General features: G+C 59.8%; 50 protein-coding genes (1 of these 50 only partly in view). 22 read left to right on the top strand and 28 right to left on the bottom strand.

Features of this window, described 5'->3' with window-relative positions; all coding sequences use genetic code 11:
* The first annotated feature begins 74 nt into the window (after positions 1-74).
* A complete protein-coding gene (gene azu / locus AC1RDQ_RS10845) occupies positions 75-521 on the top strand; it encodes an azurin (RefSeq protein ID WP_223502848.1) in 447 nt (148 codons plus the stop codon).
* A gap of 176 nt (positions 522-697) precedes the next feature.
* Here azu and nadE read toward each other — a convergent pair whose 3' ends face one another.
* The 3 genes from nadE to AC1RDQ_RS10830 all read right to left on the bottom strand — a co-directional run bounded on the left by nadE (position 698) and on the right by AC1RDQ_RS10830 (position 3,874).
* Positions 698-1,525 carry an NAD(+) synthase gene (nadE, locus tag AC1RDQ_RS10840; protein WP_090452833.1) on the bottom strand — a complete coding sequence of 276 codons (828 nt, stop codon included), beginning with the start codon at positions 1,523-1,525 and terminating at the stop codon, positions 698-700.
* 4 nt (positions 1,526-1,529) lie between these two features.
* On the bottom strand, positions 1,530-2,756 hold the full coding sequence (pncB, locus tag AC1RDQ_RS10835) for a nicotinate phosphoribosyltransferase (RefSeq protein WP_057712226.1): 1,227 nt from the start codon (positions 2,754-2,756) through the stop codon (positions 1,530-1,532).
* 206 nt (positions 2,757-2,962) lie between these two features.
* Positions 2,963-3,874: a LysR family transcriptional regulator gene (locus AC1RDQ_RS10830; RefSeq protein WP_057712225.1), complete on the bottom strand. Its 912-nt coding sequence runs from the start codon at positions 3,872-3,874 to the stop codon at positions 2,963-2,965.
* Positions 3,875-4,048: 174 nt separating this feature from the next.
* On the opposite strand from AC1RDQ_RS10830, the gene amaB reads away from it, so the two are divergent.
* The 10 genes from amaB (at position 4,049) to AC1RDQ_RS10780 (ending at position 15,121) form a co-directional block, all read left to right on the top strand.
* Positions 4,049-5,539, top strand: a complete 1,491-nt coding sequence (gene amaB / locus AC1RDQ_RS10825; RefSeq protein ID WP_102669255.1) for an L-piperidine-6-carboxylate dehydrogenase — start codon at positions 4,049-4,051, stop codon at positions 5,537-5,539.
* Positions 5,540-5,693: 154 nt separating this feature from the next.
* The gene (amaA, locus tag AC1RDQ_RS10820; protein WP_057712223.1) at positions 5,694-6,977 is read left to right on the top strand and encodes an L-pipecolate oxidase; all 1,284 of its coding nucleotides are present in this window, start codon (positions 5,694-5,696) and stop codon (positions 6,975-6,977) included.
* A gap of 362 nt (positions 6,978-7,339) precedes the next feature.
* Complete coding sequence (locus AC1RDQ_RS10815) at positions 7,340-8,473, top strand: ABC transporter substrate-binding protein (RefSeq protein WP_008048115.1); 1,134 nt, start codon at positions 7,340-7,342, stop codon at positions 8,471-8,473.
* Positions 8,474-8,713: 240 nt separating this feature from the next.
* Complete coding sequence (locus AC1RDQ_RS10810) at positions 8,714-9,628, top strand: ABC transporter permease subunit (protein ID WP_007979705.1); 915 nt, start codon at positions 8,714-8,716, stop codon at positions 9,626-9,628.
* Positions 9,629-9,631: 3 nt separating this feature from the next.
* Complete coding sequence (gene livM, locus AC1RDQ_RS10805) at positions 9,632-10,915, top strand: high-affinity branched-chain amino acid ABC transporter permease LivM (protein ID WP_057712222.1); 1,284 nt, start codon at positions 9,632-9,634, stop codon at positions 10,913-10,915.
* Entirely contained in the window at positions 10,912-11,784 is an 873-nt protein-coding gene (locus AC1RDQ_RS10800) for an ABC transporter ATP-binding protein (protein WP_090452841.1), read from the top strand. The genes livM and AC1RDQ_RS10800 overlap by 4 nt, the downstream gene beginning before the upstream one ends.
* Positions 11,781-12,497, top strand: coding sequence for an ABC transporter ATP-binding protein (locus tag AC1RDQ_RS10795; RefSeq protein ID WP_057712220.1), 717 nt, complete (start codon positions 11,781-11,783; stop codon positions 12,495-12,497). The genes AC1RDQ_RS10800 and AC1RDQ_RS10795 overlap by 4 nt, the downstream gene beginning before the upstream one ends.
* A 293-nt stretch (positions 12,498-12,790) precedes the next feature.
* The gene (locus AC1RDQ_RS10790) at positions 12,791-13,039 is read left to right on the top strand and encodes a hypothetical protein (RefSeq protein WP_223502843.1); all 249 of its coding nucleotides are present in this window, start codon (positions 12,791-12,793) and stop codon (positions 13,037-13,039) included.
* Positions 13,040-13,336: 297 nt separating this feature from the next.
* Positions 13,337-14,098 carry an SDR family oxidoreductase gene (locus tag AC1RDQ_RS10785; RefSeq protein WP_056725413.1) on the top strand — a complete coding sequence of 254 codons (762 nt, stop codon included), beginning with the start codon at positions 13,337-13,339 and terminating at the stop codon, positions 14,096-14,098.
* A 117-nt stretch (positions 14,099-14,215) separates the two neighbouring features.
* On the top strand, positions 14,216-15,121 hold the full coding sequence (locus AC1RDQ_RS10780; protein ID WP_057712218.1) for a cation diffusion facilitator family transporter: 906 nt from the start codon (positions 14,216-14,218) through the stop codon (positions 15,119-15,121).
* A gap of 99 nt (positions 15,122-15,220) precedes the next feature.
* Here AC1RDQ_RS10780 and AC1RDQ_RS10775 read toward each other — a convergent pair whose 3' ends face one another.
* The 7 genes from AC1RDQ_RS10775 to AC1RDQ_RS10745 all read right to left on the bottom strand — a co-directional run bounded on the left by AC1RDQ_RS10775 (position 15,221) and on the right by AC1RDQ_RS10745 (position 20,459).
* Complete coding sequence (locus tag AC1RDQ_RS10775; RefSeq protein ID WP_492587223.1) at positions 15,221-16,354, bottom strand: AGE family epimerase/isomerase; 1,134 nt, start codon at positions 16,352-16,354, stop codon at positions 15,221-15,223.
* A 173-nt stretch (positions 16,355-16,527) separates the two neighbouring features.
* Positions 16,528-17,100, bottom strand: coding sequence for a HupE/UreJ family protein (locus AC1RDQ_RS10770; RefSeq protein WP_150813599.1), 573 nt, complete (start codon positions 17,098-17,100; stop codon positions 16,528-16,530).
* A 29-nt stretch (positions 17,101-17,129) separates the two neighbouring features.
* Complete coding sequence (gene ureG / locus AC1RDQ_RS10765) at positions 17,130-17,744, bottom strand: urease accessory protein UreG (RefSeq protein ID WP_090452850.1); 615 nt, start codon at positions 17,742-17,744, stop codon at positions 17,130-17,132.
* A gap of 23 nt (positions 17,745-17,767) precedes the next feature.
* Positions 17,768-18,442 carry an urease accessory protein UreF gene (locus AC1RDQ_RS10760; protein ID WP_349734534.1) on the bottom strand — a complete coding sequence of 225 codons (675 nt, stop codon included), beginning with the start codon at positions 18,440-18,442 and terminating at the stop codon, positions 17,768-17,770.
* Positions 18,439-18,939 carry an urease accessory protein UreE gene (gene ureE, locus AC1RDQ_RS10755; protein ID WP_150673196.1) on the bottom strand — a complete coding sequence of 167 codons (501 nt, stop codon included), beginning with the start codon at positions 18,937-18,939 and terminating at the stop codon, positions 18,439-18,441. The genes AC1RDQ_RS10760 and ureE overlap by 4 nt, the downstream gene beginning before the upstream one ends.
* 285 nt (positions 18,940-19,224) lie before the next feature.
* Positions 19,225-19,857 carry a TetR family transcriptional regulator gene (locus AC1RDQ_RS10750; RefSeq protein ID WP_057712212.1) on the bottom strand — a complete coding sequence of 211 codons (633 nt, stop codon included), beginning with the start codon at positions 19,855-19,857 and terminating at the stop codon, positions 19,225-19,227.
* A gap of 173 nt (positions 19,858-20,030) precedes the next feature.
* Positions 20,031-20,459 carry a hypothetical protein gene (locus tag AC1RDQ_RS10745; protein WP_492587221.1) on the bottom strand — a complete coding sequence of 143 codons (429 nt, stop codon included), beginning with the start codon at positions 20,457-20,459 and terminating at the stop codon, positions 20,031-20,033.
* Positions 20,460-20,846: 387 nt separating this feature from the next.
* Between AC1RDQ_RS10745 and AC1RDQ_RS10740 the strand changes: the two genes are divergently transcribed.
* Positions 20,847-22,916 carry an AsmA family protein gene (locus AC1RDQ_RS10740; RefSeq protein ID WP_492587219.1) on the top strand — a complete coding sequence of 690 codons (2,070 nt, stop codon included), beginning with the start codon at positions 20,847-20,849 and terminating at the stop codon, positions 22,914-22,916.
* 72 nt (positions 22,917-22,988) lie between these two features.
* Here the strand turns inward: AC1RDQ_RS10740 and AC1RDQ_RS10735 are convergent, their stop codons facing one another.
* From AC1RDQ_RS10735 to AC1RDQ_RS10725, 3 genes are all read right to left on the bottom strand, one after another.
* Positions 22,989-23,672 carry a hypothetical protein gene (locus tag AC1RDQ_RS10735; protein ID WP_492587217.1) on the bottom strand — a complete coding sequence of 228 codons (684 nt, stop codon included), beginning with the start codon at positions 23,670-23,672 and terminating at the stop codon, positions 22,989-22,991.
* An 82-nt stretch (positions 23,673-23,754) separates the two neighbouring features.
* Positions 23,755-24,525 (bottom strand): hypothetical protein, encoded by a 771-nt coding sequence (locus AC1RDQ_RS10730; RefSeq protein ID WP_057712208.1) that lies wholly within the window; start codon positions 24,523-24,525, stop codon positions 23,755-23,757.
* A 205-nt stretch (positions 24,526-24,730) separates the two neighbouring features.
* Positions 24,731-25,645: a LysR substrate-binding domain-containing protein gene (locus AC1RDQ_RS10725; RefSeq protein ID WP_492587215.1), complete on the bottom strand. Its 915-nt coding sequence runs from the start codon at positions 25,643-25,645 to the stop codon at positions 24,731-24,733.
* Positions 25,646-25,754: 109 nt separating this feature from the next.
* On the opposite strand from AC1RDQ_RS10725, the gene AC1RDQ_RS10720 reads away from it, so the two are divergent.
* From AC1RDQ_RS10720 to AC1RDQ_RS10710, 3 genes are all read left to right on the top strand, one after another.
* A complete protein-coding gene (locus AC1RDQ_RS10720) occupies positions 25,755-26,393 on the top strand; it encodes an FMN-dependent NADH-azoreductase (RefSeq protein WP_057712206.1) in 639 nt (212 codons plus the stop codon).
* Positions 26,394-26,699: a DMT family transporter gene (locus tag AC1RDQ_RS10715; RefSeq protein ID WP_046039891.1), complete on the top strand. Its 306-nt coding sequence runs from the start codon at positions 26,394-26,396 to the stop codon at positions 26,697-26,699. It begins immediately after the preceding gene.
* 96 nt (positions 26,700-26,795) lie between these two features.
* Positions 26,796-27,686 (top strand): alpha/beta fold hydrolase, encoded by an 891-nt coding sequence (locus AC1RDQ_RS10710; RefSeq protein WP_429521893.1) that lies wholly within the window; start codon positions 26,796-26,798, stop codon positions 27,684-27,686.
* Between the two features lie 113 nt (positions 27,687-27,799).
* Here AC1RDQ_RS10710 and AC1RDQ_RS10705 read toward each other — a convergent pair whose 3' ends face one another.
* A complete protein-coding gene (locus tag AC1RDQ_RS10705) occupies positions 27,800-28,687 on the bottom strand; it encodes a DMT family transporter (RefSeq protein ID WP_407514976.1) in 888 nt (295 codons plus the stop codon).
* A 97-nt stretch (positions 28,688-28,784) separates the two neighbouring features.
* Here AC1RDQ_RS10705 and AC1RDQ_RS10700 point away from each other — a divergent pair, with 97 nt between their 5' ends.
* From AC1RDQ_RS10700 to AC1RDQ_RS10685, 4 genes are all read left to right on the top strand, one after another.
* On the top strand, positions 28,785-29,567 hold the full coding sequence (locus tag AC1RDQ_RS10700) for an AraC family transcriptional regulator (RefSeq protein ID WP_340312288.1): 783 nt from the start codon (positions 28,785-28,787) through the stop codon (positions 29,565-29,567).
* A 102-nt stretch (positions 29,568-29,669) separates the two neighbouring features.
* Positions 29,670-34,097: a dermonecrotic toxin domain-containing protein gene (locus tag AC1RDQ_RS10695; protein ID WP_492587213.1), complete on the top strand. Its 4,428-nt coding sequence runs from the start codon at positions 29,670-29,672 to the stop codon at positions 34,095-34,097.
* A gap of 90 nt (positions 34,098-34,187) precedes the next feature.
* Positions 34,188-34,496, top strand: coding sequence for a PsiF family protein (locus AC1RDQ_RS10690; RefSeq protein WP_340312286.1), 309 nt, complete (start codon positions 34,188-34,190; stop codon positions 34,494-34,496).
* Between the two features lie 249 nt (positions 34,497-34,745).
* Positions 34,746-35,759 carry an AI-2E family transporter gene (locus AC1RDQ_RS10685; protein ID WP_056725372.1) on the top strand — a complete coding sequence of 338 codons (1,014 nt, stop codon included), beginning with the start codon at positions 34,746-34,748 and terminating at the stop codon, positions 35,757-35,759.
* A 124-nt stretch (positions 35,760-35,883) separates the two neighbouring features.
* Here AC1RDQ_RS10685 and AC1RDQ_RS10680 read toward each other — a convergent pair whose 3' ends face one another.
* Positions 35,884-37,158, bottom strand: coding sequence for an Hsp70 family protein (locus tag AC1RDQ_RS10680; protein WP_057712201.1), 1,275 nt, complete (start codon positions 37,156-37,158; stop codon positions 35,884-35,886).
* A gap of 298 nt (positions 37,159-37,456) precedes the next feature.
* Here AC1RDQ_RS10680 and AC1RDQ_RS10675 point away from each other — a divergent pair, with 298 nt between their 5' ends.
* Both AC1RDQ_RS10675 and AC1RDQ_RS10670 read left to right on the top strand, forming a co-directional pair.
* Complete coding sequence (locus AC1RDQ_RS10675) at positions 37,457-38,404, top strand: DnaJ C-terminal domain-containing protein (protein WP_057712200.1); 948 nt, start codon at positions 37,457-37,459, stop codon at positions 38,402-38,404.
* 27 nt (positions 38,405-38,431) lie between these two features.
* On the top strand, positions 38,432-38,737 hold the full coding sequence (locus AC1RDQ_RS10670) for a chaperone modulator CbpM (protein WP_057712199.1): 306 nt from the start codon (positions 38,432-38,434) through the stop codon (positions 38,735-38,737).
* 21 nt (positions 38,738-38,758) lie between these two features.
* On the opposite strand, the gene AC1RDQ_RS10665 is transcribed toward AC1RDQ_RS10670, so the two are convergent.
* On the bottom strand, positions 38,759-39,886 hold the full coding sequence (locus AC1RDQ_RS10665) for a sensor histidine kinase (protein WP_492587211.1): 1,128 nt from the start codon (positions 39,884-39,886) through the stop codon (positions 38,759-38,761).
* 246 nt (positions 39,887-40,132) lie between these two features.
* Between AC1RDQ_RS10665 and AC1RDQ_RS10660 the strand changes: the two genes are divergently transcribed.
* Positions 40,133-45,391 carry an NEL-type E3 ubiquitin ligase domain-containing protein gene (locus AC1RDQ_RS10660; protein WP_492587209.1) on the top strand — a complete coding sequence of 1,753 codons (5,259 nt, stop codon included), beginning with the start codon at positions 40,133-40,135 and terminating at the stop codon, positions 45,389-45,391.
* Between the two features lie 66 nt (positions 45,392-45,457).
* Here AC1RDQ_RS10660 and ureC read toward each other — a convergent pair whose 3' ends face one another.
* From ureC to AC1RDQ_RS10600, 12 genes are all read right to left on the bottom strand, one after another.
* Positions 45,458-47,158, bottom strand: a complete 1,701-nt coding sequence (ureC, locus tag AC1RDQ_RS10655) for an urease subunit alpha (RefSeq protein WP_407514971.1) — start codon at positions 47,156-47,158, stop codon at positions 45,458-45,460.
* 138 nt (positions 47,159-47,296) lie between these two features.
* Positions 47,297-47,602, bottom strand: a complete 306-nt coding sequence (locus AC1RDQ_RS10650; RefSeq protein WP_057712195.1) for an urease subunit beta — start codon at positions 47,600-47,602, stop codon at positions 47,297-47,299.
* Complete coding sequence (locus AC1RDQ_RS10645; RefSeq protein WP_090452874.1) at positions 47,602-48,135, bottom strand: GNAT family N-acetyltransferase; 534 nt, start codon at positions 48,133-48,135, stop codon at positions 47,602-47,604. The genes AC1RDQ_RS10650 and AC1RDQ_RS10645 overlap by 1 nt, the downstream gene beginning before the upstream one ends.
* Positions 48,136-48,141: 6 nt before the next feature.
* A complete protein-coding gene (locus AC1RDQ_RS10640) occupies positions 48,142-48,675 on the bottom strand; it encodes a GNAT family N-acetyltransferase (RefSeq protein ID WP_057712193.1) in 534 nt (177 codons plus the stop codon).
* 9 nt (positions 48,676-48,684) lie between these two features.
* Complete coding sequence (locus tag AC1RDQ_RS10635; protein ID WP_057712192.1) at positions 48,685-48,987, bottom strand: urease subunit gamma; 303 nt, start codon at positions 48,985-48,987, stop codon at positions 48,685-48,687.
* Positions 48,988-49,143: 156 nt separating this feature from the next.
* A complete protein-coding gene (locus AC1RDQ_RS10630) occupies positions 49,144-49,983 on the bottom strand; it encodes an urease accessory protein UreD (protein WP_492587207.1) in 840 nt (279 codons plus the stop codon).
* 161 nt (positions 49,984-50,144) lie between these two features.
* Entirely contained in the window at positions 50,145-50,843 is a 699-nt protein-coding gene (gene urtE / locus AC1RDQ_RS10625; RefSeq protein ID WP_090452880.1) for an urea ABC transporter ATP-binding subunit UrtE, read from the bottom strand.
* Positions 50,844-50,889: 46 nt separating this feature from the next.
* Positions 50,890-51,762, bottom strand: coding sequence for an urea ABC transporter ATP-binding protein UrtD (gene urtD, locus AC1RDQ_RS10620; protein WP_492587205.1), 873 nt, complete (start codon positions 51,760-51,762; stop codon positions 50,890-50,892).
* Entirely contained in the window at positions 51,759-52,838 is a 1,080-nt protein-coding gene (gene urtC, locus AC1RDQ_RS10615; protein ID WP_090452882.1) for an urea ABC transporter permease subunit UrtC, read from the bottom strand. Before urtC ends, urtD begins: the two co-directional genes overlap by 4 nt.
* On the bottom strand, positions 52,838-54,340 hold the full coding sequence (gene urtB, locus AC1RDQ_RS10610) for an urea ABC transporter permease subunit UrtB (protein WP_492587203.1): 1,503 nt from the start codon (positions 54,338-54,340) through the stop codon (positions 52,838-52,840). The genes urtC and urtB overlap by 1 nt, the downstream gene beginning before the upstream one ends.
* A 164-nt stretch (positions 54,341-54,504) precedes the next feature.
* The gene (gene urtA / locus AC1RDQ_RS10605; RefSeq protein WP_057712186.1) at positions 54,505-55,770 is read right to left on the bottom strand and encodes an urea ABC transporter substrate-binding protein; all 1,266 of its coding nucleotides are present in this window, start codon (positions 55,768-55,770) and stop codon (positions 54,505-54,507) included.
* Between the two features lie 312 nt (positions 55,771-56,082).
* A protein-coding gene (locus AC1RDQ_RS10600; protein ID WP_407514968.1) for a FecCD family ABC transporter permease crosses the window boundary here: on the bottom strand, positions 56,083-56,992 show its 3' portion. Its footprint extends 101 nt past the window's final position; 910 of the gene's 1,011 nt are visible here — the last part of the coding sequence; its start codon lies off the right edge, out of view; it ends in the stop codon at positions 56,083-56,085.

Here is a 56,992-nt window from a genome sequence, read left to right as displayed (position 1 = left end):
ATATGAACTTGCGAAGTTTTCAGGCAGTCTTCTGTTTATTCGCGATTTCCTTAACCCTGCCTTGGAGATTCACCATGTTTGCCAAACTTGTTGCGGTATCCCTGTTGACACTGGCCAGCAGCCAATTGATGGCTGCAGAGTGCAAAGTCACCGTCGACTCCACCGACCAGATGTCTTTCGACACGAAGGCTATTGAAATCGACAAGAGCTGCAAGACGTTTACCGTGGAACTCAAGCATTCCGGCAGCTTGCCGAAGAACGTCATGGGCCATAACTGGGTGCTGAGTAAAGAAGCCGACATGCAGCCGATCGCCACCGACGGCCTGAGCGCTGGCATCGACAAGAACTACCTGAAGGAAGGCGATGCCCGCGTGATCGCCCACACCAAGATCATCGGCGCCAAGGAAACCGATTCGGTGACCTTCGATGTGTCCAAGCTCGATGCCGCTCAAAAGTACGGTTTCTTCTGCTCGTTCCCGGGCCACATTTCGATGATGAAAGGCACCGTGACTCTGAAGTAAGACTGACCACCGCGTTATCGTTCATCGCGGGCAAGCCACGCTCCCACAGGGCCGCCACCGTACCTGTGGGAGCGGGCTTGCCCGCGAAGGGGCCAGAAGCATCGATGCCTGTTCTGGCCAAAGAAAAAGCCCGCTGGAGCTCAACACTTCAGCGGGCTTTTTCATTCACTCACGCCTCAAGGCGCAAACGGCATCACCCGCTTGTGATGGGTCTTGTTGTAGGTATCAACAATGATCTTGAACGCCTCTTCACGTACCGGGTTGCCGTGCAGGAACGCATCGATCTCGGCATAGGTCACGCCGTGGGACGCTTCGTCCGGTTTGCCGGGCGACAGGTCCTCCAGATCGGCGGTCGGGACTTTCTCCACCAGCGACTCCGGCGCGCCGAAGCTGCGGGCGATGGCGCGGACCTGATTTTTCACTAGGCCACTCAGTGGCGCCAGGTCGCAGGCGCCGTCACCGAACTTGGTGAAGAAACCCATCACCGCTTCCGCCGCGTGATCGGTGCCGATCACCAGGCCATGGGCCGCGCCGGCGATGGTGTACTGGGCGACCATGCGCATGCGCGCCTTGGTGTTGCCGAGCACGAAGTCCACCGACACCGCATGTTTGCCTTCGAAGGCCGCCACTTCATTGGCCAGGGATTTGACCGCCGGACCGATGTTCACGGTGTGGCGCTCGTCCGGCTTGATGAAATCCACTGAAGCCTGGGCGTCGTGTTCATCGAACTGGGTTTCGTAGGGCAGGCGCACGGCGATGAATTTGTAGGCGGCATCACCGCTGCGCTGGCGCAGTTCACGGACGGCCCGTTGGGCCAGCAGGCCGGCGGTGAGGGAGTCGACACCACCACTGATGCCCAGTACCAGGGTCTTGAGCCCGGAATTGACCAGGCAGTCCTGAATGAAGGTCACCCGCCGGGCGACTTCGGCCTCAAGGGCGGCTTCGTCGGCGAATGGCGGCTGGACCTTGAGCTGTTCAGCAATCTCACGCTGTACGGCTTGCATGAATTCACTCCTTGCTTGATGTACTTGAAAGGGCGGCAGGAACCTGGAAAACGTGTCGCAGGTAAGCGACGAAATTCGGGTCTTTGCAGTGCGTCTTGCCTGGCTCGTCGGAGATCTTCGCCACCGGCTGGCCGTTGCAGGCGGTCATTTTAAGCACGATGCTCATCGGTTCGACACCCGGAATATCACACGTCAGGTTGGTGCCGATGCCGAAGCTGACATTGATCCGACCGCGCAGCGCCCGGAATATCTCCAGAGCCTTGGGCAGGGTCAGGCTGTCGGAGAAAGTCAGCGTCTTGCTCATCGGGTCGATGCCGAGCCTGTGATAGTGGGCGATGGCTTTTTCCGCCCAAACCACCGGATCGCCTGAGTCGTGGCGCAAACCGTCGAAAAGCTTGGCGAAAAACAGATCGAAATCGCCGAGGAAGGCATCAATGGTGATGCAGTCGGTCAGGGCAATCCCCAGCAGGCCACGGTATTCACGGACCCAGCAATCGAGTGCGGCGATCTGGCTGTCGATCAGCCGCGGGCCAAGTTGCTGGTGCGCCATGATCCATTCGTGGGCCATGGTGCCCAGGGGTTTCATGTCCAGTTCCCGGGACAGGTGAACGTTGCTGGTGCCGACGAAGCGTCCGGGGAAATCGTGCTTGAGCACATTCACCACTTCTTCCTGCACGCGGTAGGAAAAGCGACGACGGGTGCCGAAATCGGCCACCTGCAATTCGGACAATTCGTCGCTGCTGGCGTTGGCGCTCAGCCAGTCGAACTTGCGGTAGAGCTGCTCGCGGGCCTGTTCCAGCACGACTTCGCGGTAGCGATAGCGGTTGCGCACTTCGCTGACCAGCGCCAGCAGCGGCACTTCGAACAGGATCACATGCAGCCAGGGGCCCCGCAGGCGGATAAACAGTTCACCGTTTTCGAGGCCGGTGTGGATGTAACGCAGGTTGAAGCGAAACAACCCGAGAAAGCGCAGGAAGTCCGGCTTCAGGAAGCTGATGCGTTCCAGAAAGCTCAACTGGTCGGCGCTCAGGCTCAGTTCGGCCAGGCGCTCGATTTGGAATCGGATTTCCGCCAGGTACGGGCGCAAGTCCTCGCTGTTACGGCAACGAAACTCCCATTCGACTTCGACGTTCGGGTAGTTGTGCAGCACCGCCTGCATCATCGTCAGCTTGTAGAAGTCGGTGTCGAGCAGGTTCTGCACGATGCGATCGGCAAACACACTCTCGCTCATAACGGGAATCTCCGGCGTTGCAGCGGTATTGATCAGTGGCGCTAGTGGCGCATATCACTGGGCAGGATTGCCAGCAGTTTTTTGACCGCTGCAATTCCCCTGTGGGAGCCAGCTTGCTCGCGATAGCAACCTGTCAGGTGATATAAATGTTGAATGTGATGACGCCATCGCGAGCAAGCTCGCTCCCACAGGGATTGTGCAAGGGTTTAATGTTGCATCACATCCGGGCTATCGATCTGCTCCAGCATCCACTTCACAAAGTCCCGCACCTTGGGGACTTCCGCCGAGTGCTCCGGGTACGCCAGGTAGTAGGCGTCGGTGCTGGGCATTGCATGCTGCCAGGGAATGACCAGCTTGCCGTCGGCCAGTTCCTCTTCCACCAGAAAACGGGGTAACAGCGCCACGCCGCAGCCGACCTGAGCGGCGCGGATGCACATGTAAAAGGTTTCGAAGCGCGGTCCGTGGTAGCTGTGCTCGGTGTGGTAGCCCTGATGGTCGAACCAGTCATGCCAGGCCTGGGGGCGGGAGGCGTTTTGCAGCAGGACCAGGTCCGTCAGCTGTGTCGGATCGGTAAACGGTGCGTCCGGCAGGCTGCCCGGGGCGCACACCGGCACCAGCTCTTCGCCGAACAGCTTCAGGCATTCGGTGCCGGGCCGTGAGCCCTGGCCGAAGTAGAACGCCAGGTCGCTGCGACCTTGCAGCAGGTCGTCGGCTTCCTGCTCGCTGCACAGATCCAGGTGGATCGACGGATGCCGCAGGCGCCAGCCTTTCAGGCGCGGCACCAGCCAGCGTGCACCGAAAGTGGGGGGCGTCGAAACCCGCAGGACTTCCGTTTCGCCACCGTAGGAACGCAGGTAATGGGTCGACATCTCGACCTGCGTGAGGATTTTTCGCACCTCAACCAGGTACAGATCGCCAGCCGGCGTCATCTGCAGGCGGCGGCGCACCCGGCGAAACAGCAGGTGCTGCAACAGCTCTTCGAGTTGCGCGACCTGTTTGCTCACGGCGCTTTGGGTCAGGTTCAACTCTTCGGCGGCCCGGGTGAAGCTCAAATGCCGGGTGACGGCCTCGAAGCACTGCAATGCAGCGATCGATGGCAAGTAGCGTTTATTCAGCATGGGCGGTCCTTGGTTCTTGTTTCTTATTGCCAGCAATGCACAGCATGAATAAACGGAATGATATCTCTCTTAAAGGTCGTTTGTTGAGTAACCTCCGGGCAGCTAAAACTACAGGTCTGATCAGCCGTGATTTTCCGGCTGCACGTGTTCTGTCTTTTGCTTGAGGAGTGACCCATGGTTGCCGCATTGCTTGATCGTCTAGGTGTGAACCCGGCCCTGTACCAGAACGGCAAAGTGCCGGTGCATTCGCCGATCGATGGCAGCAGGATCGCCGCCGTCAACTGGGAAGGCGCTGCTGAAGTCGAGCAACACATCAGTCGCGCAGATCATGCGTTCGAACTGTGGCGCAAGGTTCCGGCACCGCGCCGTGGCGAGCTGGTGCGGCAACTGGGTGACATCCTGCGTGAATACAAGGCCGACCTCGGCGAGCTGGTGTCCTGGGAGGCCGGCAAGATCACCCAGGAAGGCCTGGGTGAAGTTCAGGAAATGATCGACATCTGCGACTTCGCCGTCGGCCTGTCCCGTCAGTTGTACGGTCTGACCATCGCCTCCGAGCGTCCTGGCCACCACATGCGCGAAACCTGGCATCCGCTGGGCGTTGTCGGGGTGATCAGTGCGTTCAACTTCCCGGTCGCAGTCTGGGCCTGGAACGCCACGCTGGCGCTGGTCTGCGGCAACCCGGTGATCTGGAAGCCGTCGGAAAAGACGCCACTGACAGCACTGGCTTGCCAGGCGCTGTTCGATCGCGTGCTGAAAAACTTCAGCGATGCGCCACCGCACCTGAGCCAGGTGATTATTGGCGGTCGTGATGCCGGCGAAGCCTTGGTCGATGATCCGCGTGTCGCGCTGGTCAGCGCCACTGGCAGCACCCGCATGGGCCGTGAAGTGGCGCCGAAAATCGCCGCGCGTTTTGCCCGCAGCATCCTCGAACTGGGCGGCAACAACGCGATGATCCTCGGCCCAAGCGCCGATCTGGACATGGCCGTTCGCGCGATCCTGTTCAGTGCCGTCGGCACCGCCGGTCAGCGCTGCACCACCCTGCGTCGCCTGATCGCCCATGAGTCGGTGAAAGAAGAAATCGTCACCCGCTTGAAAGCCGCGTACTCGAAAGTGCGTATCGGCCATCCGCTGGAAGGTAACCTGATCGGCCCGCTGATCGACAAGCAAAGCTTCGACAACATGCAGGATGCGCTGGAGCAGGCCTTGAGTGAGGGCGGCCGGGTGTTTGGCGGTGAGCGTCAGCTGCAAGACAAGTTCCCGAATGCCTACTACGTGTCGCCGGCTATCGTCGAAATGCCGGAGCAAAGCGATGTGGTTTGCCACGAAACCTTCGCTCCAATCCTGTACGTGGTTGGCTACAGCGATTTCCAGGAAGCCCTGCGCCTGAACAACGCCGTGCCACAAGGCCTGTCCTCGTGCATCTTTACCACCGACGTGCGTGAAGCCGAGCAGTTCATGTCGGCGGTGGGCAGCGACTGCGGCATTGCCAACGTCAACATCGGCCCGAGCGGCGCGGAAATCGGCGGCGCGTTTGGTGGCGAGAAAGAAACCGGCGGCGGTCGTGAGTCCGGCTCCGATGCATGGCGCGGCTACATGCGCCGCCAGACCAACACCGTGAACTATTCGCTGGAGTTGCCGTTGGCGCAGGGCATCACGTTCGATTGACAGGTGCCTTCCTGTAGGAGCGAGCTTGCTCGCGATGGACGTCAACGATAACGCGTGTTTGCTGCATAACCGTGTTGCCCTGACGTTTTTCGCGAGCAAGCCCGCTCCCACATTTGAAGTATGTGTTTGTTAGGTTTCTGCTTGGAGTCTGGCAATGCCGTTACGCGAAGAGTGTCTGTGGGAAAAACTGACGCCGCAAAGGCCGGACAATTCGGCCCTCAAGGGTGAGGTCACGGTGGATGTCTGCGTCATCGGCGCCGGGTTTACCGGTTTGTCGGCGGCGGTGCATCTGCTGGAGCAAGGCAAGACTGTTTGCGTGCTGGAGGCCCATCGCGCCGGTCATGGTGGTTCCGGGCGCAACGTCGGGCTGGTCAATGCCGGGATGTGGATTCCCCCGGACGAGATCGAAGCCGGGTTTGGCGAGGCGGTTGGCAGCCAGCTCAACCGCATGCTGGGGGCGGCGCCTTCCCTGGTGTTCAGCCTAGTGGACAAGTACAACATCGATTGCCAGTTGCGCCGCGAAGGTACGCTGCACATGGCGCATAACGCCCGTGGCGAGGCCGACTTGCGCAGTCGTGAAGAACAATGGAAGCGTCGCGGTGCGCCCGTAGAGCTGCTCACCGGTCAGGCTTGCGAGCAAGCCACCGGCACGAAAAAGATCGCCGCGGCATTGCTCGATCGCCGCGCCGGCACACTCAACCCGATGGCCTACACCACGGGGCTGGCCAAAGCGGCCATCGGCCTGGGCGGTCAATTGTTCGATCATTCCCCGGTCACCCGACTCGAACGTCAGGGTCAGCGCTGGTCAGTACAGACTGCCCAGGGCTCGGTCATGGCCGAGAAAGTGGTGATTGCCTCCAATGCCTACACCGAAGGCGACTGGACGGAGCTGCGGCGCAATTTCTTCCCCGGTTATTACTATCAGGTGGCCTCGGTGCCGCTGACCGAAGAAGCCGCCCGACAAATTCTGCCCGGTGGCCAGGGTTCCTGGGACACCCGCCAAGTGCTCAGCAGTATCCGTCGAGACAAAGACGGTCGCCTGCTGCTTGGCAGTCTCGGTAATGGCAATCAGAAACCGGCCTGGTTCCTCAAGGCCTGGGCCGACCGCGTGCAGCAACACTATTTCCCGTACCTCAAGCCGGTGGAATGGGAGTGCACCTGGACCGGTTGCATCGCCTTCACCCCCGATCATTTGATGCGCCTGTTCGAGCCAGCGCCCGGTTTGGTGGCAGTCACCGGTTACAACGGTCGGGGCGTGACCACGGGCACGGTGGTCGGCAAGGCCTTTGCCGATTACCTGTGTAACGGAAATCCTCAAGCGCTACCGATTCCCTTTGCACCCATGCAGCCATTGGCCGGGGTGGGGTTGCGCAGCTGTCTGTATGAGGCGGGATTCTCGCTGTATCACGCGGGCCAGTGCCTGCGGATCGTGATCTGAATGTTGATTTTTGCAGTGGGAGGCGGCGCTTTTTCGATCTGCAGCTAGCCTGTAGTGGTGCGGGTTGTAGCAGTCCCGCACCAGCAGTGTGCACTTCGGTGACGCACGTTGTTACAGGCTGGTTGCACGTTGTTTAAAGCCGCGGTTGCAATGATGGCGCAGTCGGGTTGCGCCTCAAATAAAAAATGGTTTTACCTTCCGCGGTTTAGACGGTTGCACGCCCAATGAAAATGGGACCGAAACAGTCGAAATAACAAGAAAGCAGCGACTTTTTTCAGAATAAAAAACCGATGGCACGGCCCTTGCTCTGAGCATTCAGTGAAGTCGCAGTGCCAATTAAAAAAACCATGGAGCACCACCTCATGTCCCAGACGTTTTACAAGAAAGGCTTTCTGGCCCTCGCAGTGGCAACTGCGCTGGGTGTTTCTGCGTTTGCTCAGGCTGACATCAAGATCGGCGTAGCGGGACCAATGACGGGCGCCAACGCGGCATTTGGCGAACAGTACATGAAGGGTGCACAGGCCGCGGCCGATGCGGTCAACGCGGCTGGCGGGGTTAACGGGGAAAAAATCGTACTGGTCAAGGGCGATGACGCCTGCGAACCGAAACAGGCTGTGACGGTCGCCAAGGACCTGACCAACCAGAAAGTCGCCGGCGTAGTCGGTCACTTCTGCTCCTCCTCGACAATTCCGGCCTCCGAGATCTACGACGAGGCGGGCATCATCGCCATCACCCCGGGTTCCACCAACCCGGCCGTTACCGAGCGCGGCCTGAGCGCCATGTTCCGTATGTGCGGGCGTGACGACCAGCAAGGCATCGTGGCCGGCGACTACATCGTCGACGTGCTCAAGGGCAAGAAAGTTGTCGTGCTGCACGACAAGGACACCTACGGCCAGGGCCTGGCGGATGCTACCAAGGCTCAACTGGTCAAGCGCGGCGTAACGCCTGTGCTGTATGAAGGCCTGACCCGTGGCGAGAAAGACTTCAGCACCATCGTGACCAAGATCCGCGGTGCCGGCGCTGACGTCGTCTACTTCGGTGGTCTGCACCCGGAAGCCGGTCCTCTGGTGCGTCAACTGCGTGAACAAGGCCTCAAGGACGTCAAGTTCATGTCCGACGACGGCATCGTGACCGACGAACTGGTGACCACCGCTGGCGGCCCGCAATTCGTTGACGGCGTGCTGATGACCTTCGGCGCCGACCCACGCCTGCTGCCAGACAGCAAGACCGTGGTAGACGCCTTCCGCAAGGCCGGTACCGAGCCTGAAGGCTACACCCTGTACGCCTACGCTTCGGTCCAGACCCTGGCAGCAGCCTTCAACGGCGCCAAGTCCAACAAGGGCGAAGAAGCGGCTGCATGGCTGAAGAAAAACCCGGTCAAGACCGTCATGGGCGAGAAGACCTGGGACAGCAAGGGCGACCTGAAAATCTCCGACTACGTGGTTTACCAGTGGGACAAGGATGGCAAATACCACCAGCTGGAAAAACAGAAGTAAGGGCTGACTCAATTGGGTGAACCCCACGGTTCCCCTGTGGGAGCGAGCTTGCTCGCGATGACGGACTGGCAGGCAACTCATTCGTTGAATGTTAAACCGCAATCGCGAGCAAGCTCGCTCCTACAGGGGGCCGTGGTGGCCTGCCTGATCGTGGCTGACATTGCTCCGACGTATATCTGTATTTTCCTTAGAGGAACCGCACAGCCACATGTGCAGGTTCTCATTGCGTGAGATTGCGTTATGGATGGTATTTTCCTGCAGCAACTGGTCAACGGCCTGACCCTCGGGTCGGTCTATGGCCTGATCGCCATCGGCTACACAATGGTCTATGGCATCATCGGCATGATCAACTTCGCCCACGGCGAGGTTTACATGATTTCCGCTTACCTCGCGGCAATCAGTCTGGCTCTGCTGGCTTACTTCGGTATCGAATCTTTCCCGCTGCTGATGCTTGGCACACTGATCTTCACCATCGTCGTCACGGCGGTGTATGGCTGGGTCATCGAGCGTGTCGCCTACAAACCCCTGCGTAACTCCACTCGACTCGCCCCGCTGATCAGTGCGATCGGTATCTCTCTGATCCTGCAAAACTACGCACAGATCTCCCAGGGCGCGAAGCAACAAGGCGTTCCGACTTTGCTCTCGGGTGCCTGGCGCGTTGATATCGGTACCGGTTTCGTTCAGTTGACCTACACCAAGGTCTTCATTCTGGTCGCAGCGTTCGTCGGGATGGGCCTGCTGACCTACGTCATCAAGTACACCAAGCTCGGCCGCATGTGCCGTGCAACCCAGCAAGACCGCAAGATGGCTTCGATCCTGGGGATCAACACCGATCGGGTGATTTCCTACGTGTTCATCATCGGTGCAGCGATGGCGGCCCTGGCCGGCGTGCTGATCACCATGAACTACGGCACATTCGACTTCTATGCCGGCTTCATCATCGGGATCAAGGCGTTCACTGCCGCGGTGCTCGGCGGGATTGGTTCACTGCCCGGCGCGATGCTCGGCGGGATCATTCTCGGGATTTCCGAGTCGCTGTTTTCCGGTCTGGTGAACTCGGACTACAAAGACGTTTTCAGCTTCTCGCTGCTCGTTCTCGTTCTGGTCTTTCGGCCCCAAGGCCTGCTCGGCCGTCCTCTTGTGTCGAAGGTGTAAGCGATGTCTTCAACCACTAAAAAAACCATTGATCTCAAAAGAAGCCTGGTTGACGCGATTCTTGCCGGCCTGGTTGCCCTGATTGTGTTCGGCCCGATTGTCGGCGTAGTCCTCGATGGCTATGGCTTCAATATGGAAACGAGCCGGGTGGCCTGGATTGTCGCCATCGTCATGGCCGGTCGCTTTGCCCTTAGCCTGTTCCTGCAAACCCCCAAGGGCCTGAGAATCCTCGAGGGTTTTGAAACCACCGGGTCCGGGGTCCATGTACTGCCGCCTGATTACAAATCCCGGCTGCGCTGGATCATCCCACTGATGATTGTTATCGCGGTGGTGTTCCCGTTTTTCTCCAACTCGTACCTGTTGGGCGTGGTCATCCTCGGGCTGATCTACGTGCTGCTGGGGCTGGGGCTGAACATCGTGGTCGGCCTGGCCGGTCTGCTCGACCTTGGTTACGTGGCGTTCTACGCCATCGGTGCCTACGGCCTGGCGCTCGGTTATCAATATCTTGGGCTGGGCTTCTGGACGGTGTTGCCGCTGGCGGCGATTACCGCCGGACTGGCCGGTTGCATCCTCGGTTTCCCGGTGCTGCGCCTGCACGGTGACTACCTGGCGATCGTGACCCTGGGCTTCGGTGAAATCATTCGGTTGATCCTCAATAACTGGCTGACCCTGACCGGCGGCCCGAATGGCATGGCAGCGCCGTTGCCCACGTTCTTCGGCATCGAGTTCGGAAAAAGGGCGAAAGAGGGCGGGGTGCCTTTCCATGAGTTCTTCGGCATCGCCTACAACCCCGACGTGAAGTACTACTTCATCTACGCCGTGTTGTTCCTGGTGGTCCTGGCCGTGCTGCACATCAAGCATCGCCTGACCCGCATGCCGGTCGGCCGTGCCTGGGAAGCGCTGCGTGAGGACGAAATCGCCTGTCGCTCCATGGGCCTGAACCACGTGCTGGTCAAGCTCTCGGCGTTCACCATCGGCGCCTCGACGGCCGGTCTGGCCGGGGTGTTCTTCGCCACCTACCAGGGCTTCGTCAACCCGACCTCGTTCACCTTCTTCGAATCGGCGCTGATCCTCGCCATCGTGGTACTCGGTGGCATGGGGTCGACCATAGGCGTCGTAATTGCAGCATTCGTGCTGACCGTCGCCCCGGAGCTGCTGCGTGGCTTTGCCGAGTACCGCGTGCTGCTGTTCGGCATCCTGATGGTGTTGATGATGATCTGGCGACCGCGCGGCCTGATTCGGATCAGCCGTACCGGTGTGACCCCGCGTAAAGGAGTAGCGCCATGAGCGAAGTCGTACTCAGTGTAGAAAAACTGATGATGCACTTCGGCGGCATCAAGGCGTTGAATGATGTCAGCCTGAAGGTCAAGCGCAACTCGATCTTCGCCCTGATCGGCCCCAACGGCGCCGGCAAGACCACCGTGTTCAACTGCCTGACCGGGTTCTACAAGGCCTCCGGCGGCAAGATCGAACTCAACGTGCGTGGGCAACAGACCAATGTCATCCAGTTGCTCGGCGAATCGTTCAAGCCGACCGACTTCGTTTCGCCAAAAAGCTTCATCACCCGGATGCGCTACAAGATGTTCGGCGGCACCCACCTGGTGAACCGCGCCGGCCTGGCGCGGACCTTCCAGAACATTCGCCTGTTCAAGGAAATGTCGGTGCTGGAAAACCTGCTGGTGGCTCAGCACATGTGGGTCAATCGCAGCATGCTCGCCGGCATCCTCAACACCAAGGGCTATCGCAAGGCCGAAAGCGATGCGCTGGACCACGCGTTCTACTGGCTGGAAGTGGTGGATCTGGTGGACTGCGCCAACCGCCTGGCCGGTGAGCTGTCCTACGGTCAGCAACGCCGCCTGGAAATCGCCCGGGCCATGTGCACCCGTCCGCAGATCATCTGCCTCGACGAACCGGCCGCCGGCCTCAACCCTCAGGAAACCGAAGCGCTGAGCGCGATGATCCGGCTGCTGCGCGACGAGCACGATCTGACCGTGGTGCTGATCGAACACGACATGGGCATGGTTATGAGTATCTCCGACCACATTGTGGTGCTGGACCACGGCATCGTCATCGCCGAGGGTGGCCCCGACGACATCCGCAACGACCCGAAAGTGATTGCCGCTTATCTGGGCGCGGAAGAAGAGGAGGTGGTATGAGTAAACCCATCCTCGAGCTCAAGGAACTGGACGTGTTTTACGGGCCGATCCAGGCCCTTAAAGGTGTCTCGCTGCACATCAACGAAGGGGAAACCGTCAGCCTGATCGGCTCCAATGGTGCCGGCAAGTCGACCCTGCTGATGTCGATCTTCGGCCAGCCAAGGGCGGCGGACGGGCAGATCCTCTATCAGGGCGTGGACATTACCCACAAGTCGTCCCACTACATCGCCTCCAACGGCATTGCGCAATCGCCGGAAGGGCGGCGGGTGTTCCCCGACATGACTGTCGAGGAGAACCTGCTGATGGGCACCATCCCTATCGGTGACAAGTACGCCAAGGAGGATATGCAGCGCATGTTCGAGCTGTTCCCCAGGCTCGAAGAGCGGCGTACCCAGCGGGCGATGACCATGTCCGGCGGCGAGCAGCAGATGCTCGCCATCGCCCGGGCCCTGATGAGCCGGCCCAAGTTGTTGCTGCTCGATGAGCCAAGCCTGGGCCTGGCGCCGATCGTGGTGAAGCAGATCTTCGCCACCCTGCGGGAACTGGCCAAGACCGGCATGACCATCTTCCTGGTGGAGCAAAACGCCAACCACGCCCTGCGGTTGTCTGACCGGGCTTACGTGATGGTCAACGGCGAAATCCGCATGACCGGCACCGGCAAGGAGTTGTTGGTCAACGAGGATGTGCGTAGCGCCTATCTCGGCGGGCACTGAGTCTGCTTTGTTATGCACAAGCCCCGGCGCGCAATCGCCGGGGCTTTTTTACATCTTCAAAACACCACTGAACCCTGTGGGAGCGAGCTTGCTCGCGATAGCGGTGTGTCAGTCTCCACGATGCAAGCTGTGCCGCAGTCATCGCGAGCAAGCTAGCTCCCACAGGTTTTTGGCATGCCTCTGGGAAATTGTGGAAAACAATATTCCCAAGCTCGCAAAGCGCGACATAAAGCCGCTGCAAATAGTTGTTTTGTCACGGTTTTGACTTGTCCCCGTTTGCTGTGGAACCGGCTGTGAATAACGTGGGAGTAGCTGGCTGCAGGCCTTTTAAACCGTGGCTTGCAGAGGTGTGGTTGTTTTTTGATCAGGTGTTTTTGCGCAGCTTGCAGGCCGCTTTGTCAACCTTTTTGTTCGGGATGAAAATGCATGGAATCGGCGTGGACAAGCCTGTGGATAAGTCTGTGACTAAACTCTGGAAAGACTCGGCTGAAGGCCGTGGTTACTGGCTTGGCGCCATCGCCGGTTTGACCCGTCAGTCATGAAAATGGCCAAGGGCTACACAGCAGGCGGTTGAGGGTCAAGCAAAAAAGTTTCAAAACCCCGCGCAAAGCCTTGTGGATAGCGGCTTGCAGCTTTTCCACTTGCCCCCAAAGACTGTGGACCGGCCTGTGGATAACGTGCGCGCACATGGCTGTAGGCCACGCTGGTCAAGGGGTTGCCGGGATTGAGCGTTTTTTGAACAGATTGAACGGTGGTTGCCGCTGTGAACAAGGCCGGGCATGCTGCCTGCTGATTTTCTATTCCAATGGCTGGCGATCAGCCGAAGCAAGGAGAACACGATGTCCAACACCCTGTTTATTACCGGCGCGACCTCCGGTTTTGGTGAAGCCTGTGCCCGTCGTTTTGCCGAGGCCGGCTGGAAACTGGTGCTGACTGGCCGTCGTGAAGAGCGCCTCAATGCGTTGTGCGCCGAGCTGTCGAAGCAGACCGAAGTCCATGGCCTGGTGCTCGATGTGCGTGATCGCAAGGCCATGGAGGAGGCGATTGCCAATCTGCCGCCATCCTTTGCAAAACTGCGCGGGTTGATCAACAACGCCGGGCTGGCCCTGGGGGTTGATCCGGCGCCCAAGTGCGACCTGGACGACTGGGACACCATGGTCGATACCAACGTCAAAGGCCTGATGTACAGCACCCGTCTGCTGTTGCCGCGCCTGATTGCCCACGGTCGAGGTGCCGGTATCGTCAACCTGGGGTCCATCGCCGGCAACTACCCGTACCCGGGCAGCCATGTGTATGGCGCGACCAAGGCGTTCGTCAAACAGTTCTCAGTGAACCTGCGCTGCGACCTGCAAGGCACGGGCGTGCGGGTCAGCAACATCGAGCCGGGCCTGTGCGAGAGCGAGTTCTCGCTGGTGCGTTTTGCCGGTGACCAGGAGCGCTACAATGCCACTTACGCTGGCGCCGAGCCGATTCAGCCGCAAGACATCGCCGAGACAATCTTCTGGGTGCTCAATGCCCCGGCGCACATCAACATCAACAGCCTGGAGCTGATGCCGGTGAGCCAGACCTGGGCTGGTTTTGCAATCGAGCGTAAGTCTTAATTGTGGCGAGGGGGCAAGCCCCCTCGCCACAAGAGCGGTCAAAACCGGACATCAGCTAGACTCCTCCCTCAAGCAACCCGCCGCACCCGGCGGTCTAGAGGTATCTGAGGAGATCAAGTGAGTAATCGAGGCGAGCAGGCGCTGCTCAAACAATCGACCTTCCTGATGCTCGCCGTGACATTCGCCGGGATCATCACCGGTTTTGTTTCGGGCGCCCAATCCATTCTGTTCGATGGCTTCTTTTCGTTGATCGCGGCCTTCATCAAGGTCCTGATGCTGATCACCGCCCGGCTGATCGCCAAGGAAAGCAACCATCGCTTTCAGTTCGGTTCCTGGCACCTGGAGCCCATGGTGCTGGTGATCGAAGGCAGTTTCATATTCCTGGTGGCCGTTTATGCCTTTCTCAACGGTGTGTTCGGCATCATCAGTGGTGGCCGCGAAGTCGAACTCGGTCTGGTGATTTTCTACGCGGCCTTCTTCACTGTCGTTGAGCTCATTTATTTCTTCTACGTCCGCCAACGCAATCGCACGCTCAACTCATCGCTGATCCAGTTCGACAACATCAGTTGGCTGGTGGACGCGATGCTGTCGGCGGGACTGCTGGTGAGTTTCCTCATCGCGCTGCTGCTCAAGACTCAGGGTTACGACAAGTGGGCGGTGTATGTCGACCCGATGATCCTGATTCTGCTGGCCTTGGGCATGCTCCCCCCGGCGTTCAAAATCCTCGGGCCGGCCTTGCGCGATGTGCTGGGGATCGTCCCGGATCAACTGGACGACAAGGTGCGTCAGGTGATGGAAGTGGCGAAGGCCGAGCATGGTTTTGACGATTACATTTCCTACGTGCAGAAACACGGCAGGGCCTGTTTTATCGAGATTCACATCGTATTGCCGAAGGATTACTGGCTGGACGGTGTGGGGCAACTGGACAGTTTGCGCGAGGAAATTTCCACGAAGCTTGGCGAGGCGGATGCTGCGCGATGGCTGACTATCAGCTTTACCGGGGACCGCAAGTGGATTGAGTGACAAGGCGACCTCTTCGAGGTCATTCGCGAGCAAGCCCGCTCCCACAGGGATTGTATGCAACCTGTGGGAGCGGGCTTGCTCGCGAAAGCGGCCGAACAGTCAGCCGAGATATTCCGCCAACCCGCGATAACAGGTTGCCAGGTGATAAGGCGTGGTCGACGGCATGTCGCGGCGGCTGACTTCTCCGTGCTCGTCACGGCACTCGTACCAGCCGCCGTCATGCAGCGAGCGCTGCTGCAATGCCTGCAATTGACGCAGTACAGCCGCTTCGCTGTCCGGGCGCAGCGTTAATGCACGTAGGTACTCGGCCTGGGCCCAGATGCGTTGCGTGGCGTCCCGGGTACCGCCATCGGCTGCGAAATCGAGCATCGCCCGCACGGCGCCAGTCTGCTGATCAACGCCCACTTGCTCGGTAAAGGCGAAGGCCCGCTCCAGATCGGCATGCAGCGTCGAATTGCGCAACAGTGCCGAAGATTCCAACAGGAAATACCACTCGAACTGATGCCCCGGTTCAAACCAGTTATCCACAGACCCCAGCGGTTTTTCCATCAACACGCCGTGCTGCGGATCGATAAAGCGCGCGTGCATGGCTGTGCATAACCCGACGAGCGCCTGTTGCACGTCGAGGTCTTCACGCACCGACAGGGTGGCGAGGAAAGCTTCGGCCAGGTGCATCAGCGGGTTTTGCAAAGGGCCGCTGTCCAGCGATGCCCAGTCGCGGTCGAGCGTGGCTTCGTACAGACCGTCGTCCGTGGCGAAACGCTGCGCGACCACTTCCAGCGAGGCATTGAGCACCGACTCCACCAGCGGCTCGCGGACCTTGTCCCAGTAATGGGCGCAGGCGAACAGGATGAAGGCGTGGGTGTAGAGATCCTTGCGCTGATCCAGCGGCGCACCTTGTGCATCGACACTGTAGAACCAGCCGCCGTGCTCGGCATCGTGGAAGTGCCGCTGCAAGGAGCGGAACAACGCGGCGGCACGCTCTTCGGCGCCCGGCACCTGACCGATCAGGCTGGCAAACAGATACAACTGCCGCGCACAGGCCATGGCCCGGTAGCGTTGCGGTGGCAGTGGTTGGTGTGCGGCATCCAGCGCCTCGTAGGGCAACGCCATATCGGCGTTCCAGCCCGGACCTTGCCAGAGCGGCACGATGACGTTCAGGAAATGCTGTTGCACCGAGGCGAACAGGGCGGTCAGTTCAGGCTGAGAGGCAGAGCGGGAAACAGGCGGCATTGGCTGGCGTCGTCACGGCAGGGGCGATTGCGCGACATGTTAACAGGCCTGAGAGGGGTGGTGTCTGTCAGGCCGCCATCGCGAGCAGGCTCGCTCCCACAATGGAACTATATCCACAGGAACAATGTGGGAGCGGGCTTGCCCGCGAAGAGGCCGGGTCAGACACTAGAGAGTCAACCTGCCAGCAACCACACGCCAGTCGCCGCCGAAGCCGCGCCCGCCAGTCGCACCAGGGGCGCTGCGGCCTGCGGCAACACCCGCACCAGCGCATAACCCGCCGCGTGCAACACCGCCGTCGCCGCAACAAAGCCTGCGGCGTAGGTCCAGGGGCTCGACATTTCCGGCAGTTCCAGCCCGTGCGCGACACCATGAAACAGCGCAAACAACGCAGTCGCACCCACCGCCATCACCAACGGTGGACGCACTGCCAGGGCAACCGCCAGCCCCAAAGCCAACACGGAAGCGGCAATCCCGCTCTCCAGTGCCGGCAGGTTCAATCCTTCAAAACCCAACAGCCCGCCAATCAACATAGTGCCGACAAAGGCACATGGCAGCGCCCAGCGTGCGGCGCCTTGCTGCTGTGCTGCCCACAGGCCGACCGCGAGCATTGCCAGCAAGTGATCGAGACCGCCAAGTGGGTGGCTGATACCGGCGATCAAGCCGTTGTCGCCGTGTCCCGGATGGGCGAAGGCGAGGGCCGGAGTCAGCAGCAGGGCCAGGGCGGCGAGAATGCGTTTGAGTGTCATGGATAAGCTTCCTTGTTGATAAGTCGTGATCAGGCCGCGGTCAGCAAACCCTGGCGTTCGATGAAGGCAATGATCTCTTCCAGGCCCAGGCCGGTTTTCTGATTGCTGAAGACAAAGGGCTTGCCGTTGCGCATGCGTTGGGTGTCGCTGTTCATCATCTCCAGCGAGGCGCCGACCAGAGGTGCCAGGTCGATCTTGTTGATCACCAGCAGGTCGGATTTGCAGATTCCCGGCCCGCCCTTGCGTGGCAGCTTGTCGCCGGCCGAGACGTCGATCACGTAGATGGTCAGGTCGGACAGTTCCGGGCTGAAGGTCGCGGAGAGGTTGTCGCCACCGGACTCCACGAGAATCAGGTCCAGCCCCGGAAAACGGCGGTTGAGCTGATCCACGGCTTCGAGGTTGATCGAGGCGTCTTCGCGGATGGCCGTGTGCGGGCAGCCGCCGGTTTCCACGCCGATGATGCGCTCCGGTGCCAGGGCTTCGTTGCGCACCAGAAAATCTGCGTCTTCGCGGGTGTAGATGTCGTTGGTCACGACGGCCAGGTTGTAACGCTCGCGCAGGGCCAGGCACAGGGCCAGGGTCAGGGCGGTTTTGCCGGAGCCGACCGGGCCGCCGATACCGACGCGCAGGGGTTGTGCGTTCATGTGATTCTCCAAAATAAATGGCCCTAGGAACGGAACAGACGGCTGTACTGGCGCTCGTGGCCCATACACGCCAGGGACAGGCCGAAAGCGGCGCTGCCGTAATGATCGGGATCGATTCGAGTGGCGTTCTGTTGAGCCTGTTGAAGCAGCGGCAACAGTTCGCTGGTCAGGCGTTGGGCGGCTTGCTGACCCAGGGGCAGGGTCTTCATCAGCACCGCCAACTGGTTTTCCAGCCAGCTCCAGAGCCATGCGGCCAGGGCGTCCTGCGGGCTGATCTGCCAGGCGCGCGCGGCCAACGCCCAACCCAGGGCCAGATGTGGCTCGCTGCGCTGTTCGAGGAAGGCGCGGGCGGGGGCGTCGAGCTCCGGCAAGCCATTGAGCAATTGCTGCAACGAGTAGCCCATCTGCCGGCTCTCCTGATGCAGCTCACGGGTTTCGCGGCTGGCGCGGTGTTCCTCGCAGCGTTGCAGCAATTCGTCCCAGTTTTCCTCGCTGGCGGCCACGCAATGGGCGAGCAGCAAGGGTGCTTCGAAGCGTGCCAGATTCAGCAGCAACTGATCGCTGATCCAGCGTCGCGCACTGTCGGGGTCGTGAACACGGCCGTTATCCACAGCCATTTCAAGGCCCTGGGAGTAGCTGTAGCCGCCAATCGGCAATTGCGGACTGGCCAGGCGCAGCAGCGCCCAGGCCGGGTTCATGTGCGTACGCCGAACTGGTGCAGTTTCGGCGCGTAGTTGAAGTCTTCATCGCCGTGACGCGAGTGGTGATGGCCACCGCCGTAGGCGCCATGTTCCGGCTGGAATGGCGCCTCGATGTTCACGGCAACGGCACCGAGTTGTTCGAGCATGGCCTTGAGCACGTAGTCGTCGAGCAGGCGCAACCAGCCGTCGCCGACTTGCAGGGCGACATGGCGGTTGCCCAGGTGATAGGCCGCGCGGGTCAGTTCGAAGGCATTGGCGCAGGTGACATGCAGCAGTTGTTCGGGACGGGCGCAGACGCGCACGATTCGCCCGTCTTCGGCTTGCAGGCATTCGCCGTCATGCAACGGCGGCTGGCCGCGCTCCAAAAACAACCCGACGTCTTCACCCTCGGCACTGAAACAGCGCAATCGGCTTTTGCTGCGGGCTTCGAACGTCAGGTGCAGTTCGGCGGCCCAAACGGGTTGAGGGTCGATTCTGCGATGAATCACCAGCATCGGAAGGCTTCCAGCAATGGACAATGTTCAGGCTAGAGCAAGGGGCTTGCCAATCGACATGATGTGTAGGAAATGCCTGACGGAGGCGTAGGACTGGTATCGATGGAGTGAGTATTTTGGTTGAAGTTGGTGCGTTGTTTTTGGTTTGCGCACCAAGTTAAAGCGGCGAGGTTTAATGTGGGAGCGAGCTTGCTCGCAATGGCGGTGGAACTGTCACATCGATGGTGGATGTCATTCCCTCATCGCGAGCAAGCTCGCTCCCACAGGGATTTCATCCACAGAAAGTTACTCAGTGCTGCCGAGCCCTTGCCAATGCTTGAGGCCGATAAAGATAAACCGCAGCTGCTGGGTGATTTTCGCCTGGGGCGTCAGGTGCTCTGGCAAGGCTTCGGCTGGCGGATCGATGATGTCCGGCAGGGTGGCGAACACGCTCTTGACGATCAGATCCGCCATGACGCTCAGGTCGGCGATGTCCAGATGCTGCAGTTTCGGCATCAGTGACAAATCCGCCGCCAGGTCCGAGCTGATGTTTTCACGCAAACGGCCGATGGCCTGGCGCACCGGCACCGAACCGCCGTACTGCTCACGGGCAAGAAACAGGAACTGCGAACGGTTGGCGCTAACCACGTCGAGAAAGATCCGCACCGAGGCATCGATGATGCCGCCCATCACGAATTCGTTGTGTCGTACCAGGCGAATGGTTTCGCGGAATGTCTGGCCGACTTCGCTGACCAGTACCAGGCCTAATTCATCCATATCGGCAAAATGGCGGTAGAAACCGGTCGGTACGATGCCGGCGGTTTTCGCGACTTCGCGCAGGCTCAGGCTGCCGAATCCTCGGCCGCCATCCATCAGGCGCCGGGCAGCGTCCATCAGGGCGTTACGGGTTTGTTGTTTCTGTTCGGCGCGGGGCAGCATCGCAAGGGCGTTTTCTGGACAGGGACGCGGCGCACTCTAGCAAATCGGCTTTGCTGGCGTCGAACGACTGTGGGGGGGATCACGCGGGGATGTGTGGCATCTATCAAGCGGGCCTATGAAAATTCAAAAGCCCAATCCGGGGATTGGGCTTTTTTTCAAGGCGGCCATGGAGCTTAGCTCACGGCGCTGTTGCGTTCGATCACGCGGTCACCACCGCCTTCAGCAAGGGTTTGACCTTGTGGAGTACGGTCGGAACCATCAGCAGCCAGGGTTTGACCTTGTGGGGTACGATCCGAACCATCAGCGGCAAGGGTCTGGCCTTGTGGGGTACGATCGGAACCATCGGCAGCCAGGGTTTGGCCCTGAGGAGTGCGGTCCGAGCCATCCTGAGTGATCAGGCCTTTTTCTTTCAGGCGATCATTACCGCCTTCGGCAAGGGTCTGGCCTTGTGGGGTGTGGTCGGAACCATCGGCGGCGACGGTCTGGCTGAACACCGAGTGGTCTTGTTTCACTTGTGGGGTGGCCTGGTCAGCCGCTGGCAGGGCAAAGGCAGTGCTGGCCAGCATCGAAAGTGTAAGGCTAAGCAGTAGTTGGCGTTTCATGATTGTTTTGCTCCGTGGGGGTGCGAATAAGTGGGCACGAGAGCAATGCTACTCTCGATAAATCGATATGAAAGTTCATAAACGCAATGGTAATAATCAACGGAATTGATTGTTTGCTGCGGAGGCCCTAGGCCGGGTGTTTCCGGCGAGTTGTCTTGCACTTTTGTGGGTGTTTTCGACCCACCTGTGTTGTGCAAAAGTGCAGGTCCGGTAACGCAGGTCGACCGGCTGGTCAGTATTGGACTGGGCGAAATCGGCGAAATCGGTCTTTCGATTAAACCTGCCGGGTTTTTATCAGTCGTAGTTTGCATGGCGAGCCGTTTGCGGCTCACCGTTTCACATGTGCGTCGCAGTCGGGGCGCCCGGTCGTATCAGGAGCCCTGTGCAATGACGCGCACTCAAAAGACGTTGGTCTGGACCCTTTCCACTTTCCTTACCTTGTTGGTGATGCTGGTGCTGATCATCGTGTTCTTCGACTGGAACCGGATCAAAGCGCCGCTCAACGCCAAAGTTTCCGAAGAGCTGCACCGCGCTTTCGCCATCAACGGCAATCTGTCGGTGGTCTGGCAACCCGAGTCCGATGAAGGCGGCTGGCGCGCCTGGGTACCGTGGCCTCATGTGTTGGCCGAAGACTTGAGCCTGGGCAATCCCGATTGGTCGAAACAGCCACAGATGGTCACCCTCAAACGGGTGGAGCTGCGTATTTCACCCCTGGCATTGCTGGCGCAGCGGGTGGTGATCCCGCGTATCGATCTCACCGAGCCCAATGCCCACCTGCAACGCCTGGCTGACGGGCGCGCCAACTGGACCTTCAAACTCGACCCAAAGGACCCGGACGCCGAGCCTTCGAGTTGGGTGGTGGATATCGGAGCGATCGGCTTTGACAAGGGGCATGTCACCCTCGACGACCAGAACCTGAAGACCCAACTCGACGTACTGATCGATCCATTGGGCAAGCCGATTCCGTTCAGCGATATCGTCGGCGACAAAGCGGCGAAAGCCGCGCAGGAGAAGGGTTCGTCACCCCAGGACTATGCATTCGCCCTCAAGGTCAACGGCCAGTACCACGGCCAGAAGCTCGCGGGCCAGGGCAAGATTGGCGGGCTGTTGGCGTTGCAGGACGCGGCACGGCCGTTTCCGCTTCAGGCACAGGTAAAAATCGCCGATTCCAGCGTCGAACTGGCCGGCACCCTGACCGATCCGCTGAACCTCGGCGCCCTGGACCTGCGCCTGAAACTGGCCGGTACCAGTCTGGGCAATCTCTACCCGCTGACCGGCGTGATCCTGCCGGACACGCCACCCTATGCCACCGACGGCCATCTGATCGCCAAGTTACACGAGCCGGGTGGCGCGGTATTCCACTATGAAGAATTCAACGGCAAGATCGGTGAAAGTGACATCCATGGCAACCTGACCTACGTGGCCAGCCAGCCACGGCCGAAGCTCAACGGTTCGCTGTTATCCAATCAATTGCTGTTCGCTGACCTGGCACCGCTGATTGGTGCCGACTCCAACGCCGAGCAGAAGGCCCGAGGCGGTGACAGCAAACAACCGGCGGACAAAGTGCTGCCGGTCGAAGAGTTCAAGACCGATCGCTGGCGCGATATGGACGCCGATGTCGAGTTCACCGGCAAGCGCATCGTGCACAGCGAAAAACTGCCGTTCAACGATCTCTATACCCATCTGGTACTCACCGATGGCGTGCTCAGCCTCGAGCCGCTGCGTTTCGGCGTGGCCGGCGGCAAGCTGGATGCGCAGATTCGCCTGAACGGCCACACCGATCCGCTGGAGGGCCATGCCAAACTCACGGCGCGAGGCTTCAAGCTCAAGCAGTTGTTCCCCGGCTTTGAACCGATGAAAACCAGTTTCGGCGAACTCAACGGCGACGGTGATATCAGCGGGCACGGCAATTCGGTGGCTAAACTGCTGGGCAGCGCCAATGGCAATCTGAAAATGCTGATCAACGATGGTGCTATCAGTCGCGAATTGATGGAGTTGGCCGGGCTGAACGTCGGCAACTACGTGGTCGGCAAGATCTTTGGCGACAAGGAAGTGAAGATCAACTGCGCCGCCGCCGACTTCGGCATCCAGTCCGGCCTGGCGAGTACCCGCTTGTTTGTGTTCGACACCGAGAACGCCATTGTTTACATCGATGGCACGGCGAACATGGCGACCGAACAACTGGACCTGACCATCACCCCGGAATCAAAGGGCTGGCGTTTGATTTCGTTGCGTTCGCCGCTGTACGTGCGGGGCAAGTTCATCAAGCCCGATGCGGGGGTCAAGGCCGTGCCGTTGATGTTGCGTGGAGCCGGGATGGTCGCGTTAGGCGTGATCGCCGCACCGGCGGCAGGGTTGTTGGCGCTGATAGCGCCGAGTGGCGGCGAGCCGAACCAGTGCGCGCCGTTGCTGGAGCAGATGAAGGCGGGCAAGGCGCCGAAGACGGTAAAAAACTGAAGGTTGCCGGAGACAGTTCAAACGCTCCGATTCAGGGGCGCTTGAACGTCTTGCAAGGCTGGATCATTCAATTCAAGCCGGGGGGGCAGGGATATGCAGCAGCTTTGTTTCGATGTTAAGCCCCACTTTCTTGAGAACGTCATCTCTTACCTGATTGTAAAAGCGCCCATCCAGGACGCTACTCATCAGCCAAATGTTGGTCTTGTGTTCGTGGGTGACGCTCAAAACCGGCTGGTCGAGAATATCGATTGCAATCTCCTGAGCTGTTTTGAACGCCATTTGCAGGGTTACCACGGTCTTATTGTTGCGAATGATCGTCAGTAATGCGGCCGTGGAAACCGCTATGTCTGCGTAGGCATTGCTCACGGTGGCGTTACTTTGGAGTTTCTCGACGATTGCCCTGACCGCCAGTGAGTCAGGCTGGAGTCTTGTCAGTTGCTCAAATGCGTTGGCCAGCGCTAGCCGTTCATCTTGTGGCAGGGCACTCCCGGTGCTTTGCTCAACAATATTTAAAAGGCTGCTGTTTTCAAACTTGAGTTGCTGAGTCGTTCGGCTGCCAACAGCCCAGCCGACTTTTTGAACGGTATCTGTATAAGCTGGCCACGATATTTCACGGTTGCCACTTTTCTTTGAGGCCACCAGATCGCCCAGCAGGCTGGAGGCTAGTATGTCTTTCTTAAAGCTGTCCGTGTGCGAGCCGCAAAAGATCGTGATGTTTCCATTGACTAGGTAAATATCGAACGGTGCTTTTTTCATAAGTTTTTCCTGCGCAGAGGCTTGCGCGGTAGCATATTTAAATCGGCAATTTTATTGCCGATTTAAATATGTGGTAAAGCGATTAGAAGTCCGGCAGGTTTTCGATGAATTTTTGTCCGTCTGCCTGATATTTTTTATATACGGCGTTGCGTATCCCGGAGAACGTTTTAATATCAAGGTGAGTACGAACAGCACCTGTTTTGATAGTGGTGGACTGTCGGGTCGATTTCCAGAACAGGATACCGCGCGTGCTTTCCCTCGCATCGAGGGATATGCAGTTAAGGATCATGTTGGGTTGCCCATTTTTATCGACCCAGATGGGTGCGATATCGAATTTTGCCTGAGTGCCAAGCTTTTTGTTTTTCTCAAAAATGGTGATGGCACCCGGATTGTTTTGCACCATCTCAACTGCTTTTTTCGCAACGTTGCTCAGTATTTGAGCCGCATTACCGCCAATCAATCCTGCAGCCACTTCCAGGGCAACCTGATCCATCGTCAGGCCAACTCTCTTGATCGTGACCTCCTGGATGTTCCGGTTTTGAGTTACCCAGCCCAGTTTGCTCAGGCCGTCAACATAGTAGCGATACCACTCGAAGAGTTTTTCATCTTCGGGGTAGAGTTTGGTGGCGGCGTTTTGCATGACCAGTTTGCACAAATTGACGTCGTCGATGATTTCCTGCGAAACGCCGGGCAGGAAGGCATCGATAGTATCAGGCATGACGCTGGCAGTTGGTTTGTTGATATCATGTTCAGGTTTGTTCAAGAGCGTAGAAAATACAGGTGCCGAGCGCTGCGTGATGATAGGTAATGCTGGCAGGGAATCAATAAATTCGAGTCGTTGTTCAAGTAGCATGAAAGTAATCCTTTACTTGTTGGTGTGAGCAGCCGGCTGGCTGTGGTTGTTAGAGTAGGTTTATAGATTTAAAAGTCTAGTTTTGGTTTGTAACTTCAGGTTTTAGTTGTGTTTGTTATTCGGCGTTTGTGATTGTTCTAATTCGTAGTGGTGAACTTAAGCAGTCGTTAAACTTGAAACACTTGAACTGTTGTCGAGGCGCTGATCAGCGCACCGCATGCCCGGACAACAATGCCTCCTCACGCAACCACGCAAAAAAAGCCCGAACCGGTGGATGTCGCTCACGCCCCGGCACGCACAGTGCGCTGTAGCCGGCTCCATCGACCTGGATTTCCCCCCGGTACGGCAACAACAGACCACTGGCCACGCTTTCCGACACCAGAATATTGCTTGCCAGCACCAGGCCTTGGCCGGCAATCGCCGCTTGCAGGGCGTAATGCTCTTCGTCGTATTCGCGCACGGCCGGCCGACCGCCCAGCCAGGTTTCGCCGGAGCGAGCGCACCAGGCCTCCCATCCGTGGGCATAGAGTTTGGAGTTGTGCCAGCGCACGCTGATCAGCGTCGGAGCGCGACTCGACGCCAGGGCCACTTGTTCAGGCGAACCGTAGACACCAAAGGACTCATCGAACAGGCACTGGCCGTAAAGGTTGGGGTAATCATCGAGGCTGTAGCGCAGCACCAGGTCGACACTGGCGTCCTGATGCAGATCGATGACTTCGCAGTGGGTATCGAGGCGCACGTTGATGTTCGGGTGTCGGGCGTAGAAACGTCCCAACCTTGGCACCAGCCACAGGGCGGCGAAGGCGGCGGTAGTGGAGACCGTCAGGCTGGCGCCACTGCGTTGCGGACGCAGTGTATCGACACTTTGCGCCACTTCCAGAAAAGTCCCATGCAGGCTCTGGAACAGCCGTTCGCCGCATTCGGTCAGGCGCACCTGGCGCGGCAGACGCTCGAACAATGGCACGCCGAGCCAACTTTCCAGTGAGCGGATCTGGTGGGACACCGCCGTCGGCGTCACCGAGAGTTCTTCGGCAGCAGCCTTGAAGCTCAGCAGGCGTGAGGCTGATTCAAAAGCGCGCAGGGCGGTCAGCGGCAACGAGGCGAACATTGAACACTCCATGGATGAAATGGATTCATCCAGACTGATTTCTGCTCATTTGAGCGAGGACGGTAGTGAGTCTCAAGCTGCAAACCACAAGCCGTTTGAGTTTAGCCCTGAGGAGAGACAGATGAGTAGAATTCTTGCTGTTCACGCCAGCCCCCGTGGTGATCGTTCGCACTCCCGGCGTTTGGCCGAAGTGTTTCTGGCGGCCTGGCAGGCCCGTCATCCACATGCGCAACTGACCCGACGCGAAGTCGGTCGTGCGCTGATTCCGCCGGTCAACGAGGCATTCGTGGCCGCCGCGTTTTACCCCGAGCCCGCCGCTCGGCCGCTGTCGATGCAGGCCGATCTGGCGTTCAGCGACGAACTGGTCGGCGAACTGCTTGGCCATGATGTGCTGGTGATTTCCACTCCGATGCACAACTTCAGCGTCCCCAGCGGCTTGAAAGCCTGGATCGATCAGATCGTGCGGGTGGGGGTGACCTTCGATCACACCCTGGACAATGGCGTGGCCCAGTACGAGCCGTTGGTGCTGGGTAAAAAGGCCCTGATCATCACCAGCCGTGGCGGCTTCGGTTTTGGCCCGGGCGGCGAGCTGGAAGCCATGAACCATGCCGACACGCTACTGCGTACGGTGCTTGGATTCATTGGCATCACGGACGTCACCGTGGTGGCTGCCGAGGGCGAGGAGTCCGCCGAGCGCAGCTTTCAAATCTCTGCCGCCGAGGCTGAGCAGCGCTTGTTGGCGCTGGCCGGAGAGTTCTAGATGGCCTGGCTGTTTCTGCTGGTCGCCGCCGGGTTCGAAGTCACCTTCGCCATGGGCATGAAGTACGCCGAGGGCTTCACCCGGCTCTGGCCTTCGCTGGTCACCGTAGTGGCCGCTGTGGGCGGGATCTATTTTCTGACCCTGGCCATGCGCGAGCTCCCGGTAAGCATTGCGTACCCGATCTGGACCGCCATCGGTTCGCTGGGCACGGTGTTTCTCGGTTTCGCGCTGCTGGGTGAAAGCCTGACCGTGATCAAGCTGGTTTCGGTCGGGCTGATCGTGGCGGGCGTGGTAGGGTTGAAGTAGGGCGGATGACATAGACTTGTCATCTTCGCTGATGATGCTTGGCGGATGTCTTGCATCCAGCCTTGCGTCACCGCCCGACCACAAGGATGTCCGCCCATGTCGCAAGGTTCTGCCCCGCGCTACCCGCTGGTGTTGGTCCCGGGGATGCTCGGGTTCATCCGGTTGGTGCTTTATCCGTATTGGTACGGGATCGTCGAGGCGTTGCGCCATGGCGGTGCGGTGGTGTTCGCGGTGCAGGTCTCGCCGCTTAACTCGAACGAAGTGCGGGGCGAGCAATTACTGGCGCGTATCGAAGAAATCCTGCGGGAAACCGGGGCCGACAAGGTCAACCTGATCGGTCATAGCCAGGGCTCGCTGACCGCCCGTTATGCAGCGGCCAAGCGCCCGGATCTGGTGGCATCGGTGACCTCGGTGGCGGGGCCGAACCACGGTTCGGAGCTCGCCGATTACCTGCACGAACATTATCCCCACGAGAGCGTCCGTGGTCGTCTGCTGTGCTTTTTGCTGCGGATCGTCGGCGCGCTGATAGGGTGGCTGGATACCGGTTACCGCGGGCCGAAGCTGCCGGTGGATATCCATGCGTCCCATCACTCCCTCACCAGCGCTGGCGTCGCGCTGTTCAACCAGCGTTATCCACAGGGGCTGCCCGACACCTGGGGCGGTCATGGGCCGGAAGAGGTCAACGGCGTGCGCTATTACTCCTGGTCCGGCACCTTGCAACCGGGCATTACCGATCGCGGGCGCAACCTGCTGGACGGCACCAACCGCAGTTGCCGGCTGTTCGCTAAAACCTTCGTCCGCGAAGCCGGGCATTGCGACGGCATGGTCGGGCGCTACAGCTCGCACCTGGGCACGGTGATTGGCGATGAGTATCCGCTGGATCACTTCGATATCGTCAACCAGTCGCTGGGGCTGGTGGGCAAGGGGGCTGAGCCGATCCGGTTATTTGTCGAGCATGCGGCGCGGTTGAGTGCGGCGGGGCTTTAGACCGAGTTATCGTTCATCGCGGGCAAGCCCGCTCCCACAGGTTTTCGGTTGTTCGCAACAGACGGGTTCGACACAACACCTGTGGGAGCGAGCTTGCTCGCGATGGCGTCAGATCAGGCAACACTGACCTTGCGCCCCAACACCGTCGTCCAACGCTCGGAAACGATCACCCCGCCCAAGGTCAACACCCCGCCCACCAGGTGATACATCGCCAGTTGCTCATGCAGCACCACCGCTGCAATCAATGCGGTAATCAGCGGCAGCAAATTGAAAAACTGCGTGGTCCGGCTCGGTCCCAAACGCACCACGGCCTGCATCCACGCCAGCGGCGCGACCATCGAAGCCAGCAGGCAGGCGTACAGCACCAGTGGAATGTTCTGCAGGGTCGGGCCGACTTTCGGTGAGGCGATGAACAGCGGGAACAGCACCACCACGGCCACCAGCACCTGCAGATACAGAAGCACCAGCGGCGGCAGTTTCAGTTGCCACTTTTTCAACAGGGTGCTGTAGACCGCGTAGGCCAGGGTGGCGATCAGCATCATCGCATCGCCCAGGTTGACCCCGTGTTCGAGCAGTGCGCCAAGGCTGCCGGACGACACCACCACCAGGACACCTGCAAACGACAGCACCGCACCGGCCAGGGCACCCATGGTCAGGCGCTGGCCGAGGCTGATGATCGCCATGGCGAGCGACATCAGTGGCATCAGCGACAGGATGATGCCCATGTTGGTGGCCGAGGTCAGGCTCGCGGCGAAGTACGCCAGGCTTTGATAGACCGCCATGCCGAGCACACCGAGGACAAAGATCTTGCCCAGTTTCGGGCGGATCTGCGACCAATGGGTGAGCACCGGTTTGAGCATGAAGGGCGTGAACAGCAACCCGGCCAGCAGCCAGCGGTAGAAGCCGATCTCGGCGGGGAAGATCGCCCCGGCCGACATTTTGGTGATCACGGTGTTGCCGGCCCAGATAAAAATGGCCAGCAGGGGATAAGCGTATTGCATCGGGAAAAACCAGAACGTTAATGAAGGGCAATTATCCGCTTGTCTGGATGCAAGCCTATACTTCGATCCAGACAACCGGCCCCTGATGACGGACAGCATGCGCAGTAAACACATCGATCTGCTGGATTTCAGCGAATTGCCTTCGGCGGTGTACTTCCGCTACGCCGATTTCAATACCCACGAATTCGCCGCTGCGCACCGTCATCCCTGGGGCACTCTGGAGTATGCGGCCCACGGGGTGTTGCACATGGATGTCGACGGCAGCCGTTTCCTCTCGCCGCCGCAATACGCGGTGTGGGTGCCCCCCGAAATCGAGCACAGTTTCTACAGCCACCAGCCGATCAACTACCGTGCCGTTTGCCTGGCGCCGGCGGTCTGCGAGGATCTGCCACAACAGGCCTGCACGCTCGCCATCAGTGACATCCTCAAGGCGATCCTCAAGGACTTCGCCGTCCGTGACGTCAAGATTCCCGAGCAGGCCGCGGATAAACGCCTGGCTCAGGTTCTGGTGGATCAGTTGCAACAGGCGCCGGTGCATGAGTGTTACCTGCCCTATGCCAGCACACCGGGACTGCTGAGCATATGCGAGGCCCTGCAAGCCGAACCCGGTGACAACCGGCCCTTGGCGCATTGGGCGGCGCAGGTTCACGTCAGTGAACGGACCCTGGCGCGGCAGTTTGTCCGCGAGTTGGGCATGAGTTTTGGTGAGTGGCGTCAGCGTCTGCGATTCCTGGCCGCGATTGAAGCACTGGACAGCCATCGCAGCATTCAGGAAATCGCCTTCGACATGGGCTACAGCACCGGTTCGGCGTTTATCGCGATGTTCCAGCGTCAGGCCGGGTGCACGCCCGACTACTATCGACGCAACAAGAAGTTTTAACGCACTCGTTAAGAGTTTTCATACAGCATTATCCGAAACAAACTTCATGGGAACAGAATTGGGGCGCTGTAGGCTTCGATCCTCTCTCTAAGTTTGCGAGTAATGATTGTGAAAAATTTTTTGTTGAAGTCTGCGAGTAGCCAAGATTATTTCGATATAAACCAAGAGCACAGTACTCACTACAACTTTATCAAAAGCGCCATTCCCGACTGGATTGTCGATTCTTCGCTTCAGCGGGTGGGTGATTTACGCAACACACCCAAAGTTATTCCCGCCTGGAGCAAAGCGGCGTCCCATACGGAACATGTAGCAGCGAAAGAAGCCACAAAGGTCAGTTGGCAGGCGCAGAACCAGGTCGACCGGATGCTCGGGAAGCTGCAAGATGCCGAATCCTTTGCCCAGCCACTGCTGACCAATGCCCTCAAGAAGCAATTCGGTGTAGTGGTCGATGTTCGTGAAATTTTTCTGCGGTTGTATTTTTCGGCTAAAACATCCGCTTGGGCATTCAATGTCACCGGCGGTGTCGGCAGTCGAACTGTCTCGTTACTTAACGCGTCTCTGCAAAATTTTGCCGAGGGCGAAGTATTTACCAGCGACTCTGCATTTATCACCAGGCCCGACGACATCGGGCGGTTTGAAATAAAGAAGTTGGGAATAACGATCGAACAGTTCAAGACGCTGTGCCGAACTCTGGATATTGGGTCCCAATATAAAAAGTATCTGGAAAGTTATCTGGCTCCCGAAGGTGCCATGGTCCGGGAGGCGGTGCAGCACCGCATCGTCGCCAGTCAGAAAAGCGCCATGAAAGCTGCAGCACATCTGGCATTGATGAAGAAGGACATCGGGGCAGCGGCCTACCTGACCGTGTTGAACATGGTCCTGGGTAAAAAGGGACTGGTGTGGGATGGCGGTCCCGTGCGTTTCTACCACTTGAGCATGCTCGACACCCGTCTGACCGGGATTGTACTGATCGCCGCCGATCTCGATATCCCCGGTGCGAATGTCCGGCGCGTCATTGCCTACGTACCGCACGATCCCGAGCATCCGCTGAAAGAGTATGCCTCGACGGCCGAGTTCGCGCTCGAACTGACTCACCAGCTACGGGGCAACGATCAGGCATCCGGCGCTACCCGGCGCAGCTATCAGGCGTTTTTCAGTCGATTCGTGGATCATTACCAGCGTGGTCATTTCTTCGCCGCGCTCAACGCGAAACTGTGGGAAATCACTTACCACGGCACACAACCGGGCTCCAATCTGCCTGCCTGGCGCGAAACTCAAGTAGATCGCCCCGATTTGCGGATAGCCGCGGTATCGTTCGAAAACGATACCGTCAGCCGTTATAACGGCGATCCGTGGGTTTATCTCTATCAGCAGCAAGTTGACAAGATTTTTGCCGACGGGCGCGCGCTGGCCGTGACCACCGCCGATGCGGACAGTGCCGCACGTTGGGCGTGGATCGAAAACCTGGAAAAAATGCTCTCCGACATCATGCAGGTTGCCTTGCTCGTCGCGACCCCCTTTGTCCCGGTGCTCGGGGAGCTCATGCTGGGGTATATCGCCTATCAACTAGTAGATGGGGTCGTGGAAGGTGTCGTTGAACTCACCCAGGGCGAGTACGTTGAAGCGGCGGAGCATCTGGTCGGCGTCGCTGAAAACCTGGTTCAGTTGGGCACGTTTGCCGTGGGCGGTGCTATCGCCACTCAAGTGGTGAAGCCCAGGTTGTCGTCCTTCCTCGAAGGCGCCCGTCAAGTCACGCTCCGAAACGGTGAGCAGCGGCTATGGGGGAAAAATCTGCAGCCGTACCTGCAACAAAACCTGCGTCTGGCGACGGATTCCAAACCTGACCTTTACGGTCTGCATCAGCATCAGGGCCGGCAGATTCTGTCTTTGGACGATGATCATTTCGAACTCAGGTTCGATTCGCAAACCGGCAAACACCGGGTTCAGCATCCGACCCGTCCCGAGGCCTATCAGCCGGTGGCGGAGAGTAACGGTACTGGCGCTTTTGTAATCGAGGGTGAAACACCTCACACCTGGGATGCCGATGCGCTGATCAAGCGACTCGGTCCGTCGGTGGAGGGGTTGACCGACAAGTTCGGCGACATTCGCACTGTCAGCCGTGCCGATGTCGGTGCGCTGGTACGCATGTACGCCGATAACGAGCGGGCGATCCCTTTGCTCAGCGATACGGTGACCCGGTTCCGGATCGACCGGGATATCCACACCTTCATCCAAAACATCGGCAGCGCCCGTGCACAGGATTATTTGCAGGCCGACCCGCTCTGGCAGTTTCAATTGCTGGACGGCTTGTGGCCTGGCAGAGCGATTGAGCTCAAGGGGGCCGATGGACGAGTGCTGTACACCATCGGGGTCGATGACGAACCTGTCTCTTTCTCTGTGAACCAACTGGCGGATACCGACCTGATCGACACCTTGCTGTTGTTTCTCGATGATGCCGAGACCCGACAACTGCTGGGTGATGAGCCAGATGTACCGGTCGGCAGCCGCACACAAAATGCCACGCGTTTGAGGGGGCAACTCGCGCAATTGGCAGAACGGCGCAAGGCCTCGTTGTTCGACAAACGTTACCGGGATGTCGGGCAAGCCGTCAGTGCCGAGGCAAGGTTCATCCAGGGTGAGGTGCCAGGAATGCCCGGTGTCGTTGCACAAGAGCTGGTCGCGCTGGCGCGCCCAGAGGAGTTGCAGGAGCTCAAGCTGCGCAGGCTTCCCAAACGCCTTGAAGGGTTCGCCGATTGGGCGCTCAGGGACGTGCGGATCAGCCGTGCGTACGAGGGTTTTTATCTGGAGTCGGTCGACAATCCGGACTTCGACGCCTTGGCGTTGCATTCCCTGGAAAACCTGCCTGGCTGGAATGCCAATGTGAGGCTCGAGCTGCGTCACTACCGTTTCGATGGCCGACAACTGGACAGCATCGGCCCCGAGGATGCCGCCATCCGGCGTACGCTCGTCTTAAGCGAAAACGGGTTGATCCAGGCTTGCGACGAGCAAGGCAATGCCCTGCATTCGGGCAGCGATTTGTTTACCTCGATCCTGCAGGCATTACCCGATGCCGAGCGTGATGCGTTGCAGATTCATATCGGTCAGGGCCCGGTCCTGAAGGCTGCATTGCGCGACCATGCCCTGAAACCCTACAGGCTGTTAAGTGTTCTTTCCGGTTTGCCGGAGTTGAAAATTCCGACGTTTGATCCGGCGATCATGCGCCTGCGTGGAGGTGCTCCCACCGTGACCGGTGAGATTGCGCAACTGCAGGACGTCGAGCGACGCGGCTTGGTTTTTGTCGATGGTGCGTTCCATCCGAGCGTCCCCTCGTTCGAACGATACAACTATCTGCGCGGGCTCAAGTTGATGGAAGAAAGCTTGCCCGACGATTGCTGGAAATTACTCTGGAATGGACTCAACAAGGCGAATACCGATGGCTCCGAGGCCAATCTGCGAACGGTACAAAGTATTGAAGTATTGCCCGATCTGCAAAAGCTGATGTCGCCTGAGCAGTTCAATGCAGTGGTCGAACGGTTGTTCACCAAACAGGGCCTGGTGGAGCTCACGGAGTCCGAGCGCAATCTGGGCGCCCGCGCGCGCGATCTCGAGCAAACCGGGCGTCTCGATGAATATCAGGCGCTGCAACGCGCCGTGAGGGAAAACCTCCCGGTGTCCAGCGACCGATGGGTGCCATTGCAGAAGTATGCCGCTGACCTTGAAAGCGACGTCACGACGGCCGCGCAGCCAATCGAAGTGACACCCCAGGTCATGGCCAATCTGCGCCAGGCACAGCGCGCCATCTATCGGGCCAAGGAATTGTTGCCGTTATCGGGCAACCAGTTGCCGAGCATCTGGGAAAAGGGTGGTTCGGCGATCGCGAAAATCAAGGGGCTGCGAGGACTGGATCTGCAGGAAGGTCAATTCACTGCACGGATGTCTCTCGCCGAACATGCGCGTAAAGCCATTGAAATCAAGGGAGGCAATTGTTCGGAAAACTCCAAGGTGACCTTCGCGCTGCTGGCCAGCCAACCGAGAACCTCGCGGATCCACCTCGTCAAAGCCACCGCATTCGATCATCAGTACGTGGTCATTGGCGATGACTTGACCGATCTCAAGCAACTGGTGGTTGCCGATTCGTGGCCGGAGTTTCCAGCCGCCCATACGGCGGACAAGGGCTATTTCGAGTTCGAACTGCCGGCCATTGCAACACTTGAACCCGGCCCCGCCAGCGCAGACTTTGCCTTTATCAACGACGTGCCGGCGGGACGGGCGGCGTTGCCGGAGGTCTCCCGGGACAACACCTTCAGGCAAATAAAAATGAATAAACTGTACAAGTCGGGGGCTTATGCCCAATTCACGTCATTGAAGCTATTGGGAACACAATTTTGTTTGTCGGGGGAAGTCGGAGTGTCGTTCGAGCGATTGCCCGTATCCGTGATCGAAAAACGGATTTCAGCCTTGGCGGGCTATAAGCAGGCATTCAAGGATGTGTTGGCTGAAGAGTCTGCGGCTACGTCCCCGGCGCAATGATCGTTTATGTCTGGAGGAAGGTGTAACAAGGCTTGACTACACTCCTCGTGGAGGCCGCATCTCTCGATGCGGCGACACGGAGAAAACTCCATGAAGATAATGCGTGCCCCTTTGTTGATGATCGGTTTGCTGCTCTGTTCCCAAAGCTTCGCCGCCACAGACCAACAGAACAAGATGACCACCTGCAACGCCGAGGCGACTGCAAAAACCCTCAAGGGCGATGAGCGCAAAGCCTTCATGAGCAATTGCCTCAAGGCCACCCCGGCGGCCAACGATGCCGGCAAAGCCTTGACCCCACAGCAAGAGAAGATGAAGACCTGCAACGCCGACGCCGCCACCAAAGCCCTCAAGGGTGACGAGCGCAAGGCATTCATGAGTGATTGCCTGAAGAAGAAATAATATCGGCTCAAGGACAGTGGTGGCTGTGCTGGCTCCATCGCGAGCAGGCTCGCTCCCACATTTGTCCGGTGTACTCAGTTCCACTGTGGGAGCGAGCTTGCTCCGGGCGGCGCTCCGACGATGGGGCCGCAGAAGGCGCTGCAAGAAATCCTGAACCACCACTAAGGTCGCCCCACACAATCCCTAGTGCTCGCACCGGATCGCTGGCAGACTGCCAATCCTTTTTACGCCGTTCGTTTTTGAGGCTGTATGCCAACGTTTTCTCAGCGTCAAGTCTTGCTGGTCATCAGCTGGGTCATCATTTTTGGCGGACTGCTGCTGGTCCTGCCGCTGCGGTTGCTGCCCAGCCTGCTCGCCGGGTTGCTCGTGTTCGAACTGGTCAACATGCTCACCCCGCAACTGCAACGGCTGATCGAAGGCCGGCGTGCGCGCTGGCTGGCGGTGGCGTTGCTGGGGACTCTGATTGTCAGCGTGCTGTCGCTGATCTTTGCCGGTGCCTTCAGCTTCCTGCTGCACGAGGCGGAAAACCCCGGCGCGTCCCTCGACAAGTTCATGGGAGTGGTCGACCGCGCGCGCGGGCAATTGCCGCCGTTCATCGACGCCTATCTGCCGGCCAGTGCCGCGGAGTTCCGCGTGGCGATTGGCGAATGGGTCAGCAAACACCTCAGTGATTTGCAACTGGTGGGCAAGGACGCGGCGCACATGTTCGTGACCTTGCTGATCGGCATGGTGCTGGGGGCGATCATTGCCTTGCAGCGCGTGCCGGACCTGACCAAGCGCAAACCGCTGGCCGCGGCGTTGTTCGAACGTCTGCACCTGCTGGTCCAGGCGTTTCGCAACATCGTGTTCGCTCAGATCAAGATTTCCCTGCTCAACACCGTCTTCACCGGGATTTTCCTGGCGGTGATCTTGCCGATGTTCGGTATCAAGCTGCCGCTGACCAAAACCCTGATCGTGCTGACGTTCCTGCTCGGCCTGCTGCCGGTGATCGGCAACCTGATGTCGAACACCCTGATCACCATCGTCGGTTTGTCGTTGTCGATCTGGGTCGCTGTGGCGGCGCTGGGTTACCTGATTGTTATCCACAAGCTCGAATACTTCCTCAATGCGCGCATCGTCGGCGGGCAAATCAGTGCCAAGTCGTGGGAGTTGCTGCTGGCGATGCTGGTGTTCGAGGCCGCGTTCGGCCTGCCGGGGGTGGTGGCGGGGCCGATTTACTACGCGTATCTGAAGAGTGAGTTGAAGCAGGTGGGGATGGTTTGATCCGCTGGATCTTTGTTGGCTGATCTGGCCCCATCGCGAGCAAGCTCGCTCCCACAATGGACCTGTGCTCGCAGGACTAATGTGGGAGCGAGCTTGCTCGCGATAGAGGCACCTCGGTTCTGGATCAGTCCATAGAGCCGTAACGCTTGGCCGCTTCAATCGCCAGACCGCTACCGATACTGCCAAAGATGTTCCCTTCCACATGCCGTGCATTCGGCAACATCGCCGAAACACTGTTGCGCAGCGCCGGAATCCCGCTCGAGCCACCGGTGAAAAACACCGTATCGACCTGATCGACCCGCACATCGGCGTCTGCCAGCAGTTGGGTGACGCTGTTGCGCACCCGCTCCAGCAAGCTCTCGATGGCTGACTCGAACAGCGCACGGCTCAGGTCCACGCTCAAGCCCGCTTCAATGCGATCCAGCGGCACGTGGCGATTGTCGGCGTGGGTCAGCTGGATCTTGGTTTCTTCCACTTCCATGGCCAGCCAGTGTCCGGCGCGCTGTTCGATCAACTTGAACAGGCGATCGATGCCACCGGTGTCCTCGATGTCATAGCGCATGCTGCCCAGGGCCAGTTGCGACTTTTGCGAGTACACCGAGTTGATGGTGTGCCAGGTCGCCAGGTTCATGTGGTGACTGGTCGGCATGTAGGCGCCGCTCTTCATGCGGCTGCCGTAGCCGAACAGCGGCATCAGGCCTTGCAGGCTGAGCTGTTTGTCGAAGTCGGTTCCGCCGATGTGCACACCGCCGGTGGCGAGGATGTCCTCGTGGCGGTTATCCACACCCCGACGCTCCGGCGACAGGCGCACCAGCGAGAAGTCTGATGTACCACCGCCGATGTCCACAATCAGGACAAGCTCTTCTTTCTCGATGGTCGACTCGTAGTCGAACGCGGCGGCAATCGGTTCGTACTGGAACGAGACTTCCTTGAAGCCGATCTTGCGCGCCACGTCTACCAGGGTGTCTTCGGCTTCCTTGTCGGCCATCGGGTCATCGTCGACGAAGAACACTGGCCGACCCAGTACCACCTCTTCGAATTCCCGACCAGCGGCGGCTTCGGCGCGGCTCTTGAGTTGACCGATGAACAGCCCGAGCAGGTCCTTGAACGGCATCGCCGTGCCCAGGACGCTGGTGTCGTGCTTGATCAGCTTGGAACCCAGCAGGCTCTTGAGCGAGCGCATCAGGCGGCCTTCGTAGCCTTCCAGGTACTCGTGCAGCGCCAGCCGGCCGTACACCGGGCGACGTTCTTCGATATTGAAGAAGACCACCGACGGCAGGGTGATCTTGTCGTCCTCCAGCGCGATCAGCGTTTCCACGCCGGGGCGCAGCCAGCCGACAGTGGAGTTGGACGTGCCAAAGTCGATACCCAAGGCACGGGCTGGAGATGCGTTGTTCATGTCTTTCAGGTTCCGGTTAAAAAACGGCCGCGCAGTGTATGTCAGAGCGCGCCAGATTCGAAGGCCGGTTATCTGCTAATTCTTCGCAGACAATGCCTTGAAAGATGGGGCATCCCCCCCAAACTACCCTGCATCAACCGGACAGCCGCGGGAGTGCTCGCAAGAAGCCCCGCCTGCTGCCGATAAACTTCTGCTGCGCCGCCCGGTCACAAACTTGAGATCGGTCAAACCAATGGCTGCAAACAAGCGCATGCTGTGGCCTGTGGCGCGATTCTGATAACGGATGGTGATTCCCTCGATGGACTTCAAAGACTATTACAAGATTCTCGGTGTGGAGCCGACCGCAGACGACAAGGCGATCAAGGCCGCCTATCGCAAGCTGGCGCGCAAATACCACCCCGACGTCAGCAAGGAAAAGGATGCCGAGTCCAGGTTCAAGGATGCCTCGGAAGCCTATGAAGCGCTGAAAAGCGCCGACAAACGTGCCGAATATGATGACTTGCGTCGCTATGGCCAGCACGGCCAACCGTTCCAGGGACCTCCGGGCTGGCAGAGCCGTGGTGGCTTCGGTGGCGGTGGCCAGGACACGGGCGATTTCTCGGACTTCTTCAGTTCGATCTTCGGTAACCGTGGGCCAGGTTTTGGTGGTGGTGGACAGTCGCGTCGCAGCACCGGACGTCGAGGGCAGGACGTGGAAATGGAACTTGGGGTCTTTCTCGAAGAAACGCTGTCGACCGAGTCGAAGAAGGTGACCTTCCAGGTACCTCAGTACAACGCGGCCGGCCAGCATGTGAGCAACACCAGCAAAAGCCTGAACGTGAAGATTCCGGCCGGTGTGAGCGACGGTGAGCGCATTCGCCTCAAGGGGCAGGGTGCTCCGGGCGTGGGTGGCGGGGCCAATGGCGACCTGTACCTGACGATCCGTTTTGCGCCGCACCCGAAGTTCGACGTCGAAGGCGAGAACCTGATCATCACCTTGCCACTGGCACCGTGGGAGCTGGCGCTGGGCGCCGAAGTCGCCGTGCCGACCCTGACCGGCAAGATCAACCTCAAGGTCCCGGCCGGCAGCCAGAACGGCCAGCGCATGCGCGCCAAGGGCCATGGCCTGATGAACAAGGCCGGTGAGCGCGGTTACCTGTTCGTGCAGTTGAAGGCCGTGATGCCGAAGAAATCCGACGATGACATCAAGGCCCTGTGGCAGGAGCTGGCGAAAAAAGCCGCGTTCGACCCGCGAGAGCATTTCTGATCCCTTGGAACCGAGGAGTCACTGACTATGAGCAGTCCCCTGATCGTTCAACTGGACATGGCCGAATTCTGTGAGGCGACCGAGTTGTCGGACGTCTACGTGATCGAAATCGTCGAGCACGGCATCCTCGAACCTCAGGGCGCTCAGCCCAAGGACTGGGTTTTCAACGACTACGAGTTGACCCTGGCCAAGCGCGCCGCCAAGCTGCGGCGCGATCTGGACCTGGAATGGGAAGGCGTCGCCCTGGCGTTGGACCTGCTTGAAGAAGTCCAGCAATTGCGGGCCGAGAACCGCATGCTCAAGCAGCGATTGGGGCGTTTGGTGGTCGAATGATTTCCAACAAGCACAAAAGCATCAGACCTTTCTGGGCAACTCCACGGTAAACGTCGTGCCATCAAGCTCATGGGAGCTGACTTCAATTGTCCCCTCATGGGCGTCGACCACTTCCTTGACGATAAACAACCCCAACCCAAGGCTGGTAGTAGGCTCGCCGAGCCCTTCACTGGCGCTGCGCACCAGCGGGTCGAAAATGGTCGGGATCGCATCGGAGGGGATCGGGGCTCCGTCGTTGTGCACTGTCAGTCGGACACTGTCGATCTCCCCCTTGAGAGTCAACTTCACCTCGCGTTTGCTTGAACCATGCTGCAAGGCATTGCCGATCAGGTTCTGCAGCATCTGATCGAGCCGGCGCTGGTCCCAGGTGCCACGTGTGTCACCCTGTACATCCAGGGTCGGTTCGCATTCCGGTTGACCGGCACTGGCCCGGGCAATCGCTTCGCGCGCCGCTTCGGCCAGGTCCATGGGCGCCGGCTCGATCGGCAGACGCTTGCCCAGGCGGCTGCGCACCAGTTCCAGCAAGTCCCCGACCATCACCGCCAGGTGCCCGGTACTGCGCTGGATATTGACCGCGCACTTGAGCGCATCACCGTCGAGCACGGCTTTGCGCAGCAGTAGTTCGGTGGACATGCTCACCGCCTGCAGGGGCGCGCGCAGGTCGTGGCCGAGGATCGCCAGAAAAATGTCCCGAGAGCGATTGACCTGCTCGGCATAAGTGGCCGTGGACTCCGCCAGGGCTTCGTCGATGGCTTCGTTGAAGCGGATCATGTCCTGGAAGTAGGTCAGGTCAGGCGATTGCAGGCTGTTGACCCACAGGCGGATGACACAGGCGCGTAAGTGACGGAACTCACTGGTCATTTGCACCAGATCAAAACCCACGGTATGGCGCAGTGCGCCGTGGCTGGCACCGGCCACGTCGAGGCTGGGGGTTTTCTCCGGTCCTTCGCCGCGCGACTTGGCCGCCTGTTCGGCAGGTGTCTGGGGTTTGCACATGTCCCGCGCCGAGGCCAGCAGGATCGACCGGGCATGGTCGCGCAAGGCAGCGCTGTCCATGGTTTCGGCGGCCGGGGTGATGGTTATGGCGAACTGCTCCCACTCATCGACGATGCGATCAACATGTAACACGATGAATTCGGAAAGACGCATGGCGGTTACCTGAGCAAATCGGGGACAGCGATTCGAATAGTAGTCCCTTTGCCGGAAAAAACACGACCGCTCATGCAGCGGCATAACCGCAGGCATTTCTGGTGGTACATATCTATCGATGGCTCCTTGATTTTCGAACCTTGCGGGCCTTTTTTCAGCCTTGGCCCAACAGTAATTTGGACTTTTGTTTCAGGCGCGGGTGGATAAGTCTGTTAGCTCCAACCCAGCCATCAAGGTGAAAAAACAGTGTCTGATTTGCATGGAAGCAACTCGCTGGAAACGCCCGCCCCAAACAACGGCGTTCATTACGAGCGTGTACTGGGCGCCATACCCGACGCGATAAAAAAGGCGTCGATGTCGAGAATGAAAACCCTCGAAACACTAAGGCCCAAGATCCCCGAGTGGTACAGCGCTGCACGGGAAATCGACCGTCAATACCTGAAGGAGTTGATTGAAGAGCAGGGACGCCTGCAAGGCACTCTGGACAAGACCCTGGGCAACTTGCAACACGACATCAATGCCTTCGCCAAACCGCTGCTCAGTGCGTCGATGCAGGCGAACTTCAATACTGTGGAGACCTTCGACGCACTCAGCGTGCAACTTGAAGTACCCAGTAAAATTGCCTTTGTCATTGATACCGGGGCCAGTCGCGTTCGGCAGTCCACGCTACTGGAAGCGGCGCTGCACAATTTCGAAGAGGCCGAAACAACCGAAGACGCCTGGCTCAACAGCTCCGGTATCTATCGCAAGGATGAGCGCGGCAGCCTTGCGCTTGAGCCCGCGATTTCCTTGCCCAGGTTTGCATCGATGTGCCGCAGCCTCGACATTGGCGGACAGTACCAGCGGCATATCAAATCCATCCTGCTGCCGACCACAGCTGAAGCGCGACGCGCCTTGCAGGACGAGTCGGTGGCCAGTGAAAAAGCCGCTTTTCAGGTGGCGTCACTGGTCGCCCGATTGAAAGGCGATATCAGCGACCATGCCTACGGCAAACTCGGGCAGATGCGCGAAAGCCAGGCCGATACCACGCTGTACGACCGGCCGCTGCATGGCCACCGATTGTCGCTGATGGGCTTTCGGTTGACGGGCATCGTACTGTTCAGTGCCGTCAGCGATCCGTCGCAGATCAAGCAGGCGATAGATGCCTTGACCCCCGACTCAGTGAAATTCTGGAGCGAATGGTCGCAGCGCCTCTCGATATTGCCTGGTGCGGAGTACGAGCGGTTCAAATTGCTGCAGGCGTTTTTCGCCAATGGGCCGCAGGGGCTCAACGATGAGCTTTTGCGCCGCGACGACATCTACCATCAGAGTCGTTTGTCCGGCCACGTGATCGCCTATGTACCGGATGATCCGCAACATCCGCTCAAGGAATACCCCTCGCTGGCCGCGTTCATGAAAACCCTGATCGGTCAGCTGCGAGACACGCAATACCAGGCGTTTTTCAGCCGATTCGTGGCGCAAAAGGACAAGGGGCTGTTTTTCAGCCGGGTCAACGAACGTCTGAAGACGTTTACCTGGCAGCAACGCGAGCCATTGGACATGGGGCCATGGTGGCGTGAAACGGCGGTCGAGAATCCCGATGCAGAACCCGTTACCAATCAGATCACGGGCGACCTGTGGGTGACATTGTTCGTTGAACGCCGCGACAAGGCCATCGTCGATGCCCGACGCATCGCGGTGCCGACCGGCGACGAGGACGCCAGCGCCCGCTTCAAGCGCCTGACCAGTTACCTGAACATTGGCTGGAACCTGTTCAATTTCGCCGCGATGCTGGTGCCCGGTCTGGGCGAAGCGATGCTGGGCATCATGATTGCGCAGATGCTCGCCGAGGTTGCCGAAGGCATCGAAGACTGGAGCAAAGGCGACAAGGAAGAGGCCTCTGCCTATTTCAATGGCGTGCTGATCAACTTTGCGCAGTTGGCGCTCATGGGCGCCGGTCACGGGTTGCCAGGCGGCCAGCTGACGCCGATCAAGGTCTCGCCCTTTGTCGAAGGGCTCAAGCCTGTGGAGGTCGCCGGCAAGCAGCGTTTGTGGAATCCGGACCTGACGTCATATCAACAATCGGTCACCTTGCCCAGGGATGGCGTCGTCGGTGAAAAAGGCTTGTACCGGCACCAGGATCAGGACCTGCTGCATCTCGGCGACAAATGCTACGAAGTCAAACAGGACCCGAACACTGGCCAGCATCGCCTGCAACACCCCTCGCGAGCCGATGCCTATCAGCCCTTGCTGGAGCACAACGGCACCGGCCTGTGGAAAACTGAACTCGATCAACCGCTGGAATGGGATCGGCGTCAATTGCTCCAGCGTCTGGGCGCCTCGGTGGATGGGTTCAGCGATGAAACACTGGAGCAGATCCTGACCGTCAGTGGCGTTAACGAAAATGCGTTGCGCCGGCTCCACGTGGAGCACGAAACCCCACCCGCGCTGCTGACCGATACCCTCAAGCGCTTCAAGGCGTACGCCGACGCCGAAGCTTGCGCAGAGCAGATCCTGGCCGACCGGGTCGGCCAGGAGTGGGCCGATCTTGCCGTGCGCTTCATGACTGAGTTGCCGGGCTGGCCCGAGGGCAAGGCCATCGAAGTGTTCCAGGGGCCGGGCCTGTCGGGGGCGGCGTTCAAGGAAGGCTATGCCGGCGCGTTGCCCGCCGATACCTTGCAGATGACCTGGCAGGATTTGCTCGCCGGTGCGCTGCCTGCACGTGTGGTCGGGTTCCTGGATGAACAGGCCCTTCGCGAGATGCTGGGGCAGTGGTTTTCCGGAGACAAAACGGCGCGCACCAAGGCCTTGCGCGATCGCCTGGCCGAGCAGGCGCGGGGCAGCAAAAGGCGTTTGTTCGACAAGTTGTACGAGCGTCGGGAGCGTGCAGACGATCCCCGTGTGAGCTTGCTCAAGGGGCACGAGTCGTCGCTTTCGACCAGTGTGGCGCAAGTGCTTGTGGAACACGCACACCCCTCGGACCTGCAACATTGGGCCGAGAAACAGCGCGTGCCCTTGAGGTTGTCCCAACAGGCCTTCGAAGCGGCGGACCAGCTGCGAGTGGCGCGAGCGTATGAAGGCCTGTACCTCGGCGAGCTGCACAACACCGACACCGAGCGCCTGGAGCTGCACTCACTGGCAGCCCTGCCGGGCTGGCCCTCGGACCTGCGCCTGGAAATCCGTGAACGTTCTTTTTCAGGGACGCTGCTAGACAGCCTCGGCCCGCAGGACGCGCCCATCCGCAGAGTGTTGATCCAGAGTTCGGATCTCCGATATGAAGCACGGGACGCGGGCGATCAACACCTGCACGGGTTGGACAATCTGTATGCCGCCGTGCTGCACGCATTGCCCGACTCCCAGCGTGTCGCCCTGGGTTTTGAAATTCATGACGCGGCAGGCCTTGAGCAGGCAGTAAAGACAAAGCCACTGGATCGAGCTGTGCTCGAGCCGATCCTGCGCGACAACCCGGTGCTCAAACCGTCCTACGACCCGACCGTCATGCGCTTGCGCGGCGGCATGCCGGGTTATGCGCAACAGGTCCCGCGCGGCATGGGGTTGCGCCGGCGGGCTCGCTCGCTGTATCCGGCCTTCACCCCGGAGGAAATCGAAACGCTGTTGACCGGGTTCAGCCAGAACGGTGGTTCGGTCCATGAAGGCCTGGCCGCGCTGGAGGCCGAGCTCAATCAGTTGAACCGCGCCATGCAACGCTGGATGAACTCGCCGACCGAGTCCTTTCGTTTTAGCCCGGCGGGCGTGGCGCAGTGGCATGCGCGAAACAACATCTACAAAGCGCTCAGGCAATGCTGGCAGCGCACCGGGCCGGAGGGCATCGAGGCTTCCGGTATCATGCGGCCCCAAGCGTTGAAACTGGACAACATTCCCAAGTTGAGCCAGCTGCTTGAAACCCTGCCGAGGCTCGAGGCCAACTTCGATCATGTCACCAGCCTGAGCCTGCGCGGTGGGCAGTTGCGTTCCGGGCACATGTCGTTCCTCGACTCGTTCCATCAGGTGCGCTACCTCAATCTGCAAGACAATCTGCTGACGGCCGTTCCGCAAGCGCTGAAGGACATGCGTCATCTCACCGACCTGTTCCTCAACGACAACCGCATTGAGATGGATGTGCTGGCGGTGGATCGCCTGAAGAATCTGACACGCTTGAGGTCGTTGGGGCTGCGCGGCAACCCGCTGAAGCTCATTCCTGATGTCAGCCGGATGCCGCATTTGCAGGTGCTGATGCTGAGTGACGCCGGTCTGGACAGTTGGCCTGTCGGTCTGTTTTCCCAATCGCGGCCTCGCAGTATTTTCATTGATCTGAGCCGCAATCCGATCAGCCGGATACCGGAAGTCGCACCCGGATCGTTTCGCGCCGAGTTGCTGGCGCGCACGGTGATCAGTCGGGGGCCGCACTGGATCTCGCCGGAAAACCTCGACACCCTCAAGTTTTACATCGAGTCGGTCGGCATGGACCCGGACCGCCCTTACCCACCCCGAGGCCTGCTCGACAGCTCGGAATGGGCGGCGGGCATGACCGAGCGGCAATGGCAGGAAAAACAGGAAGTCTGGAACGCCGTCGAGGACGAATTCGATTCGGTGCCGTTTTTCAACGAAGTCCGCAAACTCACCCAATCCGCCGACTTCAAGGCCGGCGATACCTATCAGACGGAACTGACGGCCAAGGTCTGGCGCATGCTTGAGGCCATGGCCAGCGACACTGAACTGCGCATCAAGTTGTTCAACGAAGCCGCAACCCCCACCGAATGCGTGGATGGCGGGACGCAACTGTTCAATGCCATGGGCGTGCAGGTGATGGTTCACGAGGCCTACGCCCTCGTGCGCGCGGATCTGATCGAGACGCAATTGCTTGAGCTGGCCCTGGGTAAATCCCGGCTCGATGAACTCGGCGCCATCGCCCGTCACCGGGTGTCTGAGCGATTGGCGAAGGGAGAACAGCTCCGTCGGACCGGTGCCGATGGCGAAGTGACCGGCACTATCGATGAAGTGGAAGTACACCTGGCCTACATGACCGATCTGGCGCAGCGCCTGGATTTGCCGTGGCAGGCACGGGGCATGCAGTTTCGCAGCATCGCCGAGGTCAGCAAAGAGATGATCGAGGCAGCGCTCCAGCGGATCAAGGCGCTGGAGGAGGGTGATCTGCTGATCGACCGGGTCTTTGAGCAACCGCTCTGGAAGTCCTGGCTGGAGTCGACTTACCGCGAGGAATTGAATGGCTTGAAACGCCGGATCGACGCCACCACCGATTTGCAGGACGCGTTGCAGCGCAGGGCTGAAGGTACGCGGCTCACCACCGAGGAAAAGGCTGCAGTGGAGTTGGAAATCAAGGGGCTGTGCAGCGAATTGGACAAACCTGAAACTGACTTTGCGGATGGCCGGCTGATGACTGAAGAGGCGTATGGTCAAGCCTTGAATGACATCGACCGACAGATCACGCAGCAGCTGAAAAACCTGACCCGAGAAGCGATGACGCGGGCCAGGCTGGACCGGCTGCGGATTGGGGCCGATCAATAATCACGGAAAAAACAAAGGCCTCGACACCCTGGGTGCGAGGCCTTTGTGTGGGGTGCAACAAACGGCTCAGAACAGGAAATACCGCTGCGCCATCGGCAAGGTTTGCGCTGGCTCACACCACAGCAACACGCCATCGGCCTTGACCTGATAGGTCTGCGGATCGACGTCGATGTTCGGCAGGTAGTCGTTGTGGATCAGGTCGGTTTTCTGCACGTCGCGGCAACCTTTGACCACTGCGATTTTCTTTTTCAAACCCAGGGCTTCGGGCAAGCCTGCATCCTGCGCCGCCTGGCTGATGAAGGTCAGGCTGGTGGCGTGCAGCGAACCTCCGTAGCTGGCGAACATCGGGCGGTAGTGCACCGGTTGTGGCGTCGGGATCGAGGCATTGGCGTCGCCCATCAGGCTGGCCGCGATGGCACCACCCTTGAGAATCAGCGTCGGTTTCACGCCAAAAAACGCCGGGCGCCAGAGCACCAGGTCGGCCCATTTACCCACTTCGACCGAGCCCACTTCATGGCTGATGCCGTGGGTGATCGCCGGGTTGATGGTGTACTTGGCGATGTAGCGTTTGGCGCGGAAGTTGTCGTTGCCTGCACCATCGCCGGGTAGCGGCCCGCGTTGTCTTTTCATCTTGTCGGCAGTCTGCCAGGTGCGGGTGATGACTTCGCCGACCCGCCCCATGGCCTGGCTGTCTGAGCTGATCATCGAGAACGCACCGAGGTCGTGGAGGATGTCTTCGGCGGCAATCGTCTCGCGGCGGATTCGGCTTTCGGCGAAGGCCACGTCTTCGGCAATGCTTGGGTCGAGGTGGTGGCAGACCATCAGCATGTCCAGGTGTTCATCAATGGTGTTGCGGGTGAACGGCCGGGTCGGGTTGGTGGAGCTTGGCAGCACGTTGGCAAGACCGCAGGCCTTGATGATGTCCGGCGCGTGACCGCCACCGGCACCTTCGGTGTGATAGGTGTGAATGGTGCGGCCCTTGAAGGCGGCAATGGTGGTCTCGACGAAGCCGGATTCGTTGAGGGTGTCGGTGTGGATCGCCACCTGCACGTCGAACCGGTCGGCCACGCTCAGGCAGTTGTCGATACTCGCCGGCGTGGTGCCCCAGTCCTCATGCAACTTGAGGCCGATGGCGCCGGCCTTGACCTGTTCGATTAACGGCTCGGGCAGGCTGGCGTTACCTTTGCCGGTGAGGCCGATGTTCATCGGGAAGGCATCGGCGGCCTGGAGCATGCGCGCCAGGTGCCACGGCCCGGAGGTGCATGTGGTCGCATTGGTGCCGGTGGCCGGTCCGGTGCCGCCACCGATCATGGTGGTGACGCCGCTCATCAATGCCTCTTCGATCTGCTGCGGGCAAATGAAGTGGATATGGGTGTCGATGCCGCCGGCGGTGAGGATCATGCCTTCGCCAGCGATGACTTCGGTGCTGGCGCCGATGGCGATGGTCACGTTCGGTTGCACGTCCGGATTGCCCGCCTTGCCTATGCCGGCGACCCGTCCGTCCTTGAGGCCGACGTCAGCTTTGACGATGCCCCAGTGATCGATGATCAGTGCGTTGGTAATCACCGTGTCGACCACTTCGGCGGCGAGCAGCTGGCTTTGGCCCTGGCCGTCGCGGATGACTTTGCCGCCGCCAAATTTCACTTCTTCGCCGTAGGTGGTGAAGTCCTGTTCCACTTCGATCCACAACTCTGTGTCGGCCAGGCGCACCTTGTCGCCGACGGTGGGACCGAACATGTCGGCGTAGGCTTGACGGGAAATCTTCATGTGTTCGCCTTGAGATTCAATTGAATTTGAAACCGTTCGCTGCGCTCGCATCGCGAGCAAGCTCGCTCCCACAGTTGATCGCGTTCCCCTGTGGGAGCGAGCTTGCTCGCGATGGGGGCGGTACTGACAACGCATTAATCAGAGATCGCCCATGATCCGCCCGGCAAACCCGAACACCCGACGATGCCCCGCCAGATCGACAAGTTCGACCTGGCGACTCTGCCCCGGCTCGAAACGCACGGCGGTGCCGGCGGGGATGTTCAGGCGCATGCCGCGGCTGGCGGCGCGGTCAAAGTTCAGGGCGTCATTGGTTTCGAAAAAGTGGTAATGCGAACCGACCTGGATCGGCCGGTCACCGCTGTTGGCCACCGTCAGGCTGATCGTGCGGCGGCCGACGTTAAGTTCGATGTCGCCGGGCTGGATCTGGTATTCACCGGGAATCATCAATGGGCTCCTTGGAGAATCTTGTAGAAGAAGGCAGTGGGCTTGTAGCGGCCGCTCGGGTCGCAGGCGTAATCGGGAATTTCCCCGGCGCGGGTGTAACCCAGGGCTTTGTAGAAATCTTCGGCGGGCGAGCCTGCTTCAGTATCGAGGAAGAGCATGCCGCGCTTGTGTTGCAGGGCGGCCTGTTCCAGCGCACTCATCAACTGTTGGCCTAGACCACGCCGCCGGGCATGCTCGCGCACCAGCAGTTTCTGCACTTCGGCGCGGTTCAAACCGTTGGCTTTGCGGCACAACCCCAATTGCACGCTGGCTTGCACCTGTTCGTCCTTGACCACTACCCACAGCAACACATTGCCCTTGATCAGATTGTCCTGAACCTCATCGAAATAGGCGTGTGCCTGCGTCGCATCGAGATCGGCCATGAAGCCGACGCTGGCGCCATAGCCGACGGCGTCGAGTAGCAGATCAATCAGGCCCTGACGGTAGTGCGCGAAACTTTCTACATTGACGCGTCGCAGTTGGGCGGGGTTCATGGGCAATCACTCCTTGTTGGCGGCAGGTGGCTGTGCGCCAGGATTGAGGGTCAGTTGCATGAAGGTCAGGTCCAGCCAGCGACCGAACTTGGTGCCCACCTGTGGCATCTGCCCGGTGGTAATAAAACCGATGCGCTCATGCAGGCGAATCGAGGCGGCGTTGCCACTTTCGATGGCCGCGACCATGACGTGTTTGCCACAGTCTCTGGCGCGCTCGATCAGCACGTCCATCAGCTTTGGACCGAGGCCATTGCCGCGTTGATCGCTGCGCACGTAGACCGAATGCTCGACGGTGTGGCGGAAGCCGTCGAACGGGCGCCAGTCGCCGAACGAGGCGTACCCGAGCACTGTGTCGTCGGCATCGACAATCACCAGAATCGGATAAGCCTGGGATTGCCGGGCGCTGAACCAGGCCTGGCGGTTGCCGAGGTCGACCGCCTGCTCGTTCCAGATCGCCGTGGTGTTGAGTACCGCGTCGTTGTAAATGTCACGGATGGCTGGCAGGTCGGCATGCACGGCATCGCGGATGTGGTAGGTCATGGCGCGGCCTCAGGCGATGGGTTGGTGGACGGTGACCAGTTTGGTGCCGTCGGGGAACGTGGCCTCGACCTGGATTTCCGGGATCATTTCCGGGATGCCTTCCATCACTTGTTCGCGGCTCAGCAGGGTGGTGCCCAGGTGCATCAGGTCGGCCACGGTCTGGCCATCGCGGGCGCCTTCAAGCAGCGCGGCGGAAATGTAAGCCATGGCCTCCGGGTAATTGAGTTTCACGCCGCGAGCCAAACGCCGCTCGGCCACCAGGCCGGCGGTGAAGATCAGCAGCTTGTCTTTTTCGCGTGGGGTCAGGTCCATCGTAGACATCCATCCGGGCAGATTAAAAAGAGTGGGATCTGCTTGCACAGAACCCCTGTAGGAGCGGGCCTGCTCGCGATGGCGTCGGCACATTCAACATAAATGACGCCTGATACACCGCTATCGCGAGCAGGCTCGCTCCTACAGAAAAGCAATTCAGGTGTTCCATATTCTGGGTGGCAAGGCTTCACGGCCAAGCAAGACTGGACGCAACAACTTCCAGAGTTTAATCAACCACCCTCGCGCCAACAGCGCCTCACTGGCCAGGCATCGGGCAACCAACAACCCCGGCAACTGCGTCAGATCCCCGCGCACGTCATGGCTCAGCGAGCGGCAGCGCTCCAGCAGTTCGCTATCAATTTCACCCGTCACCAGCAATGTCGCAAACACCGATTGCCCATCCAGCCCAATCGGCGAGTCCAGCAAACCGTCAGCCCCGACAATGCGCTGGCGTTCGTGCCAGAGCAACTGGCCGTCGCGGCGGATATCCAGTTGCGCCTGGAAGTGCCCAAGGTCGAAGCGTTCGCCACTGGCCGGACGGCCCAGGGCCACGACGTCCCAGTAGAACAAACGGGCATCGCCTTCAAGGTCAATCCCGGTGCTGAGTTCAGCCTGCGCCGCACTGAAAATGATCGTCTCCTGGGGCAACCATTCCAGTGTCGCACCGGCCGCCACCTTCAACTTCAGCTGCTGATAGGCGGGGCCGGCGGCGCGATACCACTTGGCCGCGCCGGGGCTGGTGATTTGTGCCCAGGCATCACGCTCGACGCTGGCCGAAATGTCCAGTCGATCACCGCCGGCAATTCCGCCTGGGGGGTGGACGATGATGTGCTGGCAGACTTCAGGCCCTTCGGCGTAAAGGTGCTTTTGCACCCGCAACGGACCTTTGTGACGGCGCTGGATCGGGCGGGTGGTGTTGTCGAACCGGGCGTAGCCCAGTTCCAGTTCGGCATGCCAACTGGGGGTAAACAAAACGCCGGATGCAGGAAGAGTCATGGTCAGTGCTTATCGAGAGGTCCTCAGGAGGGTTGCAAAGGCTGTGCCGCAGGGCATCACTGGAAGGAGAGCGCCGTTGAACGTCGCCGCGCACCAGTTGGGGGCGCTGCGTGGAAGATGGTGCGACAAAATGGTGCTTCGAGCCCGCTGTGGACAGAAGCTCAGATCGTGACCAGCCCGCGCACCCCTTCAGCTTCCATATTCTCGCCGCGACCCTGTTGCACGATTTCGCCCCGGGACATCACCAGGTATTGATCGGCCAGTTCGGCGGCGAAATCGTAGAACTGCTCGACCAGTAGAATAGCCATGTCGCCCCGGGCCGCGAGTTTTTTGATCACGGCACCGATCTCCTTGATCACCGAGGGTTGGATGCCTTCGGTGGGCTCATCGAGGATCAGCAGGCGAGGGCGGCTGGCCAGTGCACGGCCGATGGCCAGTTGTTGTTGCTGGCCTCCGGACAGGTCACCCCCTCGGCGTTGTTTCATTTGCAGCAGTACCGGGAACAGCTCATATATGAACGCCGGGACTTCTTTCGCCTCGCTGCCGGGAAACCGCGACAGGCCCATCAGCAGGTTCTCTTCCACGGTGAGGCGGCCGAAGATCTCCCGGCCCTGTGGCACGTAGGCGATGCCGGCATGCACACGCTGGTGTGGCTTGAACGTGGTGATCGGCTTGCCTTCCCAGTTCACGGAGCCTTCCTTCGCTGGCAGCAGACCCATCAGGCATTTGAGCAAGGTGGTCTTGCCCACGCCATTTCGGCCGAGCAGGCAGGTGACTTCGCCGACCTTCACGTCAAACGTCAGGCCGCGCAGGATGTGGCTTCCGCCGTAGTACTGGTGCAGCTTTTCGACTTGCAGCATTTCCAGATTCTCCTCAGATCCCACAGTTGGATAGGTGTTTGCAGGTTTAGCGACCGAGATACACCTCGATCACCCGCTCGTTGTCCTGCACCTGCTCCAGCGACCCTTCGGCCAGCACGCTGCCCTGATGCAACACCGTGACGTGGTCGGCAATCGAGCCGACGAAGCCCATGTCGTGTTCCACCACCATCAGCGAGTGCTTGCCGGCCAGGCTCTTGAACAGCTCGGCGGTGAATTCGGTTTCGGCGTCGGTCATGCCCGCGACCGGTTCGTCGAGCAGCAGCAATTGCGGGTCCTGCATCAGCAGCATGCCGATCTCCAGGAATTGTTTCTGGCCGTGGGACAACAGGCCGGCTGGGCGATTGACCGACGAGGTCAGGCCAATGGTGTCCAGCACTTGGGCGATGCGGTCTTTCTGCTCGCCGCTCAAGCGCGCCCGCAGGCTGGCCCAAACGGATTTGTCGGTTTTCTGCGCCAGCTCAAGGTTTTCAAACACGCTCAAGGCTTCGAACACCGTCGGCTTCTGGAACTTGCGGCCGATACCGGCCTGGGCGATCCGCACTTCGCTCATTTGCGTCAGGTCCAGGGTTTCGCCGAACCAGGCCTTGCCGTGACTGGGGCGCGTCTTGCCGGTGATCACGTCCATCAGGGTGGTCTTGCCCGCGCCGTTGGGGCCGATGATGCAGCGCAGTTCGCCGACGCCGATGTACAGGTTCAGATTGTTCAACGCGCGGAAGCCATCGAAGCTGACGCTGATGTCTTCCAGGGTCAGGATGGTGCCGTGGCGCGTGTTCAGCCCTTTGCCGGCACGTTGGCCGAGGCCGATGGCATCGCGGCTGCTGCCGGCGTCGCGGTTGGGTTCCAGTGGCGGAAAGAACGCCGGTTCGAGCATGAATTCAGCCGTTGCAGTGACTCTCATGATTCACCTCTTTTTTTCAGCAGACCGATCACGCCCTTGGGCAGGTACAGGGTCACGACGATGAACAGCGCACCAAGGAAGAACAGCCAGTATTCGGGGAACGCGACGGTGAACCAGCTCTTCATGCCGTTGACCACACCGGCACCGAGCAACGGACCAATCAAGGTGCCGCGACCGCCAAGGGCCACCCACACCGCTGCTTCGATAGAATTGGTCGGCGACATCTCACTCGGGTTGATGATCCCCACTTGCGGCACGTACAGCGCACCGGCCAGGCCACACAACACCGCGCTCAATACCCAGACAAACAACTTGAACCCGCGCGGGTCGTAGCCGCAGAACATCAGGCGGTTTTCTGCATCGCGCAGCGCAGTCAGTACCCGTCCGAATTTGCTTTGCGCCAGGCGCCAGCCGATAAACAGGCTCGCCACCAGCAACAGCACCGTGGCGAAAAACAGCACCGCGCGGGTGCCCGGCTCGGTGATGCCGAAGCCGAGAATCGTGCGGAAGTTGGTGAAGCCGTTGTTGCCGCCGAAGCCGGTTTCGTTGCGGAAAAACAGCAGCATCCCGGCGAAGGTCAGGGCCTGGGTCATGATCGAGAAATACACGCCCTTGATCCGCGAGCGGAAGGCGAAGAAGCCGAACACCAAGGCCAGCAACCCCGGCGCCAAAACCACCAGGCACAGGGTCCAGAGGAAGCTGCTGGTACCGGTCCAGAACCACGGCATTTCGGTCCACGACAGGAACGTCATGAAGGCCGGCAAGCCATCGCCCGAGGCCTGGCGCATCAGGTACATGCCCATGGCATAGCCGCCGAGGGCGAAGAACAGGCCGTGCCCCAAGGACAGCAGGCCGGCGTAACCCCACACCAGATCCAGCGCCAGTGCGACGATGGCGTAGCAAAGAATCTTGCCCACCAGGGTCAGCGTATAAGCTGAAACATGCAGCGTGCTGTCCACCGGTAACAACGACAGGAGCGGCAGCGCCAACAGTAGAGCGAGAATCACTGCACCGACGGCAATCGAGGCTTTAGGGCCGGCTTTTTGGGTCGCGGTAACGAGCAGGGGCTGGTTCATCAGTCGATCACCCGTCCTTTGAGTGCGAAGAGGCCTTGCGGACGTTTCTGGATGAACAGAATGATCAGCGCGAGGATGAGGATCTTGCCGAGTACGGCGCCGATCTGCGGTTCGAGAATCTTGTTGGCGATCCCCAGGCCAAACGCCGCCAGCACGCTACCGGCCAACTGACCGACACCGCCGAGCACCACCACCAGGAACGAGTCGATGATGTAGCTCTGGCCGAGGTCCGGGCCGACGTTGCCGATCTGGCTCAGGGCCACGCCGCCAAGACCGGCGATGCCCGAACCGAGACCGAAGGCGAGCATGTCCACGCGTCCGGTGGGCACGCCGCAGCAGGCGGCCATGTTGCGGTTCTGGGTGACGGCGCGCACGTTAAGGCCCAGGCGAGTCTTGTTCAGCAGCAGCCAGGTCAGCACCACCACAAACAGCGCAAAGGCAATGATGACGATGCGGTTGTACGGCAGCACCAGGTTCGGCAGCACTTGAATACCGCCCGACAGCCACGCGGGGTTGGCCACTTCGACGTTCTGCGCGCCGAACACCAGACGAACCAGTTGAATCAGCATGAGGCTGATGCCCCAGGTGGCGAGCAGGGTTTCCAGTGGGCGGCCATAGAGGTGGCGAATCACCGTGCGCTCCAGCGCCATGCCGATGGCCGCGGTGACGAAAAACGCCACCGGTAGCGCGATCAGCGGATAGAACTCGATGGCCTGCGGGGCGAAGCGCTGGAACATCAGTTGCACGACGTAGGTCGAGTAGGCGCCGAGCATCAGCATCTCGCCGTGGGCCATGTTGATCACGCCGAGCAGGCCGAAGGTGATCGCAAGTCCCAGGGCCGCGAGCAGCAGAATGGAGCCCAGGGACATGCCGCTGAATGCCTGGCCGAGCATCTCGCCGACCAGCAGTTTGCGTTTGACTTGAGCGAGGCTGGTTTCAGCCGCAGTACGTACGGTGGCATCGGTTTCAACGCCAGGCTCGAGCAAGCCTTCGAGACGGGTGTGGGCCAGCGGGTCACCGGTTTCACCGAGCAGGCGGACGGCTGCGAGGCGCACGGCCGGGTCGCTGTCGACCAATTGCAGGTTGGCCAGGGCGAGACTCAGGGCACTGTGGACGCCTTCGTCCTTTTCGCCCGTCAGCTGCTGGTCGAGGAATTTCAACTGCGCCGGTTTGGCACTTTTCTGTAGTTGCTGCGCAGCGGCCAGACGCAATTTGGCGTCGGCGGCGAGCAGTTGGTGGCTGGCCAGGGCGGTGTCGATCAAGCCCCGCAAGCGATTGTTCAGGCGCAAGGTTTTCGGCTGGTCGTCGACGGTCAATTCGCCTTGTTGCAGGGCGTTGATCAATTCGATGCGGGCCGGATCGGGCTGCGCGGCCCAGGCTTCCAGCAGCCTGGCTTGCTGCACGGGATTGGCGGCGACGAAGTCTTCGGCGTCGCCAGCGTGAGTGGCCATCGGCAGCAAGAGTGCAATGGCGAAAATGATGCGGTAAAGGGCGGTGGGCATAGAGAGTCGCCTTGACGCGGAACATTGTGGGAGCGAGCTTGCTCGCGATAGCGGTGGCCCAGTCAAAGAGATGTCGAATGTGCCGACCTCATCGCGAGCAAGCTCGCTCCCACAGGGAGTTGTGTCGGCCTCAGGCACTAAGCCTGGCGCCGACATCCAGTGGCTTAGTTGCTCTTCATCGCGTAGTCCGGTTTCTTGTCGTTACCCGGAATGAACGGGCTCCACGGCTGGGCGCGGATCGGGCCTTCGGTCTGCCACACCACATTGAACTGACCGTCGGCCTGGATCTCGCCGATCATCACCGGCTTGTGCAGGTGGTGGTTGGTCTTGTCCATGGTCAGGGTGTATCCGGACGGCGCGGCAAAGGTCTGGCCGCCCAGGGCTTCGCGAACTTTGTCGACGTCGGTGGACTTGGCTTTTTCAGCCGCTTGCGCCCACATGTGGATGCCGACGTAGGTGGCTTCCATCGGATCGTTGGTCACCGCTTTGTCGGCGCCCGGCAGGTTGTGTTTCTTCGCGTAGGCTTTCCAGTCGGCGACGAATTTCTTGTTCGCCGGGTTCTCAACCGACTCGAAGTAGTTCCACGCCGCGAGGTTGCCCACCAATGGCTTGGTGTCGATGCCACGTAGTTCTTCTTCGCCCACCGAGAACGCCACGACCGGCACGTCGGTAGCCTTCAGGCCCTGGTTGGCCAGTTCTTTATAGAACGGCACGTTGGAGTCGCCGTTGACGGTGGAGATGACCGCCGTCTTGCCGCCTGCCGAGAACTTCTTGATGTTGGCGACGATGGTCTGGTAGTCGCTGTGACCGAACGGGGTGTAGACCTCTTCGATGTCCTTGTCGGCCACGCCTTTGGAGTGCAGGAACGAACGCAGGATCTTGTTGGTGGTTCGCGGGTAGACGTAGTCGGTGCCGAGCAGGAAGTAGCGCTTGGCGCTGCCGCCTTCTTCGCTCATCAGGTATTCAACGGCAGGGATCGCCTGCTGGTTCGGCGCAGCGCCGGTGTAGAAGACGTTCGGCGACATCTCTTCGCCTTCGTATTGCACCGGGTAGAACAGCAAGCCGTTAAGTTCTTCGAACACCGGCAGCACCGATTTACGCGACACCGAGGTCCAGCAACCGAACACCACGGCGACCTTGTCCTGGGTCAGCAATTGACGACCCTTCTCGGCGAACAGCGGCCAGTTCGAGGCAGGGTCGACCACTACCGGCTCGAGCATCTTGCCGTTCACGCCGCCCTTGGCGTTGATCTCGTCGATGGTCATCAGCGCCATGTCTTTCAACGACGTTTCGGAGATCGCCATGGTTCCGGACAACGAATGCAGAATACCGACCTTGATGGTCTCGGCGGCCTGGACAGTCCAGGTCATGCCCATCGCGGCAATGGATGCCGAGAGTGTGAAAGCCTTGATCAAACTGCGACGCTTCATTGTGCGATCTCCATGAACTTATGAGTTTTCTTGGTTGGCAGATGCGGACTACTGAAGGTGTGTTTTGCAAGGGCTGTGCCCGGTCGGCAAAGGCAGGGAAATGTCGGTTTAGAGCGGTCGTGCGGTTTGATGGCGCACCATGAAGGATCGCGACAGGCGTGTTGGTGCGAAGAGGTGCGCCAGATTGGAGCGCAGATCTTGTGGGCAACCCCAATCAACTGTGGGAGCGAGCTTGCTCGCGATAGCGGTGGGTCAGACACCGTCATGTTGGATGTGCCGCCGCCATCGCGAGCAAGCTCGCTCCCACAGGGATCAGCGACGGCGCATCAGGCCGATGAAGAACAGTCCGCCAATCGCGGCGGTAGCGACGCCAATGGGAAGATCTTCAGGAGCAATCATGGTCCGGGCGGCGACGTCGACCCAAACCAGAAACACGCTGCCAAGCAACACGCACACCGGCAGCAACCGTCGGTGTTCAGCCCCGACCAGGCGCCGCGCAATATGCGGCACCATCAACCCGACAAAACCAATCGAGCCGCTGATCGACACCAGCACTCCGGTCATCAACGAGGCAATCAAAAACACCCGCAGGCGCACGGTGCGTGCATTCAGGCCCAGGGTCACCGCCGTCTGTTCACCGGCCATCAGTGCATTCAGCGGTCGCGCCATACCCAGCAGCAATATCAGCCCGAACAACACACTGGCTGTCGGTACCGCCAGCAATTCCCAGCGTGCCAACCCGAGCCCGCCGAGCATCCAGAACATCACCGCCGAACTGGCTCGATGGTCGCCCATGAACAGCAGCAAATTGGCAATCGCCATCATCACGAACGACACCGCCACGCCGCACAGCAGCAAGCGGTCACTGTCCAGGCGCCCATGACGACTGGCAATCATCAGCACCACCAGCATGCTCAGCAATGCCCCGATGAATGCCGCGATCGGCAAGGTCAGCAGACCAACGATTTCACCGACATGCAGCACCACGATCACCGCACCAAGTGTGGCACCGGAAGTCACGCCGAGCAGGTGCGGGTCAGCCAACGGGTTGCGCGTGACTGCTTGCAGCACCGCGCCGATCAACGCCAGGCCCGCGCCCACCAGCGCGCCGAGCAGCATGCGCGGGACGCGGATCAGCCAGACGATATGTTCCTGTCCGGGGTTCCAGTCCACCACACCGAAACCGAACAGTTTATGCAACAGGATGCGCCACACCACATCC

Source organism: Pseudomonas sp. GW823-FHT02E01 (assembly GCF_058797535.1).
Note: the sequence above shows the minus strand (reverse complement) of the source record. Positions and strands in the feature narration are given on the sequence as shown.

Excerpts from the sequence above, each read along its gene's own strand:
- AC1RDQ_RS10710 (WP_429521893.1), top strand. The coding sequence starts at position 26,796 with ATGTCGCAAGGTTCTGCCCCGCGCTACCCGCTGGTGTTGGTCCCGGGG.
- AC1RDQ_RS10640 (WP_057712193.1), bottom strand. The coding sequence starts at position 48,675 with ATGACCTACCACATCCGCGATGCCGTGCATGCCGACCTGCCAGCCATC.
- livM (WP_057712222.1), top strand. The coding sequence starts at position 9,632 with ATGTCTTCAACCACTAAAAAAACCATTGATCTCAAAAGAAGCCTGGTT.
- ureC (WP_407514971.1), bottom strand. The coding sequence starts at position 47,158 with ATGAAGATTTCCCGTCAAGCCTACGCCGACATGTTCGGTCCCACCGTC.
- AC1RDQ_RS10830 (WP_057712225.1), bottom strand. The coding sequence starts at position 3,874 with ATGCTGAATAAACGCTACTTGCCATCGATCGCTGCATTGCAGTGCTTC.
- ureG (WP_090452850.1), bottom strand. The coding sequence starts at position 17,744 with ATGAACGCACAACCCCTGCGCGTCGGTATCGGCGGCCCGGTCGGCTCC.
- AC1RDQ_RS10675 (WP_057712200.1), top strand. The coding sequence starts at position 37,457 with ATGGACTTCAAAGACTATTACAAGATTCTCGGTGTGGAGCCGACCGCA.
- AC1RDQ_RS10665 (WP_492587211.1), bottom strand. The coding sequence starts at position 39,886 with ATGCGTCTTTCCGAATTCATCGTGTTACATGTTGATCGCATCGTCGAT.
- AC1RDQ_RS10810 (WP_007979705.1), top strand. The coding sequence starts at position 8,714 with ATGGATGGTATTTTCCTGCAGCAACTGGTCAACGGCCTGACCCTCGGG.
- azu (WP_223502848.1), top strand. The coding sequence starts at position 75 with ATGTTTGCCAAACTTGTTGCGGTATCCCTGTTGACACTGGCCAGCAGC.
- AC1RDQ_RS10750 (WP_057712212.1), bottom strand. The coding sequence starts at position 19,857 with ATGCTGCCCCGCGCCGAACAGAAACAACAAACCCGTAACGCCCTGATG.
- AC1RDQ_RS10690 (WP_340312286.1), top strand. The coding sequence starts at position 34,188 with ATGAAGATAATGCGTGCCCCTTTGTTGATGATCGGTTTGCTGCTCTGT.
- AC1RDQ_RS10745 (WP_492587221.1), bottom strand. The coding sequence starts at position 20,459 with ATGAAACGCCAACTACTGCTTAGCCTTACACTTTCGATGCTGGCCAGC.
- amaA (WP_057712223.1), top strand. The coding sequence starts at position 5,694 with ATGCCGTTACGCGAAGAGTGTCTGTGGGAAAAACTGACGCCGCAAAGG.
- AC1RDQ_RS10715 (WP_046039891.1), top strand. The coding sequence starts at position 26,394 with ATGGCCTGGCTGTTTCTGCTGGTCGCCGCCGGGTTCGAAGTCACCTTC.
- urtB (WP_492587203.1), bottom strand. The coding sequence starts at position 54,340 with ATGCCCACCGCCCTTTACCGCATCATTTTCGCCATTGCACTCTTGCTG.
- AC1RDQ_RS10720 (WP_057712206.1), top strand. The coding sequence starts at position 25,755 with ATGAGTAGAATTCTTGCTGTTCACGCCAGCCCCCGTGGTGATCGTTCG.
- AC1RDQ_RS10725 (WP_492587215.1), bottom strand. The coding sequence starts at position 25,645 with ATGGAGTGTTCAATGTTCGCCTCGTTGCCGCTGACCGCCCTGCGCGCT.
- pncB (WP_057712226.1), bottom strand. The coding sequence starts at position 2,756 with ATGAGCGAGAGTGTGTTTGCCGATCGCATCGTGCAGAACCTGCTCGAC.
- AC1RDQ_RS10695 (WP_492587213.1), top strand. The coding sequence starts at position 29,670 with ATGATTGTGAAAAATTTTTTGTTGAAGTCTGCGAGTAGCCAAGATTAT.
- AC1RDQ_RS10680 (WP_057712201.1), bottom strand. The coding sequence starts at position 37,158 with ATGAACAACGCATCTCCAGCCCGTGCCTTGGGTATCGACTTTGGCACG.
- AC1RDQ_RS10775 (WP_492587223.1), bottom strand. The coding sequence starts at position 16,354 with ATGCCGCCTGTTTCCCGCTCTGCCTCTCAGCCTGAACTGACCGCCCTG.
- AC1RDQ_RS10785 (WP_056725413.1), top strand. The coding sequence starts at position 13,337 with ATGTCCAACACCCTGTTTATTACCGGCGCGACCTCCGGTTTTGGTGAA.
- AC1RDQ_RS10800 (WP_090452841.1), top strand. The coding sequence starts at position 10,912 with ATGAGCGAAGTCGTACTCAGTGTAGAAAAACTGATGATGCACTTCGGC.
- AC1RDQ_RS10760 (WP_349734534.1), bottom strand. The coding sequence starts at position 18,442 with ATGAACCCGGCCTGGGCGCTGCTGCGCCTGGCCAGTCCGCAATTGCCG.
- AC1RDQ_RS10770 (WP_150813599.1), bottom strand. The coding sequence starts at position 17,100 with ATGACACTCAAACGCATTCTCGCCGCCCTGGCCCTGCTGCTGACTCCG.
- AC1RDQ_RS10735 (WP_492587217.1), bottom strand. The coding sequence starts at position 23,672 with ATGAAAAAAGCACCGTTCGATATTTACCTAGTCAATGGAAACATCACG.
- AC1RDQ_RS10815 (WP_008048115.1), top strand. The coding sequence starts at position 7,340 with ATGTCCCAGACGTTTTACAAGAAAGGCTTTCTGGCCCTCGCAGTGGCA.
- AC1RDQ_RS10670 (WP_057712199.1), top strand. The coding sequence starts at position 38,432 with ATGAGCAGTCCCCTGATCGTTCAACTGGACATGGCCGAATTCTGTGAG.
- urtE (WP_090452880.1), bottom strand. The coding sequence starts at position 50,843 with ATGCTGCAAGTCGAAAAGCTGCACCAGTACTACGGCGGAAGCCACATC.
- AC1RDQ_RS10795 (WP_057712220.1), top strand. The coding sequence starts at position 11,781 with ATGAGTAAACCCATCCTCGAGCTCAAGGAACTGGACGTGTTTTACGGG.
- urtA (WP_057712186.1), bottom strand. The coding sequence starts at position 55,770 with ATGAAGCGTCGCAGTTTGATCAAGGCTTTCACACTCTCGGCATCCATT.
- AC1RDQ_RS10635 (WP_057712192.1), bottom strand. The coding sequence starts at position 48,987 with ATGGACCTGACCCCACGCGAAAAAGACAAGCTGCTGATCTTCACCGCC.
- nadE (WP_090452833.1), bottom strand. The coding sequence starts at position 1,525 with ATGCAAGCCGTACAGCGTGAGATTGCTGAACAGCTCAAGGTCCAGCCG.
- AC1RDQ_RS10645 (WP_090452874.1), bottom strand. The coding sequence starts at position 48,135 with ATGAACCCCGCCCAACTGCGACGCGTCAATGTAGAAAGTTTCGCGCAC.
- AC1RDQ_RS10700 (WP_340312288.1), top strand. The coding sequence starts at position 28,785 with ATGCGCAGTAAACACATCGATCTGCTGGATTTCAGCGAATTGCCTTCG.
- AC1RDQ_RS10685 (WP_056725372.1), top strand. The coding sequence starts at position 34,746 with ATGCCAACGTTTTCTCAGCGTCAAGTCTTGCTGGTCATCAGCTGGGTC.
- urtD (WP_492587205.1), bottom strand. The coding sequence starts at position 51,762 with ATGAGAGTCACTGCAACGGCTGAATTCATGCTCGAACCGGCGTTCTTT.
- amaB (WP_102669255.1), top strand. The coding sequence starts at position 4,049 with ATGGTTGCCGCATTGCTTGATCGTCTAGGTGTGAACCCGGCCCTGTAC.
- AC1RDQ_RS10630 (WP_492587207.1), bottom strand. The coding sequence starts at position 49,983 with ATGACTCTTCCTGCATCCGGCGTTTTGTTTACCCCCAGTTGGCATGCC.
- urtC (WP_090452882.1), bottom strand. The coding sequence starts at position 52,838 with ATGAACCAGCCCCTGCTCGTTACCGCGACCCAAAAAGCCGGCCCTAAA.
- AC1RDQ_RS10730 (WP_057712208.1), bottom strand. The coding sequence starts at position 24,525 with ATGCTACTTGAACAACGACTCGAATTTATTGATTCCCTGCCAGCATTA.
- AC1RDQ_RS10650 (WP_057712195.1), bottom strand. The coding sequence starts at position 47,602 with ATGATTCCCGGTGAATACCAGATCCAGCCCGGCGACATCGAACTTAAC.
- ureE (WP_150673196.1), bottom strand. The coding sequence starts at position 18,939 with ATGCTGGTGATTCATCGCAGAATCGACCCTCAACCCGTTTGGGCCGCC.
- AC1RDQ_RS10705 (WP_407514976.1), bottom strand. The coding sequence starts at position 28,687 with ATGCAATACGCTTATCCCCTGCTGGCCATTTTTATCTGGGCCGGCAAC.
- AC1RDQ_RS10740 (WP_492587219.1), top strand. The coding sequence starts at position 20,847 with ATGACGCGCACTCAAAAGACGTTGGTCTGGACCCTTTCCACTTTCCTT.